Origin of the sequence: Pedobacter jamesrossensis, assembly GCF_042650905.1 — a bacterium.
GTDB classification, from domain to species: domain Bacteria; phylum Bacteroidota; class Bacteroidia; order Sphingobacteriales; family Sphingobacteriaceae; genus Pedobacter; species Pedobacter jamesrossensis.
The window spans coordinates 1-57,671 of sequence record NZ_JBHSBY010000143.1 but is presented as its reverse complement, the minus strand read 5'-3'; the positions used below and the strand labels follow the sequence as shown (position 1 = coordinate 57,671).

Below are 57,671 nucleotides of genomic sequence, written 5' to 3'. Positions count from 1 at the left end.
ATTTGATTGCGGCAAAGGATCTGGCAAAACATTATCTTTATTTGCAGCATCATGGCCGCTGATACCGATACCTGTTCCATCAGGAATAACTTCTTCAATTCCCCAAACCATATTTGCCATTTCATCACGTATAAAGTTAACTTGCTCTAGCGGTGCGCTTTGTAATGAATTGGCTAATGTAGAAGGCAGAAAGAATTGCCTGTTGTAACTTCCGATATGATCTTTGTTGCTCAAATTGAACATACTCCAGCGCTGCCATTGCTGATCTAATCCTGCATCGGCTGCCTGAATTAGCGTGCGATCTCCGAATACATCTTTTACAACAAAACCATCAATTTCGCAAAGGGTATTTGTTTTCATTCTGTAAGGAATTACAAACCAATCGTTACCATATACTAAACCGAATTCGGCAAACAATAGCAGGAGTTGGTCTGTAGTTTTGGCGTTTAGCGTTCCGAAATTTATTGTCCTGTCTTCCATTTCCCAGAAACGTTGGTTTGGCATGCCTTTAAAAGTTGTTGCTGTTGGAATAAACGAAATTGCACTTTCTGTAGTTAAATTCGGTTCATAATCAGGTTGGTCTACATTTAATTCTCTTTGATTTAGATTCACATCAAAGTTATACCAATCCAAATTTCCGTTGTAGTATTCCGGACTTTCTAAAACAAGATGAGTTCCATCTGCCTTAGGTGCAGCCGTTGTGAAACCATAACTGAGTTTTTGTCCATTCCATGCTTTTTCAATATCGGTTTCGGGTTGGGTATAAACGCGTTGATACCAACTTTTAAGATCATTGATGATGTTATCTATAGTTGGCTGGTCCGTAGCAGAAATACCAACTTTACTACTAAAACTTCCATCAAAAACATCAGCCAATAAAAGTTCTCCATTGATTGAGCGTTTTATTGTGCTTTTTAATAGTTGTTTACTGCTTTCCTGATTCGTAAAATCAGGATTTTTATCTTCCGTTAGCGGATATTTAGTTAAATAAACTGCAAAATATGCCGATTTTAATACCGGGCTATGCAAGCTTAAAAAGTATTGTGAAACCTGAATTTTTAAGGCTAAGCTAAATGGAACTTGCTCTCTTTCAACCTGAGCTTCCATCGGAATCTCATCGCTATATATTTTTGCCAGGTTTTGTTGCAAAGCCATTCTGTCTATATGGAGTTGCTTAGTAATTAATCTGGCATCAATTGCAGAACCAGCATCTTCACTTTCAAACTCACCCATTTGCCATTGCCTTGTTAAAAACCATAACCCATCATGTACAGCAGCTTTTAGACTTTCGCTAAAATTTTCTGTTCGCGGTCTTGGTTCAAGGCGGTTATAGGCTGTGATAGATGAAACCCTATAATCTTTAAACAAGACATCCGGCGAGAATTGTTTGATTTGGTCGCTTAGTTGAATCATGGTAATTTTATTTTAGTTTCCAGATGTTTAACATTTAAAAATTTTTCGGTTAGATTCAACGAATAATCTAAAGAGATATTGGTGAAACGGCTTGCACTAAATTCAGCCATAGTAGCCGGAAGCAAGGTTGTTAAGTTCGGCATTGTATCAACATCATCGGGTTCAATTGCACGTTCTTTAGCTCGCTGGAAAGTATTTAATATTGTATTTGTTAAATCATTCCAATCCCATTTACCAGTTTCATTTGGGCTAACGGCTAATAAAATAGCTTGTGGCGGACTACTATTTGGCTGATTGTAATTAAACGTAATTCCACTCACTTCTTCTCGATTGGGAATGGTTTCTGTCCACTCATCAAGCAATAATCCGCTTTGAGCGTTATTGGCGTTAAATCCCTGTGGCGCATAATGAACGTAAGCAATTGTGTCGTTCAGTAATTCTGTATTTTTCGGGAATTCGACCGAAAGCCAATTATCATTCTTTTTGTAGGGAAGCTGCAAAGGTTTTCCCTTCAATTCTTCCTGATTAAAGTTATCATGAAGCAATCTAACCATTTCAAGTGTATGCATTTTTTCACGAACTAAAGATGCGCTGTGTAAGAACTCGGCAACAGGTAATTTCATGCCTAAACCTGCATTTTCACCTGCAGGAGGATTTACAGCACTTTTAGCGTAGGTTAATAATTCTTCAGATGAAGCATTTGCGGCTACCATTTCAGTTTTATTACTGAAACTAAATTTTGGAATAACGGTAAAGTTTTCGCCTAATATGGTCTGAATCATTTTAATTAGCTTCTTGCTTTCCTGTTCAATTTCTCCTGATGGATTTAATTTTGCGTTTTGAGATAAATAAGACTGCTGCACTTCAATTAATCTTAACAGAACTGTTTTTCCTTGTTCGATAAGCACATTTGCAGCGTCTGCACCTTTATCGAATGCAGTATTGGGAAAAGCGAAATTAAAATGAATATCTGCAATTTCTTTAAGTTTTACCCTTAAACTTTCAAGCGTAGTATCGGTTAGGCTAATTTGTATTGCACTAAGCGTATTCTGAAGTGTTTGAATGGCTGCTTCTAAGTGATTCTGATATAGGCCTGCTGTTTTGCTTTTAAGTTCTGTTAAATCTATCTCAGTAGGATTAGTATTTGCCGGAGTTTCTGTAACTGAAGTAGAAACAAAATCTACTGCATTAAGTGGGCGACTATTGCCAATTAACTGGCGGATGTAGTTCGCAAATGGTAAAATTTCTGCAAAGGATTTCTTCGATAAATCGTTCGGACTACCACTATCAGAAAATAGTATGTTAACTAAGGTATTATCAGGCAGAAGTTTCGATCTGAGGAAGAAATAACGTATCCGACTTTCTAATTCTGATGCACCAGAAGTTTCCAATTTATTTCTGATGAGTAAAACGAAATCTAAAGGTTGTAAATTTAAATCTTCCAGACTTACCGTTTGATTGATTACATTATTAGCTGAATCTTTTGCTGTAACTAAACAAATTATATCGGCAGGATCGCCTAATAATTGTCCAATCCAATGATTTAAAGCAGGCTCAATTATCGATTTTGCACTTAATTCTACGTTCGGCCAAGGGTTTGTAGAAAGCGTGGCATCAAAAGTTAAAACTATTCTATTTGTAAATGTCATTTGTGTGCTTCGGGCAGTATTAATCACTTCCACTTCAGGTGGGATGTTTCCGTTAGAAATGGATTGCATAACTGCCGCTGCCCGTTCAAAATTACCAGTGGCCATTTGGTAAGCGCTTTCTGCTGTAAGTAAATCTTTAAGTGCATCAAGCGTGTTTTCCAAATTACTTTTTTCGAATTCCAAAGCTTTAATTTGTTCGGCGTTTAGCGTTGGTAAATTGGTTAAACCAAACGGAAAAGGCAATATTACGTTGGCCAGAGCCAAGCCATTTACAACCTCGTAATTATCCGTTATTTCTTCTGGTCCGGTTGTATTTCCTTCTTGCGGAATTTTAGTTTTCTTAATAGGAAATGCTTTTCTAAAATCGGGTTTTAACTGGTTTAATATTACCGGATTTGCTTTTTTAGTGCTCCAATCGTGCAAACCACGTTCAAACTGATAACCAAGTAAAGCCTCAAGCGTTTGTCCGTTTCTAATACCTTCTAATATAGCTTTTGCCCTGCGAACCCTTTCTGATGAAAGATTAACGGAAAGCAAATCTGCATCGCCTTGATGCGCATGGGTTAAATAACCGTTACGAAGTATTGCTGCTGCCGTTGCATGATTTAAACTTGGCGCATGCACATATCCACCATTTTCATTTTCAACATAAAGATTATCTTCTCCTTCTCTAAGTGTTTCGGGTAAAGAGGCTTCTGCTATTTTTTTTCGGGTGTTGCGCATTTTAACATTTTCCAAATACCCGTAGCTTCCTAAATATAAGCCTGTTTTGCGTTCTTTTACCCCTGAACTTATGTTTCTCTGACTTACAATTCGTTGGTCGAAAAGAGAGGTTTGCCAACTATCTAAGCGGTAGCTAAGCGTATCCACATGTTCGATAAATGCTCTTTGCAAACGTGCAGTTGGCAAATCTTTTAAAATGTTCAGTGCCCACTTATTTTCCTTTAAATTGTTGGTGATGCTTAAATCTACAACAGCTTTATGAACATGATTAAATAATGAAGCACCAGACTGCTCTGTATTTATGAGTTTGTTTACTGGTGCCTTATAAATCTCCCACGGACTTACAGAAGCTGATGTGCTCATGTTCATAAACTTTCTGCTTTGCAGCAATTCTGATGCATGGATATTTTTAGTCGCTAAAAATTTAAAAATGCTGTGGTTGGTTTCCAGCAATAATCCGTTTTTTAGCATCATAAATAGGAGAGAAGTAGGTTTATCCTTATCGCCAAAATCCTGCTTTTCTAAATTAGTTTCGTTATCGAGGTTGGCAAGTAACCAATCAATGTAATTTAAATCGACATCTTTCTCGTAAGGTTTTATTTTTTCTTCTTCAGATAAAGGTTGGGTATCTACAAGGTTGTGTTTATCTAATCTGGTATTATAATGTTGAAATATAATTTCGAGCAGCATTGGCGGTGTCTTTTTTACACCGTTTTCCTTCTGCGTTTTATATCCCCAAGATTTTAACAGCATATTCAAATGCGAAGCGTTAATTGCCATCATCATGGTATCAGCAAAGTATTTTCCACCCATCATGAATTTCTCCATGTTTTCTATGTAACTATAACTATATCCTTTACGCTGAAAGAACTCTACAGATGAAGGATGTAAGCCAAGGATTTTTAGCAGTGCTGCACCCGCATCTCCATTTTTTGTAATCTGCGGTAAATAATCGGCTTTATCTTTCCATTGAGCCGCCATATAAGTTAATATCTGATACATTTTTACATAAAATGCATCACTGTTATTGGGCGAATTGAATGCGATATGTTCAAATCGTGAAGGCTGATATACCCAAGTATCGAAGTTGCTGGTTACAATTATGCCATAAGGTTGATTTCCTACACGAATTGAAGGTAACGGACCTCTTCCACTAACGTAATTTATAAAATGGTATCTCAATAATTCTTTATCGGTCTCATCTAATACACCATTAAGCATTGTGGTTACAAAATAACCTAGCGTACCAGGTTGCAAAGCAGTATTCATCGCGATAGCTTCACTGTGGTCGGTAATGTTACTATTATATACCGATTGGAAAACTTCATAGCTGACACCAAAATACTCAGCAAGCCTTTGTCCATCAGTAGCTTCTTTAAAATTATCTGACGGTTTGAACAATGCTTGGTCATTCTCTACCTGAAGTATAAAATCTTCTATCGATTGCTGACTTTGGTAACCAGAATCTTCAGCTTCGGTATTATTAGTTGGTGTACCTTGCTTAAGTAGCGATAAACCTTCTTCGCTATATTTATGATTATCAATTAAAGCTTCGAATAATTCCTTCCCATCATTTTCATCTGCTGAGCTTTTTAAGCCTACAACCAACAATTGGTCGTACCCAAGTTTTACATCTTCATCACGCTGTGGAATAATAAAACCTAAGCCTTGTTCTACAGCGATATCAAAATCTGCCATCCAGGCAAAATCTTCTCCATATTGAATGCGATTTTCTTGATCATCTCTGGTAAAAGATGGGTCGTTTTCATCTACAATAGGTGCAGGACCAACAATTACAATATCCTTTATTTGACGGCCAACCGAACGGTGAACTTCCTTGCCTGCTCTGTAGCCCATTAAAACGAAACGATCTGGCAATACATTTGTATGTGGCGCTTTTGTCCAGCTATCTGGCTTAGTTTCAGCATCAGCGAAAATTAAATCTTCTGCTGAGGTTAAATCTGCCCGCTGTTCCCAATTGGTTGGTTTTGTGCTTTTAGCTACCCAAGCCGCTCTATTTCCTCCAAATTCTTTCCAAATGTTTTTCCATGCGTTGTTTGTAAGTTCTTTATTATTAGTAGTTTGAAATAGTATTTGCCAGTGTTTTTGCCCAAATTTTAGCTCGCTTTCTGTAAGCATCTGCTCATGAGTAATTATCGAAATATCATCAGGATAAACTCGAACCAAAAGTTGTGTACCTCTAAGCGTTTGTCTGTATTTGGTTTCTAACCTAACAGGAAATAAGTTTATCGGAATGTCATCTTGCCATTCTTCTATAAGTTGTTCTGGCTGTTGTTTTAAGTGTAACCGTTCGATAACCTGATTGGTTAAGGAAGCAGTATCTTTTTTTTCTGCGCTAAGTTTCTCAATTTGAGCTTTTAATTCTCTAAGCTGCGCTTGATATTTTTCATTAGGATTAGCTTTATTCTTGCGCTCCAAATTAATGTATGCCATTTGCAGTTTATACAATTCACCCGCTGCTCTATTTCTTTGCGCTTTAACCTCTTTAATTTCTTTTAGTGATTCAAGATATCCCATAATCGTATTAATTTTCGGGTTATATACTTTTTAACATTTCTTTTGCATGTACGGCAATCATTACGGGTTTTTGATATAGGATGTGCCCCATTCGAGCTGAATTTTGTCCCCAATCATCCACATTTTCTGGCGCTGCGGGTTTGAAATCGTTGTTAGGTTTAACATCAATATTTATAAAACCATTCTGTGGATTATACTTATCCCAGCTCAAATCATCCCAACTTACTTTATCGCCACTTTTTTCAAAGTTTATGTCCATGCCGAAACGAGGTTCGCCAGGTATTTGCTGAATGATGAAATACCAACCCCAATCATCAGATTCAATTTTGGGTTCATCTTTACCTTTTGCTTGTGGTAAAGTTAAATCAAAGCCAAAGAATTTTATATCTGGGTTTATCTCTGCCTTAAACATTGGGAATTTAATTTCCGAAGCCATTTCTGCAGTTGTAGCCACAGGTTGAATAATTGGCTGTTTAGTCGAATCAATTACACCGTTGGCATCTTTAAAAATATGTGCTTTCTGCGCATAGATAATTGTGTTCGGGTATTTTTTAAGTAACTCACCTCTAACTACTAATACCACCTGTTCTCCATCCGGAGCTTTTCTTTTAGGGTGTGTGCCCAATGCACTGTTGCTATACCATTTATCAATTGGTTGTATGTCCTTAAATTCTTCCTTAAGCTGGTTTGGATCGAGGTTATTATGGTTGCTTATAATGCCTTTTACATCCCAAAATTGTCTAAAGTAGCTTCCTCTTTTATCTGTTGGATATTCTCTCCAAAGTAATTCTTTGCCAAATTCGTGGTTTAGCCCAACCATGTACGACTCGATAAACTCTGGATTTGTAACCAACAAAGAAATGGTATTTTGAGGAATGAGCTGTAAGTTCGGAATCAACAACTCAGAAGAAATATCTCTAAGCTTTTCGTACATAGGCTCCGGCATATCGGGATAAGCCATGGCCGGTACCAGATTTTCAAAATTAAAAAGCCAGTTTTTATTAAACGTATAAATTACAAATGATGCCAGCATTTTAGGAAAAACTTTACGAGGGTCTATTGCTTCCTGTAGTTTTAATTGCGCATTATCCATATCAAAACGCGTAAACGTTTTCTCAGGCGTTTTTATGGCTTCTCTGTTGTTTAAATTTATTGCTGCTGCCCGGAAATTTGCAGCTTCTACACTATCTTTTCCATTGATGCCTGGTGTGTAAGTACCTACAAATTGGTAGGATAAACCATCAGCATCCGCCGTAGTCTCTTTAGTTTCGGTTGTTACCTTAGTATCGCCATTATTGGTCTCAACAATTAGCGGATTACTTTCGCTAAAAATAAAATCTGGTTGTTCTGGCAATTGTTCCAATGTTTCTGCCATTACCTCCGGATTATTTAAATCCTTTGGATTAACAGGAATGGACTTCATTTTAAGGAGTTTGAAATACGCACCAATAGTTGCGACTGCAGCAATAATGCATAAATACCAGTCGCCAGTTATAATCCCGAAGATTAGAATCAGTATCAAAAGCAGAATTAAGCTAATCAGTAAATTATTTAAAATCCACGCAAGAATTGGGTTATGATTTTTGCCAGGAATTGTATTAAGCTTTTCATCTACAGTTGGCAATCCAACTGGAATTATTTTAGGAGGTGCTGCGGTAATTTTACCATCATTTATATCTGTAAGTAAACCATTGTGTGTAAAGGTTGGATTTGTAAGTGCAATCTTTTTAAAGAACGGCCCACGCGGTCTAAGTATTCTACGTAAGGTAGCGCTTACTGCTGCTGCAGGTAATAAGCTGTCTTCTAATTGGTATTGCAGTGTAGTAGGTGAGCCTTTAACTTTTTTAAGTAGGGGAGATAAAAATAGTATGGACTGCCCAGAAGTGAGCTTACTTGTAAACTTTGTTTTTATAACCTGGCTCACATTCATTGCAAAGGCAACAAACTTAATTTTTATATTAGCTTTTTTTACTGCTTCTACCTGTTTCCAGGCATCGGCAACATATTTTTCCTGGTCTTTTTGAATAACGTTAGTTCCAAAGCCGGCGGCAACCCTGTTTCTTGGATCTTTATTTAGCTCGTGCAGCCAGCCACTTTTTTCTGTATCAATTTCATTAGTAAGTGCATGGTTTTGCCCATAAATTGGCGGACTAACAACCGGATCGATAACTGTATTTGACGCTTTTTTGAGCGTTTCAGGGAAATTTAGAATTGATTCTAGCTGATTAAAAAATGGTTTTACAGTATCTAATTGTTTAGGTTCTGAAACTGTTGTTGGCGCTTTTAAGGCACCCTCTAATCCAATTATATTTAATGTTGAGGTTTGACCAATGTCTGTACCTTCTGTCATGCCAAAACCTGGTATGCTGCCTTCCATGTCCCGAATGCCCAAACGGGAATCCATAATTCTCGGTTCTAAAATTTTTACAAGCGATTCAAAATCCTGGTTTTCTCCGGTTTTGAAGAACCAATGATAATAAACCGGGAACTCGATGTTATCTGTGGCACCATTCCAAGAGGCTTGCTGGGCATCAATACTTGCGTTATCTAAGCCCAAACCAGAAAGTCTACCAGTTTCAAATGCAGGAATCAAAAATGCCCGATACGCTGTATTACTATCAAGTTTCCTTGGGCACATTAACCTTCCAATAATTTGGTCGCTGTTTGGGTTATCTAAATCGTTAAGTGTTTTTAAGAAGGCTTCGAACTCGGTTGTCGAGTCGTGGCCTTCGTTTACATGTACATGGCTCCATGCCCATATTTGATTGGCAGGCGGTAAACTATTCGCATTTTTAACAGTAACAGATGGTAACGGTAACCTTTTTTCGTTAAAAGTAAATTCACCATTTGGTTGTTCCCCATCTTTTAATACAATTAGCGAAAGCCATGGTCTGAGTTTATCGCCATTTGCCTTAGCCGGTGTATATCTCCACAAAAAATCTTCATCATAAAATTCTATAAAGGGCAAATAATTGGGTTCAAAATTGGTAATCCAATTTAGTGGTTCAGTACGCACTACCATCGCCGGATTTATTCCAATAATATCACCAGGACCAAGTAACTGAAAGCTTTTTGGTTCTATGTAGTCGTTTACTTTAACCTCAATGTTAACTTCAGATCGAAGCGGTCCAGAGGTTGCTCCATTTCCAAGATTATCTTCAGTAGTAATACGACCACCAATGCCTTTACGCAGCCAAGAGCCAAAGGTATATTTTGCAACTTTTATACTCATTTTTAGTTTAGTTCAAATTGTGAAACTACTTGTAAATGATTCTTTAATGCCGGATTTTTTCTTAACAGTTCATCATGCAAAGCATAGGCTTCTGCTTCAGAATTTAAGCTGTTAGTGCCGCTAAAGGCAGTTAAATCTTTTGTATTAACTATGCTATATAATCCGGTGTTCAATTCTACTTTGGCAGGCTTAATTGCAGCAATTTTGTTACTAACGGAATAAGCATTTTTACTGATGGCATTACCTTTAGAGAAGATATTAAAAACCTTATCTAATAGCTTGAAACCAGCAACTTTTATTATAAAAGCAATGCCTTTTTTACGATGAACATAGCTTAACTCATACACTACTTCCTTTTGTAGTTCTTTACCATGTAGCACCTCATTAGTCGTTTGGAATCTGATACCGCTTTTCATCCGCTCAAACGATTTTCTAGAGAGCTTTTCGCTATCTTTTAGTTTGATGAAATTTCCAATTGCAAATTCTTCCTGTGTGGGTTGGGTTTCAGAATTGTCTGTTACAGAAAGTGTAAATTTAGTATCAGGTGATGGTTTATTATGACCAAACTTATTGATTTCCATGTCTAAAGGCGTAACCTTTTGGCTCAGCGATAGAATTGTGAACGGATGGATGATTATTTTTCCATCAAGAAGCTCAAGTTTGCGTAAAGAAACATTAGTATTTGTATTGGCAGGTAAATCAGCTTTCCAATTACGGTCGTCTTTTATTGCCTCAATAATAAGTTTTTTTACATCTATCGATTCTTCTAATTGAGGTGGTGCCTGCTCGCCCCAACTTACATCAAATTTAACGCTTACTTTTACAAATAATATTTTTAAGCTGGCTTTACCAAGTGCTCGCCAAGGAGTTGGTCCACTAAGTTGGCCGGCTAGGTGTATTCCGGCAATTTCACTGCTACCACGACGAAGCGCAATACCAGCTTCAATTTGTGCAATAAAATAGAAAGGGTTAAATTGTACCAATAAATCATATCCCAAATAACCAAAAACATTAAAACCGCAAGCTTCGGCGTAAAGTTCTACACGGGCACCAGATTGTACGGTATTTGAGGTTACAGCAAAATATGTAGCTACGCTAATTCGAGGGTTTTTACCTGAAAGCAAGGAAATGGTTATGCGTTTCATGTTCCTTAAATCGGTTGGCACTTCGTTAAATGCCGGGTGAAATCCACCAACTGATAAAACAAAAATTGGATTGTCCCCCCATCCAATTCGCAAGGCCATTTCTCCTGTAAGGGTAAAAGCCATGAGGCGAGAATCGTATAGAACAGCATTAAAAGAAATACCCTGACTAAAATCGATAATGCCTAAAAAGTTAACCTGTAATTTTAATAATGGAGCTTCTTCGGTTGGAAGGATGCAGCGTAAAACACCTAGTATAATTATTTTAGTTGCCGGAATATCGATAATGATACCCATTTCTAATGAGATTAGGGTAGGTGTACCCCAACCGATTTTAGCCATTGGCGCAATAATGAATGTTCCTTTTGATATAGGAAAAACCTGCTGCAAATCGCTAATAATTCGGGTAATGTTATTTACAATATCTTGTGGAAATAAAATGCTGTTTACTGCACCAGTTCTGATTCCCTCTTTTAAGGCTTCTACTTCTGTGCGTCGGTTAACAGCTAATAATCCACCAACATCAACAAGGGTAAAGCCGAAACCAAGTTGAATTGGTACAAACTCAGCTGTAATCAAGATTAGTAATGCAAATCCCTCGCTACCATCCGGCATTTTTGTAGAGATAATAGCAATGGCTTTAAGGTCGATAAAACCTTGAAAAGAAAGTTCGAGTGCGCCAATGTATTCGCCTTTCTCTACATTAATACCTAAGAAACCTCCCCCTTTAATTACGCCAGTATCAATTGATAAGCCGATACGTGATGGTGGTACGAAACCTGTACCTAAATTGGCAAAAGCCATGTTTCCTTCTAAATTATCAGGGAAATTTATAGGGAAATCAGTGCCAATGCCATCTATAACTGCAACTAACGGACCTAAGTTCGTTTTAATGATTACGCTTAGGCCGACATTTAGCGCATCATTTTTAAAGCCTAATCTAAAATATAAGCCTTCTATAAGCAATAAAGCTAAATCGATGTGGAGGGGGATTAATACTTCAAGCCCACCGCTTCCTTCTAAACGAAGCCCGTTCGCAGCATCCCAATTTGCTTTCAAATCAAAATTGGCTTCTGTTTTTACATTTGATAGTAGCGTTTTAATAAAACCATCTCCACCTGAAAAATCCATAATTAGCTTTCCACCTTCAATAGCTACCTGAATAAGAGGGACAACTTTGGTTGTTCCATTTTCTACAGCTGTATTCAGAGATAGACTTGCCTTAATGGTCTTAGTCTCCAGTCGCGTTCCTTCTGTTAATCCTAATAACATGAAAGCTTGATTGTTGCTTTTCTTGGCTATTAGAGATAATGTAGTATCTATTGAAGCAGCGCCAGTTGCTGGTTGTAAAGTTAATTGCAAAGGATATTGCAGTTTACCTTTCAACCCGGCATTAAACGAACGGGTATTTTGTATCCTTGCTTTCCATAAGTCAGAAACTGGATAACTTTTGTCGAAGGTATTGTTGCCACTTACCTTTGCTTCAAATTTAATTCCAGGTGGATTAATAGAAGCATCTAACTCAGCCTCGAAGTAATCAGATTTTAAAACTAACGGCCCTGAACCTATTTGTGCAATTTCAGCAGGAATACCTAAGCTGATAAGTAAGGCTCTTGTTCTTTCTAAAATTTCTTTACCAGTAAAAGAAGATAAGCCAAGTTTATAGGTTTCCTGTAAATAAGCCTGTGGATTAGAAAGTATTTGTAAAAGTCTGTTTAAATATACTCTGCGGGGAATAAGTCTTGGAAGTGGTGTGTTTAAAACCATCCCTGTGGGTAAGGTAATTTCTTTATCGATTGCACCAATTAGGTTTAGCGAACGAGTGAATAATGGTAAATGTTCTTCTAGATAACCCACAAGGCAGTATTCTAATATTCTGAGAGGAAGTTTATCCGCAAGTGTTTTGAGGTCTGTTTGTACATTTGCAGGTAAACCAAGTATTGCTGTGTTTAATGCAATACCTAATTCTTTAATTTTTACCAGAACATCAGTAATTTTCTTAATTAATTTAGCGCCATCTGCGATAATATTAGGAATATTATCAGTGTTAATAGACGTTTCCAAAGCAGTTATTAAAGCAGGTAATTCATTAGCCAAAGTTTTTACTTCGGCAAGTTTGCTAATAATACCAGCATTATTTTCGATGCTTTGGGGTAATGGAACACCAAGTTTTGCAAACAAATCGGGTGTTAGCAAACTGGAAAGCGGTTTAAGTGCTTTTCCTAATGCTAGAGTTATGGATTCAATTGTACCTGCTGCCATAAACATTGAATTTTTAGGTTACAACTTCGATTAAGAAAACGCATTTATTTTGCGTTACTCAATACAAGTATTAAAAATGCTTACTAACCTATATAAATTGACTGTGTGTTTTTTTTCTGGCATCGGAAATAAAATGAATAATAAATATTCACTTTTTTAAGAATTGAAGCTGACTAAGAAGACGTACACTAATGTAGTTGACTAAATGTTAAAAACCAAATAAAACTTAATATTTTTTTATATAAAATATTGACGCTCATTTGTTTTGTCTAAAATATCGTGAGCAAAGAAAATGTATTAAATATCCATTAGAATATTTTTATGAGCTAAATTTTTCTCCTAAACTAGAATAAGCAATAACAACCACCTTTCATTCTTCAACGTTCTGGCTTGATTGATCACATTGTTGCACATTCCTTTGTTTCTCATTATCCGCCAGTGAATTTTAGAAAGTATTTCTTCTTTGGGGGAAATTGTTCATTGTATACATTAAATCGATATTCCAGATTGCCTTTTCTTTGATGATGGAAAAGGCTGTCCGCTCTTGGACAGAAGATGTTCGTTATCGAACAGTTATAGCTCGCCAATAGCAATAAAAACAGGCTTATAAAGCGCTCAACACATAATTTAAAATTGGAATAGAATTAGTAATACTTTCAACAAGAAAATACCTACCATGTTCAAACTCAACCTAAAAATAGCATTCCGAAATCTTTGGAAAGATAAAATGGTCTCACTGATTAATATAATCGGCTTAGCAACTGGCTTGGCGGCGTGTGTGTTACTTCTATTATACGCTAATTACGAGTTGAGCTATGACCGGCAGGGTAGGGATTCAAATAAGGTTTATCAGGTGATGACCAATTTTCAGGATGCGGAAGGAAAGATAACCAATACTGGCGGGTCAGCTGGAGATGGAATTGCAGAAGCCATTCGAGAAGAAATACCACAGGTTGATAAGATTGCAAGGGTCGGTGGCGGCGACCGTTCAGTAATTTCTAATAAGCAAAAATTGTTCAAAAGAAAAGATTTTTTTGCCGATCCGCAGATTCTGGACATTTTTCAATATGAGTTTATTGTCGGAAACCCAAAGACGGCTCTGAATTCCCCGGATGGGGTTATCCTTACCTCTGAGACTGCTAAACTCCTATTTGGAACCGTTGATGTGCTAGGAAGAGTAGTAAGGTATAAAAACTCAAGAGACCTGAAAGTTACAGGCGTGATCAAAGATCTTCCTAAAAATATGTCTCTTAGGTTTGATTATTTAATGTCTTGGGATTTTTTCAAAAGTATTAATGATTATGTACGAAATCCCGGATGGGGTAATTTTAATTTTTTAGCCTTCGCTAAAGTTGATGAGCCTCGAAATATTGATTTTATAAATTCCAGCGTAAAAAAACTTTTCAATGAAAACTACAAAGATCAAAAAGCAGAAAATTTTCTTTTCCCATTTTCAGATATCCATTTACATGGTGAATTTTTAGCGGGTAGAAGTATTGGAGGCGCAATAGAAAGAGTCTATCTATTTATTGGACTTGGTTTAGGCATCCTACTAATCGCGTGTATAAATTTCATGAATCTGGCAACCGCCAGGTCTGCCCGAAGAGCTAAGGAAGTTGGGATTAAAAAGACGATAGGTGCTAGTAGGATATCACTGGTGATCCAGTTTCTAATGGAAGCTTTTCTACTCACTATTCTTTCCATCCTTATCGCAATCATCATAGTCGAAACAACTTTGCCTTTTTTTAATAACCTATTAGAAGTTGGCATACAGATTCCATATTCTAGTGCGGCTTACTGGATGGGTATTCTGTTGGTTACCCTTTTTACCGGTGGAATTTCAGGTGCTTATCCAGCGATTTATCTTTCTGCATTTAATCCTCATAGTGCAATTGTAAACAAAAATGGCCGTTCTAATTTGTTTTCTGTAAACGTAAGACAGCTTTTAGTTGTTATTCAATTTTCTTTTGCAATTGTTCTTTTAATTGCTACTCTGGTTATTTACAGGCAACTGCAGTTTATAAAAAACAGGCCAATTGGATATTCTACTAGTTTACTTGCGGAAATCCCTCAGGATTACCAGTTCCTCACCAAGTTCGAGATACTCAAATCACAGCTGATAAATTCAGGGGCCGCAGTTTCTGTTAATCAGTCCTCACAAAGTATGACCGGAGTGAGTAATTGGTTTTACGGCCTCAAATGGCCAGGTATGGAAGATAAAGGAAAAGAGATTGTATTTAACCGTTTGCAAACTCAATATGATTTCCTGAAAACTACAGGGGTTGAATTAATTGAAGGAAGGGATTTTTCGAAAGATTTTGCTTCCGATACCGCCGGGGTAATGCTCAGCCAGAAGGCCGTGAAAATGATGCAGCTTAAAAAACCCTTAGGGAAAAACATTGACCTTTTTGGGCAAAAGCTTCAGGTGATCGGCGTATTTAAAGATTTCATCTGGGATTCTCCATACCATTCCGGTCGTCCAATGATTATAAACTTTAGTAAAAGTGAAGGCGGAAATATCAACGTGAGGCTGAATCCAAATAACAGTTTAAGTCACAACGTTGAGTTGATTGGTGCAATTGCTAAAAACATTGACAAAGATTATCCATTGGAGATTTCCTTTGTCGACGACTTGTTATCTCAGAAACTTCAGTCCGAAAAAGTTTTGGGATTACTTGCTAATGTCTTTGGTGGTATCGCCATTTTAATCTCCTGCCTTGGCCTATATTCCTTAGTGAGTTATAGTGCAGAGCAGCGTACAAAAGAATTTGGGGTGCGAAGAGTCCTTGGCGCCTCGGTTGCCAGTATCATTCAGTTACTCTCATTCTCATTTTTAAAAATGGTACTTATTTCAGCTGTAATTAGTGTGCCAATCGCTTATTTTTTGATGAAAGAATGGCTTAACGGTTTCGAATTTCAGGTGGGATTGTCACTATCAGTCTTTCTAATATCAATATTTATGACGATTCTTATTGCATTTATAACTGTGTTTTTTCAAGCTTATAAAGCTGCAACAGCAAATCCCGTCAGCGCTTTGAAGTATGAATAGACCGCAACATACCCGAACTTTCAAAACTTATTATCTTATTTTTTGCAAAGCAAAGTTGTATTTTTCAAATCATGAAATTTCATCTGCAATTAACATAAATGCATATAGAAAGTAATTCAGTGAAAAAGAGGATTGTTGTTTTTACAAAAAATAATCTTGCTGCTCTAAGGTTGCTGGAATCCATATGTGAAATAGAGCATAATTGGGAGGATTACCTAAAAGTCAATTATGAAAATGTTGATCAAATCCCAATGATATGCCGCTTGCTCATTGATGCCAACATCGATATTTTACAAATATTCATTCAGACCATTTGACCTTTTGGAATATTGGATAAATATTATTGAAACAAGTATATACTGTTTTAAGCAATTCCCTAAACATGTCGTAATTATTTGATTACTAATTGCTATTGTAAATTTTGGTGCTAATTTAAACTGCAAGCTCACTTAATTTATAAACGAGTTCTAATACAGCTTCAGTTTTGTTCATAACAACAATTTTTTTATGCTTTTCAAGCAATTCAACAAACTTTTTAGTAGTTATTGGCTTTTAAAAAGAATTTTGTGCGAGTTTAATATAAAAACTAGGTTATAATTTCGGTTTATTTAATATTATCTTTGCTTATCAACTCTTATGTATTCCTATAATTCTTATTCAGACAATGAATTGGCTTTCTTGCTCACCAAGGATGATGAAAAGGCATATACAGAAATTTATAACCGATTTTACGGTTTACTATTTGTCCACGCAAGCAGGCGTTTAAATGATGACGAGGAAGCCAAGGATGTCGTTCATCAGTTGTTTGAATCTCTATGGGTTAAACGTTTACAGATAGAACCTGAAAAGAATTTGTCGGCCTATTTGTATGCTGCCATCCGAAACAGAATACTTGATGTTTTTGCACATCAAAAAGTAGAGCATAAATATGTTGATTCCTTGCAAAGTTATTTGGATAAGGATAATGTTCGAACAGATTTTCGTATTCGCGAAAAGCAGATGGCTTTATTAATTGAACAGGAAATAGGTGCACTACCGCCAAAAATGAGAGAAATATTTGTTCTTAGTAGAAAAGAAAACAAATCTCACAAGGAAATTGCTCATGAATTGGGTATCTCTGAACTAACAGTTAAAACTCAGGTAAAAAAAGCCCTAAGAATTTTACGAAATCGATTGGGAGTTGTTATTTATCTTATACTTCTTCTAAAAATTTATAGATAATTTCAGCTGCCTCTCTGTAAAAATCAGTTATTTTTGACTTATTTCTCTATTTAATTATTTTTTTTGCACAAAACTATTTTTCTTATACCCCCAAGGTAGTAGCTTCGCCGTATATATAAGTAATCAACCAAACTAGATTTCTGTTATTATGGAGAACGACGCGAAAAAGCTTTTGGAAAAATATCTTAATGGCAACAGTACCGCTGAAGAAAGTGCAGTTGTAGAAGATTGGTATTTACAAATTCAATTTGAAAAAGATGCACCAAATCACGCAGTTATCGAAGAAAGCAAGAAGCAGATTTGGAGCAAGTTGCATCGAAATAGAAAATCCAACGTTCTGCCCATGCTTAAAATGGTTGGTATCGCCGCGAGTATTGTATTGAGTGTCGCAGTTGGTTTTTATTTTATAAAATATAACAGCAGCTCCAGTCTACAGGCAAATACTACACCCTTAAAGAGTATTCTTCCTGGAGGGAAAAAAGCTATTCTAACCCTATCAGATGGAACAGTTGTTGATTTGGACAATGCTAAAGATGGGCAAATAGCGAATCAAAATGGAATTGTTGTCCTTAAAAGCAAAAATGGCGGGATAGAATACCTTATAAAAGATGAACATCGAATTTCTTCAGGCATCAACACAATATATACCCCCCGTGGCGGGCAATATCAGGTAAGCTTGCCAGATGGTACAAAAGTGTGGCTGAACGCGGCGAGCTCTTTAAAATATCCTTATTCTTTTGCAAAAACAGAACGATTAGTCGAGTTAAAAGGGGAGGCTTATTTCGAAGTTTCGAAGGATAAAACAAGACCATTTAAGGTACGAACCACAGGCCAGACTGTCGAAGTCTTAGGCACACATTTTAATATAAATGCCTACCAGGATGAGGATTTAGTAAAAACTACACTTTTAGAAGGAGCTGTAAAGGTAATCAGCCCTACATCGAAATTACAATTACGCCCGGGTGAGCAATCACTGTTGAGTACAGGAGGGGATAAATTAACTGTAAATACGCAAGTTGATACTGATAAGGAAATAGCTTGGAAAAATGATGTTTTTTCTTTTGATGATGATGATCTAAAAACAGTTATGCGTCAGATTTCTCGTTGGTATGATATCGATGTTGTTTACAAAGGCAAAATTGATAATGAAAAATATGTAGGAGAAATTCCAAGAAGCAGTAACCTATCAGAAGTATTCAAAATTTTGGAGCTTAACCATATCCATGCAGAAGTTAAAGGAAAGGTTTTAACTATATCTGGGAAGTAATTGGAACAAAATAGCTAAATAAACCTCGAAAATAATCAACTAATCAACCACCAAACTAAACTTTATGATGAAAAAACTACCGGAAATTTAAGAACTATACCTACAAAAAACCGAAAGCGCTAGAACGCTTCCGGTAGAAATTTGGAACAGCAGCTGGGTTTCGAAGCAAGCTGCTATTTATTAACCTCATTCAAAACAAAGGTATGAAATTAACTACCCTTTACAACCCCGTATGCGAAATGCGGAGGGTAAGGACTAAAATTTTATTGGTCATGAAATTGACTATTATTTTACTACTGGCGGGTGCACTACATTTATCTGCCACAACCTATTCTCAAACAGTAACTCTATCCCGTAGAACCAGTTCTCTAAAAAACATATTTAGGGAAATTAAAAAACAGACTGGCTACTATTTTTTTTATAAAGGGCAACTACTTCAAGGTCGTCCTGAAGTGATGATAGAGCTTAAGAACGCGTCTCTTACTGATGCACTTAACGCCTCTCTTAAAGGTCAGGATTTAAATTTTAATATTGTTAATAAAACAATTGTAATCAGTAGTACAGAGCGTTTGCCGCTACAGGCTAATGCCCGGGTAACTAAAACTGATGTTAGAGGGCAGGTGGTAGATAAAACTTCTGGAGAACTTATTCCAGGTGTTAATATCTCCCTCAAAAATGGCCCCAACATTGGTATTACTAACGAAAAGGGCGAATTTCTTGTTAACGTTAATGAAGGAGCAATCCTGGTATTCAGCTATGTTGGTTATGAGCTTTTTGAAGTAAAGGCAAATACGGTCAAAAGTATGACTATCAAGTTGGTTTCCAAGCAAACCCAAATGAACGATGTGGTGATTACAGGTTATCAGACGATTAAAAAAGAAAATTATACTGGAAATGCAATTACCATCAAAGGAGATGAACTCAAGAAAAACAATCCTCAAAATTTGTTAAAGAGCATCCAGTCTTTTGACCCATCGTTTAAGGTTCTTGATAATAATTTATTCGGTTCTGACCCCAATGCGCTACCGAAAATTAACGTTCGAGGAGCTACAGCATTACCTTCAATAGCAGATACAGAAAATATATTGGATAGAAATAATCTATCGAGCAATTACAATCTTCCTGCTTTTATGCTTGATGGATTTGAGGTTACATTACAAAAGGTTACCGATTTGGATATTAACAGGATAGAGTCTGTAACCCTACTTAAAGATGCTGCAGCAACAGCAGTTTACGGCTCAAGGGCAGCGAACGGCGTAATTGTGATTACCACAAAAGCACCCGTTGCAGGTAAACTTCAGTTATCTTATAATTATGAATTGAGTGTAAATGCGCCAGATTTAACAGATTACCATGTCCTTGATGCCAAAGATAAGCTTGCTTACGAGAAACTTGCAGGACTATACAACGCCTCACTAAATGCTGCTTACAATCAGGAACAGTTGGATGCTGAATACTTTTCTAGACTAAAAAATGTTGCCAGCGGGGTAGATACCTACTGGTTATCGCAGGCATTGAGAAATGCCTATCGTCAGAAGCACTCTCTTTATGTGCAGGGTGGCGACCAGAAATTTAGGTATGGTGTTGATCTTCGCTATGAAACTCAACCTGGGGTAATGCTAAAATCAGACCGAAACCGTTACAGCGGAGGCATGAATTTTACTTATAATCCAACTTCAAAGTTGCTGTTTAGAAACGAGATTAGTATTACCCAGGTTAATGGAAATAATTCTCCTTACGGTGATTTTTCTACTTACGTAAGGATGAACCCATATTACCCTAAAACTAACCAGAACGGAGATCTTATTCAGGAAATTGCAAACTGGGAGGTAGACACTCATCTGCTTGGAGATAAGCAATTTAAAACAACTTATGTGTTTAATCCTCTTTTTGAAGGTGAACTGGCAAGTTTTGATAAGTCGTCAAATCTGGAATTAATTGATGCCTTTTCTGTGGACTGGAAACTTAGCCCGAGTTTGACTTTCAAAAGTCAGATAAGCCTGAATAAGAGTAAAGTTACTGGTGATAAGTTCGTTTCACCGTTGAGCAGCAAATTCTATTCTTATGCAAGTGATAAACTAAACAATAAAGGCTCTTATACCCTTATCGAAAGCGATCGTTTGGCTATTGATGGAAAGGCAACCCTGGGTTACAACAAACAGATTGGAGAGCAATATTTTAATTTGGTGCTGGGAACAAATGTAGTTACTTCTAGAAGTGACGATAAATTAATAGAAGCGCAGGGTTTCTCTAACGATCGTTTTACAAACATTGGTTTTGCGAGAATTTATAAAGAGGATTCTGCTCCTGGAGGCAATGTTTCAGAGAAACGACTTGCAGGTGCTTTTTTCTCAGGAAATTACTCCTATCAGAATAAATATCTTTTGGATGCCTCCTTCCGCTACGAAGGTTCATCTGCTTTTGGTTCCAATAAGAGATTCGCTCCATTTTGGTCGACAGGAATTGGCTGGAACATGCATAAAGAATCTTTTATGGAAAACCTAAAGGTAATTAGCCAGTTGCGGTTAAAAGCAAGTACCGGAATTGTTGGTTCAGTTTCTTTCCCGGCTTATCTTTCTAAATCGATTTATCAGTATGAACCTTCAAACTGGTATTCAACCGGATTAGGCGCACAGGTTCTTGGTTATGGAAATAGTAATCTGCAGTGGCAGAAAACCAAAACCTATGATGTTGGTATCGACTTGGGCCTTCTTCAAGACAGGTTTGTAATCTCACCAAGGTATTATTACAAATTGACCAAAGGTTTGATCACAGACATTGACTTGTCACCTTCAACCGGCTTTACTACCTATAAAGAAAATCTTGGTGACATGGCAAATGAAGGATATGAACTTTATCTAACCGCAAATGCTTTTAGAAACAAAGACTTTAACATAAATATTACGGGAAATTTAGCTCATAACGTAAATACTTTGGTTAAGCTTTCAAACTCACTTAAAACACTTAACGATAAAATAGATCAGTACCAAACCAACCCTGATAAGAATGCGCAATCTACACCGCTGCTTCGTTACAATGAGGGTCAGTCATTGACGGCAATATATGCAGTACGCTCATTGGGGATTGACCCAGAAAACGGTAAAGAAATCTTTTTGAAAAAGGATGGCTCGGTGAGTTATCAATGGGATGTTAAAGATATTATGCCAGTTGCCGATGGTGCACCAAAGGCTGAAGGAAACCTATCTGCAAACATTGGCTACAAAAATTTTATGGTCAGCCTGAGTTTTTATTATCGCTTTGGTGGTTATAGTTACAACCAAACATTGGTAGATAGAATCGAGAATGCAGATCCGCGTTTCAATGTAGATAGCAGGGTTTTGGATCAAAGATGGATTAAGCCTGGAGATCAAACGTTTTTTAAAAATATTGCCGACCTCTCTATTACCAACGTGTCCTCAAGGTTTGTACAGAAAGACGATTTGCTAGAGTTAAGATCAATTTATCTCTCTTATGATTTCAATAGAGACACGATTAAGAAACTCGGTTTCCAAAATCTGCGAACCACAATGACCCTGAACGATATTTTCAGGACTTCTAGCATTCAGATGGAAAGGGGAACCAGTTATCCTTTTGCACGAAGTTTAACGGTTTCATTATTGGCCTCATTCTAAATTTAAGAACATGAAAAAATATATTCTAATATTACTTACCCTTTTTGCACTTTCTTCCTGTAAAAAGTTTCTGGATATTCAGCCTGAGTCAGACGTTTCCAAGGAAGAATTATTTACTTCGGAAGAGGGATTTAAGGAAGCCTTGAATGGTGCCTATGTTGGTTTTGCCGGAGCCAATCTTTATGGCGGAAACTTAACCTTTAGTAACCTTGATATTATGGCTCAAAACTATCAGTTTAACGATGCAACCTTTCAACGGATTGCTCCATTCGATTATACTATTCCAAGTTTTATAGACAAAATAAATTCTATTTGGACAGGTTCTTATAAAGCTATTGGTAATGTTAACCAAATTTTAGAGGTAATTGATGACAGGAAAGCCCTGTTCAGAGATAATAATTATGCAATCATAAAGGCTGAGGCTTTAGCCTTGCGGGCATATATGCATTTCGATTTACTAAGAATGTTTGGCACTTCTTATAAGAATAATCCCACTTTTAAAGCAATGCCCTATGTAACAACAGTAAGTACCAAAACTACGGTTTATTCTACTGTTGCTGAGGTTATGGATAAAGTCATAGCAGATTTACAGCAAGCAAAAGCATTATTAAAAACTACAGATCCTATTATTAATGCTTCTTATGTAGTTGGCTACCCTCAAGATGTAAAATCCACAGAACTAAAGAATTCATCTCTATTTTTACAAAACAGAAGGCATCGTCTTAACTATTATGCAGTAGTTGGAGAATTAGCAAGGGTTTATTTATACAAGGCTGATAACGTTAATGCATTAATCAATGCGAAAGAGGTAATAGCGTCCTTAAAATTCCCGTGGACGGTAAAGGAAGATTTCTTTAACGCAGACGCTGCCAAGCGTGATCGCATTTTTTATAATGAAATTGTTTTCGGTTGGTTTGTGCCAAAATCATTAGATCAACTCAATGGTCTATTTTCAAATAATAACCCGGATTACTCCTCCACCGCTGATCAAATCAATTCTATCTATAATCTTGGAACAGTAGGAGCAGATGATTGGAGATATAAACAATGGTTTAGATTGATAAAAAGCGCTGGAAATGCAGATCGTTTTTATCTGCAGAAGTACATTGTCAATTCAGCGCCGATTGTAAACTTACACCCACTAATTGCTCCTGCATTGCGTTTAAGCGAGCTATATCTGATAGCTGCCGAGGCAAGCTTTGATGGTAGCCCTGCAGCGGCGGTAGATTACTTCAATATCTTGCGCACACACAGAGGCATCGGAAAAGCAATTACAGCGGATATTTCTAAAACAGATTTTATAAATCAGCTGGAGGGAGAATATCGAAAGGAATTTTATGGGGAAAGCCAGAACTTCTTTATGCATAAGCGCCTTAACCTAAATATTATCACCACCTCTGGATTGATTTATCCTCCAACAGATAAGCTTTTTGTATTTCCTCTTCCAGTAGATGAACTCGCTTATAGAAATTAAACTTAACAGAAGAAAAAGATGAAAAAAAATATCATGTATATCATGCTTTTAGGCACAATTCTATTCGGATGTAAAAAGAACGATATGATGCCTTACAGCTCGCTGGATAATGTATACCTGCAGTATTTAGACAAAAGTGGAAATCAGGACACTACGACAATTAGTTATTCATTTGCCTATAATCCAAGTCTTGCCAACGATACATTATGGGTTCCTATTGTGGTAACAGGTCCTCGAGTTTCACACAGCAGACAATTTGTTTTAGGAATAGTAGATTCACTGACAACGGCAGTAAAAGGAACGCATTATGAGGCCCTAAAATCCTCTTATACTTTGCCCGCGGATTCAGGGAAGGTTAAAATTCCTCTAATTATTAAGAATAATGATGATGCGCTGGCCACTAAGTCAGTTACGTTGGGGATTAGAACTTTGGCTGGCGGAGATTTTTCTGCTGATCTTCCAATCGATTTGAGAAGCAAAAAAATAATCTTTTCTAATCGCCTGGAGAAACCCGCCTGGTGGATTTATTGGGAGTCACAATTAGGCGAATATGGAAGAATCAAACACCAACTGTTCTTGATTTCTTCTGGTACAGTTGATTTGGTAGACATGTCGAAACCTAATGCTTATCTGGAAATTCCCAGAACGCTATATTATATTGAGAACTTTAGAGCCTTTCTCAAAGATCCTGAAACCTGGATCGTCAAAAATCCTTCAAAAGGTTACCTTCTAACGAAAAAAGCCGATGGTTCTGGAGATTATGACTTCTATAATGAAGCTACGCCAGCCAAGCGATATACCCTAAAATATTTTGCTCTCGTTAATGGATACTTCTTTATAGATGAGAGTGGAAAACAAATTATTATTTAACATTTCATTAAAACATGAAGATGAAGTTTAAACTGATTTTTATACTGGCCTTGATGGTCAGTTTATATACGGCCTGTAAAAAAGATCTCGGTAATTACGATTATAATCCGCCCTCGGAACCTACCTTAAGCGCTTTTAAGGATTCTACATTTGCTGCGTTATTGGGTGATTCGCTTGTGTTAAACCCAAAGGTTTCTTTGGAAGGAGCAAATCCGCTTACAGACCTTGCTTATGAATGGAGGATAACAGTACAGGAAGAGATTAGAGAAGCCGTTTATACTGGATTTCCGTTAAGAATAATTTACAACTTAGGCCCAGGTTTACGCAGCGCAAAACTGATTATAACCGATAATCGCAATGGTCTTAAATATGTGCTGCCGTTTAAGGTTAATGGTACTACACAATTCTCATCAGGCAAATTTGTGCTCAGCACAGATAATGGTGTTACTAAGTTTTCATTTATAAAGCCAGATAATAAAACCGTACTCGCAGATATTTACAACGCCTTAAACGGGCAAACCTTGCCTAATAATCCAGTACAGCTTTATTTTGCTGATCCACTGGTTTACCAACCAATTACTCAACAGCAATTCTGGATTTTATGTAATGATCCTACGAAGAAAAGCCCATTGCTTGATGCCAGCACATTATTGAGGAAAAGTTATTTTGACGACCAGTTTTTTACCCCACCATCCACTATTGTACCAGGGTACCTGGAGGCATTTTCTGGCTGGGTGCCCACTGGTGTTGTGAACGGACGAATGTATGTCGGTGTCCAGTCAACCGCACCTTTTGCACCAGATTATGGGAAGTTTGCCAATGATCAAGCCGGAGACTATAATTTATCAAAATATTTCACGCGTACCAACTCCTTCTATTTTGCCTTCGATATAAAATCAAAGGGCTTTGTAATATTTGCTGGTGATGGGAGCTATCTCGGTAAAGATTACGTAGTGGATCCTGCAGGAGGAGGCTTCGATCCTAAAAATATCGCTATGGATAACCTTCTTTTTATGCAGACGGGTCCAGGTGGCACTTATTACGCTTTCTTTAAGTCGTCCGATGGAAGCATTTACGAGCTTGCTTTTACTTATCAATTTGATTCGGTAAACAAAAAAATTAAGGCTGAATATAAAAGAATTTTCAAAGGTGCTGCCATGATAAATGCCGATACGAAGTGGCAGCGAAGTAGCTTAAACGTTTTTTATTTTACTTCTAATGATAAGATTTACAGATATAATCCATTAAACGAAGAACTGAGACCATTGGATGCCGATTTCGCTGGTAAGAAAATTTCGATGCTAAAAATTAGTGCTGATGATAATACACTTACCGTTGGCACCGAAGGGGCTATATATTCAGTAGACGTAAGCGTCGGTAAAAATGGCGCAATTTCTCAAACCATTAACGGCATTCCCGGCACTCCGGTAGATGTTGTTATCAGAAAATAATCACATAATAAAAATAAAAATTATAAAAACTTAAAAATGAAACGATCAAAATTAATATTATTGGCAATCCTACTTCCTTTTATAAGCTTTGCCCAAGTAGCAAATTTTAGTTTAACAGGTAAAATTGGAAATTTGAATAAGCCTGCTATGGCTTATATCGACTATATGGACAATGGCGTGAGTCACGAAGACTCAGTTGCTCTTGTAAACGGTAGTTTTAAGTTTATGGGCAACGTTTCGGGCTATGCCTATGCAAGAATGGCGTTAGATCATACAGGAGAGGGAAAAGGAAAGGCCGTGTACACTGGCGACGTAATCTATTTTTATTTTGGAAAAGAGCAGGTTACCATAACTTCTAAAGACTCTTTGGAGAATGCAGTTTTTTCAGGTTCAAAAGTATATCAGGAATACGATGCTTATAACAAAGCAATTGGAGGCACTATTATGGCGCTTACCAAGGCAGTGAATGCTGATTTTAATAGCGGTACTCCCGAGCAACAGAAAGACAGTACCTATAGAAGTGCAGTAGATCAGCGCTTTAGAAAAAACATAAAAAATCGTTCAGATAAACAACTGCTTTTCGCAAAGGAGCACCCAAACTCATATTTTTCTTTGGTAGCTCTTTCAGAAGCAGCCGGAAGCCCGGTTGATGTAGCTAAAGTGCAACCCCTTTTTAATGCCCTTAACAAAGAATATCGTTTAACTGATATGGGAAAAGAACTGGCTCAGCGAATTGAAGCAAATGGAATCACAGCCGTTGGAAAACAGGCTCCTCTATTTACTCAAAATGATGTAGTTGGAAAACCAGTTTCTCTGGCTAGTCTTAGAGGTAAAGTTGTTCTGGTAGATTTTTGGGCAAGCTGGTGCGGGCCTTGTAGAGCAGAGAATCCAAATTTGGTAAAACAATATAATACCTACAAAGATAAAGGCTTTCAGATTATTTCGGTTTCCCTTGATAATGTTAAAGAACGCTGGTTAGAAGCAATCGAGAAAGACAAATTAGACTGGTTGCACGTTTCTGATTTGAAAGGTTGGAACAATGAGGTAGGTCGTTTATATGGTGTTCGTGCTGTTCCTGCAAGTTTCTTGTTGGATGCGCAAGGAAAAATTATTGGTAATGGATTAAGGGGAGAAGATCTGAACAAAAAACTTGCAGAAATATTTAACTAAAAAACATTGAATCTTCCTATAATCTTGGTATGGCTATTTTCGGCCATACCATTTTTAAACGGGAGTGCTTTAAATAAATTCTACAACTATACTGATGAATATAAGACTAAAAGTTTTAACACTGGCTTTCCTGCTTTTAATGGCTAGCCGTGTTGATGCTCAAAAAAGACAAATCAAAAAATATCAGCATCAAATTGATGAAGCTGTTGAGAAAGCTTACCCTGCAAGTGTTAGAATTTGGGGTTTTGATTTAAAGCAAAATCAGCGCAACAGCGGGCAGTTTAGTGGTGTTGTAGTTTCTGCTGATGGATATATCCTTACTGCTGCCCACACAACCTCGCCAGGGAAAAACTATAAAGTATTCTTTCCTGACGGCAGGGAATGTATAGCCATCGCACTAGGTAGAATTGATAATAAAGATACGCCTGGTATACCAGATGTTGGCATGATGAAAATCTTAGATAAAGGTATATGGCCATTTGCTGAACTAGGCTATTCATCTAGTTTGGCTAAAAATGAACCTTGTATCAGTATTTCTTATCCAGAGAGTTTAGATCAGAAGTTACCAACCTTACGTTCGGGCAGAATTGAAGAGGTGAAAAATAAATACGGCTTTATCCGCTCCAGCTGTAAAATGGAGCCAGGCGATTCAGGTGGGCCACTATTTGATTATATGGGCAGAGTGATTGGTTTGCATAGCGCAATTGATACACTCGAAGACCAGAATTTTGAAATTCCGGTAGATATTTATCGTAAATATTGGACAGCACTGAAGCAGGAAAAAAATTACACCAGCTTTCCAGAAAATAAGGACACTGTCGAGAATGACCCCTTATATAAATTAATTCAAAAAGATAATAAATCAGGGATTTACAGCCCGAAAATTTCGTCTTCCGCTAAATTCGGAAATATTTCGTATTTATTGGAAAGTACGCTCGACGGTAAACCAGTCAAGATAGCAGCTACTTTATTTAATGTTACAGTCGCTGGTCATGAAACCAAACAATACTTTTTAAGTAAGAATTCTTTAGTCGGTAAAAATCCTGTAATTGTACTCAATGGTTACAGGAGAGCGCTTAAAGTGGTGCAAAAGGATCAAAACAATGATTTGGTACTCCTTAGTTTTGTCGGTAAAATAAAAGGAGGAATAGACTTAAAGCCTGACCTTGATAATCAGCCGGAAATTGAAATGGGGAAGTTGCTGTATACCGCAATGCCTAACGGGCGTCAACTGCAGGGCGTGATAAGCAGTCCGGTTTTTAGTTTGCCTAAGTTGACCAGTCAGGCCTACTTTGGAGCAATGGTAGTGTATAATTCCAGTCCCGTATATTTTTCATTAATAAAGGCGAAAAGTCCAGCTGAGGTTGCAGGACTTAAAGTAGGGGATGAACTTATCAGTATTAATGGAAAAAAAATATCAAAAGCTGAAGATTTTTCTTCAGAAATGCTAAAATTCTGGCCTGGAGATGAGGTTAACTTTGAATGGTTAAGTGAAGGTATTCTGAAGACAAAAAAAATCTTACTGGCTGAAAAAAATCAACCTCATTTTAATCATCCGGCAGAGAAGTTTGAGGGTGGGAAATCTATCAGAAGGGATGGTTTTAATGAAGTTTTCGCCCAGGACGGCGCAGTAAAGTCAACAGAATGTGGTACACCTGTATTTGATATGAATGGAAACTTTGTCGGAATCAATATTGCACGATTCAGCAGGACTGCAACCATTTGCATTTCTTCAAAGATTGTAAGCAACTTCATTTTAAATAATTAAAATACCAAAAAGAAAGGGGTATGGGTCATGCTTTTGGACATTGGGTGCAGATTTTTCTAAAATTGGATGGCCGAAATGTGGTGAAATTGATATTTTTGAACATATAAATAGTGAGCCAGTAGTTCATGGCGCTGCTCATTGGGGTGGAGTCAGCGATCTACATGTTCTTGATTAAACTTTGAACGACGCTTATCCAGAATATAAACAAAAAAGACTGCAACCTGATTCCATTTTTTGTAAGCAAAAATGGCGGTATTATAAAAGATAGCGTTAACTCTTTATAGGCGATTAATTCAGCTTTAATTAGAAAATGTGACGATCATTCAAAACAATTTTGAATGATTTTGCTTTTAAGTACATAATAACCAAATATGAGAGAGAAAGAAATCAGCAATGATCTTCAAAAGTTTATAGATAAATTCGAACCTGCTAAGTTCAAAGCGCTTACTGAAGGAATAGAAATCCGCGGAGTTAAAGATATTCACAGAAATCTTGCCCGTGCCAGAGAAGTTATTGATAGACTCAAACTTGAGCTGACTATCCATCACGATGCCGAAATGTTAAGTTACGGAGGTTTTGAGGTAAATAATATTCATAGGAATTTACTATAAGCATACTTCTTGATGAAAAATTAGGCTTATAATCTCTTTGACATTTACGGAAGTACCAATGATATGACCTTTTGTGGAATTGATGTAAAAAGTGTTGAGGGTAAAAAGGAAATTGAGGATGCATTAACCTTTCTGAGCGACCAGACATATGCTAACCGCTAAAAACATTTATACAAAAGAGCTCATAAATTCATTTTTTGATTTCTCCCAAACAGTGTCTTATCAGCTACATGATTTAAATTTTATAGCACTAATGATATATGGAACCAATACCTTTATGAGCGAAAAGTTACTTAAATAACAATGGTGCCAGTTCACGAAGGCTCCTTCTCCACGTTTGAAATTCATGTCCAGTATTTTCCGAAACATACGAAAATGCGTTGTAGCCTGCTTCTTTTAATGCTTTAACTGCATTTTTTACATTTTCTGGACGCTCTTTTCCTCCACAACTAATGAAAATTAATGCTGGTTTTGGTTTATCTTTAAGCTCTGAAGGGTTAAAAGTTCCGCCACTGAGTAGTGCATAAGAACCAAAAAGCTCTGGCTTATTCAAAGTGATGCTGTGTGTTTCCATGCCTCCCATTGATAATCCAGCCATAGCACGACTGTTTCTATCGGCAACTGTTAAAAAATTTGAATCTATATAAGGAATCAGTTCTTCTGTCAATACCGTTTGGAAGTTTTCAATTTTAAAGTCTTTCATACCTCCCCATTTTATTTCATTTGTCATTCCATACGTCATTACGATGATAAATTGCTTGGTTTTACCTTCGGCAATCAGATTATCCATAATTAAGTTTGCATGTCCTTGATTACTCCAGGCAGTTTCGTCTTCTCCCCATCCATGTTGTAAGTATAGCACTGGATAGCGTTTGTTGCCTTTACCATAACCTGGAGGTGTGTAAACGTATGCCCTTCGTGATGATTTTGTGCTCTTCGAAGAGAAAAGAATTTGCTGTACATAACCATGAGGAACGTCTTTCAATGCATAGAAATCCTGATCTTTTGCCGGAATCTCAATTCCGCTTTCCCAACGGGTTGAACCAAAATAGTTTAGTGCTCCTGGATCATTAAATACACCTCCGTCAATTGTGAGGTGATAATAGTGAAAGCCTTCGTCCATAGGCCCCGAAGTGGTACCTGTGAAGAATCCATCAGTGCCTTTAGTTAACTTGGTTCCTCCTTGACCACCAAGACCAAGGCTTACTTTTATACTATCTGACTGTGGTGCTTTAATCCTGAAACGAGCATACCCTTGCGAATTAACTTGAGGGAATTCTTGACCTGCTTGGTTTAAGGTAGATGGCTTAAAATCTTCTCTAATATTCTCAGATTGCATTTGGGCATGACATATACCGCAAATTAAAGTCATTGCCAAAGCGGTTGTTTTAAATTTTAGATTCATAATAATATTTGGTTATTTGAAGCTCTGTTTCTTATTTTAATGTTTCTTTTAAATTTTAACAATAAAATGAGCGTTGATAAAGTTAGAGTAGTAATCACTATTTAATAGCTCAAATTGTTTAGTTTTCTAGCATAAATGTTCATCTGTTTTTTGGCTGCAAAGCACGGTAACATTCTTCCTGTTTATCAAAGAGTTAACAAATAGCTATTTCATTCTCCACCAATCAAAGTTAAACAAGTCGCCTGCCTCTCCTTTGAATTTTAAATATATATCATGAACGCCTTTTACCCGACTTAACTTACATGATTTTGTTTCCCATTTTTGAGCATTTTTATTAGCCCCCACTTTACAAGTCCCGATTAATTTACCAGCAATGCTATCCACCCTAATTTCAATAAGACCTGTATGCGATAAAGAAGCTACTCTTGCTTCGAATTGTTGTACACCATCAGCTAGATTTACACCTTTAATTTTAATGTAATCATCGTTGTTGATTTTAGTTACAATTATATTGCCTGTTATACTGTCTTTAATAGTTTTTACACCCTCAGCCCAAGCAATTGTTTCTGCTTCAACTTTATTAAATGGATTTAGATTAGATGCACCCGTTATTACACCTTCTTTTGTTGGCTTAATCAATGGAATTGAACCATCGGGATTAAAATCAAACGATTCTATACAAACAGACCGCTTGAAACCTCCGCCACCTGCTAAACCGCCATTATGATAGAATAAATAAGACTTCCCCATAAAATCAATATACCCAGGATGGTTTGTAAATGCCCCACCTTCTTTAATAACGTCCATAATTACGCCACCGTAAGTCCATGGTCCGGTGGGGCCATCGCTTGTTGAATAGGATAGGTGCTCTGGAACACCTCCTGCAGGGTACATTAAGTAATATTTATTATTCCTTTTAAAAAGCCAAGGTCCTTCTTCATACGATGAAGGCCGTTTATCTGCCCCCTTTATTCGAGTGCTAAAGCCATCCTTTGTTAGTGGAACTTTAACAATACCAACTTCTTGATCGTATGATACCATGTCTTTATTCAACTTTACATAATAAAGTTCTGGATTGCCCCAGTAGAGATATGCCTGGCCGTCGGTATCGATGAAAACACTTGGGTCAATATACCCAAAGCCCGAAAGTAAAGGCTTGCCAATTGCATCACGGAAATTACCTGTAGGACTATCTGATACTGCAACGCCGATTGCATTTCCACCATTTTTTTGGTTAACAGGCAGATAATAATAAAATTTTCCATCCCGATAAATACATTGCCCTGCCCATGCATCGCCACGAGACCAGTTAAAGGTTTGGTAAGAAAGTATAGCGCCATGGTCAGTCCAGTTTACCATATCCTTGGAAGAGTAGCATCTCCAGTCGTTCATTGTGAAGAAGTTTTTTATCGTAACATCTTCATCATGAGAAGTATATAAATAAACCGTTCCATTATGTACCATTGGGGCAGGATCTGCTGTGTAAAAGGTTTGAATAATTGGATTTTGGGCAAATGCTGTAGCAATTGTTAATGCAATGAGCAAAACGGATAAACCAAATTTTTTAATTTCCATTTCTTATTATTATAAAATCATTTTTTATTATTTATGAGAATTCAAGCCCAGTTGTTTCTTTCAACTCAGTTTGTTAAAGTTTTATCGATATATTTTTCCCTGAATAAGTGATTACCTTTTCAAAGCTTTTTCCACTTGCAGTTTTGATTTCTTGATTAGCCTGAATTTTTATTATTTTAAATTTCCGATTTTCTAACATTCCAGAAAAATTGCCCTGTCTGGAACTTATATTTAAAGTGTTTTTTTTTGAGTTCCAATCGAACTTAATGTTAGAAAATGCACCGTTTTCATAATTGTAATTGTCGTTTTCATCTTCATATAAAGTGAATTTTCCATCTGCCCCGTCGTATATTCTGATCTCTAAGAAATCCCATTTTTTTTCTGTTGCATATTGTACATTAGGTCCAATTGGCAGTATTGTACCCGCTTTTATGTATAAAGGTATTGTGGCTAAGTTTGTAGTTTTTGTAATTTCCTGTCCGCCCTGATATTTTTCATTTGTCCAGAAATCGTACCACTGAGCACCTTTAGGGAGATACACTTTTTTTGATTTTGGTTGATTAAAGTCAACATTAACAGCCAAACTTTTGTGCAAAGAGTCTGATTTATTCCAGCCAGTTTCTTCATTAACTTTAATAGGTATTTCGGGAGTATACTGCGCATTAATTACCGGAGCCACCAAAATGGAACGGCCGAACATATATTCATTATTTATATTGAGAACCTTCTCATCATCAGCGAAATCCATCATTAATGCTCTCATAAAAGTAGATTGCTCTTGACTAACTGCATTTGCATTGGCATATATATAAGGTAGGAGGGAATATCTTAGATTGATGGCACTTTCTATTGCATCATAAACCGGTTCTCCTTTTTTACCGAACTGATAGATTTCTCTTGGTATATCGGTTCCGTGCGATCGCATCATTGGCGTAAAAAACCTCAGAATATTGAATACACTTCTGCTTGCTTAATAACCAAAGGGCTACACAGCTGGCAATATGGGAAATTTGAAATGAGGGCGCAAATAGATATCTCTTCGGGGTTATGGCCAGCCTTTTGGACTTTGGGTAATTCTGGGCATTGGCCTGCAAATGGCGAAATCGATATAATGGAGTATTACAAAGGAAAACTACTAGCTAATATTGCAAGTTTGGGTGCCAATAAAAAACCAAAATGGTTTAGTAAAACAAAATTTACAGAAGAACTAGGCGGAAAAGAATGGGCATCCAAATTTCATATTTGGAGGATGGACTGGGATAGTGAGGCTATTCGCCTGTATGTTGATGATATTTTACTAAACAAAGCAAATTTAAGTGAGCTTAAAAATGATGATGGAACGGATATAAATCCGTTTAAGCAGAAACATTACATATTGCTAAATTTAGCAATGGGTGGTTTAAATGGTGGAGAAATCGGGGATACTAAATTTCCAAATCAAATGAAGGTTGATTATGTGAGGGTTTACCAAAAGTAAAATAGGAATTCGATTATGTATAGAATAGCAACAAAAATGAAGTTATTACCACGTTTTGAAACTGAATATAAGAAAAGGCACGACGAAATATGGCCGGAATTAGCTGCATTACTAAGTGAAAATAGCATTGTAGATTATTCTATATTTTTTGATGAAACAACTAACGATTTATTCGCAACATTAAAAGTTTTAAATCCAACATTGTTAGATAAACTTCCAGAACAACCAATTATGCAACGCTGGTGGGCTTACATGAAAGATATAATGGAAACAAATCCAGATAATTCTCCTGTATCAATTCCATTGAAAGAAGTTTTTTATCTGGCATAACTTAATCCATTTTAAGATATTAGATGTTCTTTAGACGTAAATCTTTAAGAAATGAAAACTTTTTTATTATCAGCATTGCTTGTAATTTCTTTTTTTAGTGGATTTACACAAATAAATCTACAAACAGAACCTGCTCATTTTACCGCTAAGGGAAATCCCATTATTACGAATAAATACACAGCAGACCCGGCTGCATTTGTAGAAGGCGATAAACTTTGGCTATTCGCGGGTCACGATTTTGAAGGTGGACAGAAAAACTATAAAATGAAAGATTGGTTGGTTTATTCAACCAGCGATTTAAAGAACTGGACTGAATATCCGGTTTCTATGAAAATAACAGATTTTAAATGGGCAAAAAGTGGTGATGCCTTTGCCGGGCAAGCCATTAAACGTAACGGAAAATATTATTGGTATATCAGTACAAACTGGTCGGGTATTGGAGTAGGCATTGCAGACAAACCAGAAGGACCATATTTAGATGCATTAGGTAAGCCACTTCTTACAAATAAAGATTGTTTTGATTCAAAGCATAGCTGGGCCTGCATAGATCCATCTGTTTTTATTGATAACGATGGTCAGGCTTATATTTTCTGGGGAAACCGGGAATGCTATTACGCAAAGCTGAAAGAAAATATGATTGAAATTGATGGGGAAGTAAAACGTATTAATTTTGATGGTTTAGATTATACGGAAGCACCATGGATTCATAAAAGAAATAATCTCTATTACCTATCTTACGTAACAGGATTTCCCGAAAAAATAGCTTATGCAACAAGTAAAAGCCCAAATGGACCATGGGTTTATAAGGGCGTTTTGAATGAAATTGCCGGGAATAGCAATACCAATCATCAGGCAATTTTAGAGTTTAAAGGCGAGTGGTATTTTATTTATCATAATGGTGGCATTCAAACCGATGGTGGCAGTTATAGCCGCTCGATATGCATTGATAAGCTGTTTTATAATAAAGATGGTACGATAAAAAGAATCGTTATGACTTCTGAAGGTGTAAATTAAAACTAGGTGATAAAAATATTAAATCAAATGAAAAAAAATATAATTATATGCGTAGCTTTTTTATTGATTGTTTTAGCCAAAACTGCAACTGCGCAAAAAGACTTTCATAGTTGGGCATTAACGCCCCCAATGGGTTGGAATAGCTGGGATTGTTATGGCTCATCGGTAACAGAAGCAGAAGTAAAGCTTAACGCCGATTATATGGCGAAAGAGCTCAAAAAATCAGGCTGGGAATATATTGTGGTCGATATTAGGTGGTTTGTAGAAAACGATAAGGCTGGTGGTTACAACCAAACCGACCCAAGATATGTAATGGATGAATACGGAAGATATTTACCGGCCTTAAACCGTTTTCCTTCTGCGGCAAACGGAAAGGGTTTTAAAGCTTTGGCAGATTATATTCACAGCAAAGGACTAAAATTTGGGATTCATATAATGCGTGGTGTACCTAAACAAGCGGTAGAAAAAAAACTCCCAATAAAGGGAACAAATATTACCGCCGACCAGATTTACACAACCGATTTGCAATGCAAATGGTTGAAAGACAATTATACAGTTTTAGCCGATAAACCTGGTGCGCAGGAATATTATGATTCAATATTAGAACTTTATGCCTCATGGGGAGTCGATTTTATTAAGGTTGATGATTTGTCAAGACCTTATCATCAGGGAGAAATTGAATTAATTAGAAAGGCAATAGATAAAACAGGCAGACCAATTGTTTTAAGTACATCGCCAGGTGAAACACCTATTGAGAATGCAAAACATGTAGAAAGCCATGCAAATATGTGGCGTATGGTGGATGACGTTTGGGATACTTGGCCGCACATTACGCATTTAATGAAAGTTGCCGAGCAGTGGTATCCTTACATTAAACCCGGAAGCTGGCCAGATTGCGATATGATTCCACTTGGCAGGATTTCGATAAGAGGAGAGCGTGGAGGCGACCGCCAAAGTCGGTTAACACAACAGGAACAATATGTATTGATGACTTTCTTTACAATTTTCAAATCACCCTTAATGTTTGGTGGCGATATGCCAAGTTTAGATCCATTTACCAAATCGCTATTAACCAATAAAGAGGTTTTAAAAATGAGTAAAGATGGAACTGATGTTAAGCTAATTTATAGTGAAAATGGTAAGGTTGCCATTACCTCAAAAAATATAAAAACAGGAGAACGTTATCTCGCACTTTTCAATATTTCTGATGATAAAGAATCTAAAAATTTAAAGGTTTCGCTTAAAGATTTAGGCGTCAAAAATTGTAAGGCAAGCAATTTGTGGACGGGTAAGTTTGCAGGAGATTTTGATAATGAAATTACTGCTAATTTGGCTCCACACAGTAGTTTGCTTTATATATTGAAATAATATTAACTTAAAAGATGTTTTTTTAATAGACCTATGCACTTTCCGTGTACAGTGGTTTAGTTTCTAACTGTTTTAGTGATTAGCTTATTCAAGTAATTCTAATCATTTAACTTTACTTAGTTTTTCTTCTGCAAGTTCGTAATCAACTTCAGTAGCTTTTGGAGGCTCGTTAAAAGTTTCCGCTTTTGGGTTGTATTGAAGTTCAACACACATTGGGAAATGGTCAGAACCACAACTTGGTAAACGTTTTATTCCGCTAAGTGTAAAATCGGTAGAGCAAAAAATGTGATCTAACGGAAACCTTAGAAAGAAATATTTTGCATTAAAGCTGTTAAAAAAACCTCTTCCCCGTCTTGGATCAAGCAGACCGCTGACTTTACCAAATAGCTCGGTTGTATAGCTCCATGCCACATCATTTAAATCGCCCATCACAATAACCGGGTAAGAAGAAGTTTTTGCCTTTTCAGCAATCATAAGTATTTCCATATCACGTTCTGTAGAACGTGGATTTTCTTGAGGCACCGGTGGTTGTGGATGTAGGCAAAACAGCTTAATTTTTTGACCAGACGGTAAAATTACAAAGGTTTCTATCGATGGAATATCATCTTCTACAAGAAATTTAACCGTTCCTTCATTTAATTTAAGCCGAGAGTATAGCAACATACCATAGGTATTTTCTAAAGGTACTTTAAGTTGATATGGATATTGATTGCCTATTGAATCCATCTGCTCTTGCCACCATTTATTGGTTTCTACCATCAAAATTACATCGGGATTGCACTCCTTAATTAATTTGTGATAATCTCCTGATTTTCTATTGTCTTGATACACATTCGCAATTAAAACCTTGAGATTGTCAAGTTCATGTGGTTTTTTACTACTGATAATTTGCTTTTTTCCAAAGATGGTAAATGGGAAAATCAAATAAGTTAGATAGGATAGATTTAGGAGAAGAGCCAGGGCAATAGCAAACTCTGCATTTGTTGATGGAAAGTAGAAAACTAAGACGACTAATAGTACAACAGCGTTTAATACCAATTTTTGTAGCCTTGGATATTCGAATATGCGAAATATCCAGAAATCATGTCTAATGAAAGGTATAAGTGTAGATAAAACGATTAATATTGAAAAGTAGAATAGAAAATTGTGCATGGATGGCTAGTTATTCGGGCATTATTAAAGTTTCTTGGTACTTACAGTTTTTCTTCTACGTAACCTTTTTAGCTGCCCCATGTGTTCAGTAGGTACAGTGTCTCCAAGTAGTTTTCCCCATGGCTTAAGCCCTTCAATGCGATCGAATATTATCTTCAACACAGCAATAAAAGGAATAGAGAGGAACATACCCGGAATGCCCCATAACGCTGCACCTAATAATACGATAACAATGGAAATCAAAGCGTTTATCTGAACTTTTGAAGATACAATTCTTGGAACCAAAATGTTATTATCGATAAATTGTATTAGCGCATAAGCCGCAACAATTAAAAGTTGGGTGGTGTAGCCATCGCTTGTTAAGGTAGCCATAAGCACTGGAAGAGCAATGGCAATTATACCACCAATATACGGTAGCAAATTTAATATCGCACCAATAACCCCAATTAATATGGCATTTTGAACACCAAGAATTAATAGTGCACAAGAGTTCATTACTGCAACTATAGAGGTTTCTATTAATAAACCTATGATGTAACTCTGAATTGCTGCCTTTGTTTCTGAAAGAATTTCGCCAACTTTTTGCTGATTTTCTTCTGAAAATACTTCGTAAAGGAAATTAAGAATAAGTGTTTTATAAAGTAGAATTAGGAAAGTATAAACCGGTATTAAAAAAACAACACTTAATACACCAAGAATTCCGCTTAGAGTTTGACCAATCATTGCCTTACTGCTATTGGCTGCATCGTTAAGCATTTCCACTTGTTTTTTATTAGTAATGCCGAAAGTATGTTCCAGCCATTGTTGTAGGGTATGAAGGAGTTCTGTAAACTTCTGCTTCATCGCATCCAGATTATCAAAGAAATGAGCAATTTGAGAGGAAAGAAAATACATTAGTGCTAATAATACAATAATGGCAATAACCATTGAAAGTAGAATAGCAAGAACTTTTGGCATTTTCCGCTGAAGCCGATTTGTGAGCGGGTTAAGCAAGATTGCAATCAAGGCTGCAAAGGCAAGCGGAACCAGAATATCTCTTAGTACACTTAGTATAAAAACTGTAATTACAATGCCCAATAAGACGATTGGAGCTTTAATGTAGAATGGGAAGTTCTTTGTCATGTTTACAAATTAGCGTATTCTTAACAAGGAATTGTTATAAATGTTCTGCTTAGATAAATATAAATAAAATTTAAATTTAGAAATGGGGGTGGATCAGAATAACAATTACAGAAATTTTAAGGCAATTAAGATTTGGCGATGTCGCCATGCTACTATTGATGTTATATACGACTTATGTTTTAAACCATCTGAGGCATATAAGAAAATCTAAGCCGCCATGGTCTTGCATTTCTAAATGGTTGGTTTTTATTACCATCACGTCGTCATGCTCAGCTTGGCTGGCATCGTAATGCTTAAGCAGGCATATATCGTTTTCTTTCTATCGCTTTAGGATTCCCATTTCATGGGAATGACGCATGGTGTGTAGTCATGCTGCTATTTGCGTTACGTAATGCTCAACTTGAATTGGGAATCTAAATGCTTTAAGTGGGCGTTTATTTTGTTTTCTTTTATCGTTTTAGGGTTCCCGTTTTCACGGGAATGACGTATGGTGTGTCGTCATGCTGCTATTTGCGTTACGTAATGCTCAACTTGAATTGGGCAATACTTAATCAGGCATTTATATCGTTTTTTTTCCCTTATTTCATTTTTAAATAAATAACATTTTTTCTGCTTCGGTGAAATCGACAGTGTTTGCCGACTTTATTCATTCAGAAAATCTTTCCTCCGCCGTGGCTGCTCTGTTTTTTATATCCTGTCCAAACGCTTTTGCTTTATCAATCCATTCCGGAGCCTGATCAGATAAATCATCAACTATGGATTTTCCAGTTATTACATCTTTTTTGGTAATATATTTAACTGCGGCATAAACTGCTGCACCTAAGATTGCTGTTTTTAATAGTCCCATTTTATTTTTATTTAATATTTAAACAATATGTATGTGTAAAGGTTTTTATAAATAGCACAACAATTTTGTTTTAACGGCACATAATTTAATTGAGCCAGAGAGAATTTGGCTAACAGCCTCATTTGTTCTTTATAGGAATAAATCTTCCAAACAATTTTTTAAATTTTAAGTTATATCTCGGTTCCACTTTTTAATTAAAACTGATTTGACAGCTGACCAAACAAATGCACACGTTGAAGGATTTAACGTTTCCAAATTAATTTTGATACTTGGCCTTGGCTTACTTTTATGCTGCGAAGGATATTTCGGCTACCAATTGTTTAGCCTTTCTAAGCGGCAGGAGCAGATAAAAAGAGATTATTCGGTGATGAATAACATTACTCTGGGGCTGTTTTCTGTAGACCAATGGCGTGATAATGTTGCAGGAATTGTGAATCATCAGGTTCGGAATTTCAAGCTGACACCCAAGCAAAAAAAAGAACTTCAAAAAGAGGTTGAGCAAATAATATTGGCGCTTATTAATAAAGCAGAGTCGATGGTTAATAAACCACAAAAGTCTCTTGGCGGAAAAATTAAAAAATTTGCAGTTAATACATTTGTCAACACTGACAAAATAAAAGCCCAGGTTCCTGCTTTTGCTAAATCAATAATTACTAAAGTAGACAACCCGACCAATAAAAAACAGCTAAGTGTCTTAGCGATGAAGGAATTTTCTGCAATGGAAAAAAGCGATGCGCTTGATAGTACACTTACCGCGAATGATTCGTTAACAACCAGTATGTATGCTAAATACAAAGTTTCAACACCAGAAGATTTTAATAATAAGCTAGATAAATCTTTGGCAAGCATACGTACCACTACATATAATTATTCCTTTGGGATGCTGGCTTGCATTGTTATTGTATTAAGCTTATGGTGGATTTTCAGAAAAAAAGTAGCCTTGCATACCGTTCTGTTTGTAATGTCGCTCCTGTTTGCATTGATCCTTCTTGCAGTAGGTTTAGCAGCCTCTATGATAGAAGTTGATGCTCGCATCAGTTCACTAAGTTTTGTTCTTTTGGGTGAGCATGTTGTTTTCAAAGATCAAGTTTTATTTTTCGAAAGCAAAAGTATCTTGGGCGTAGTGGAGGTTCTAATAAAGCAACCAGCAATCAATTCTATACTGGTAGGTGTGTTAATTCTGCTTTTTAGCATAGTTTTCCCAATAATGAAACTAACATCAACCGGAATTCATTTATTAGGGAAGAAGAAACTAGCCGAAAATAAGGTAGTTAAATACTTTGCCTTTCAATCGGGCAAGTGGAGTATGGCCGACGTGATTGTTATTGCAATACTGATGACTTATATCGGTTTAAATGGTTTATTGGAAGAGCAGCTAAAAACACTGGATATCAAAAGCGAGGCGCTAACCGTTTTGACAACCAACAATACGGCTCTGCAACCTGGTTATATCATTTTCATCAGTTTTGTTTTATATGGACTTGTGCTTTCCACTATACTGAAGTTCATTACTCCGTATGATTCGCACTAAATTTTAAGGTTAATTAACTCACTAATTCATTATAACATTGGCAACTCCAGTAAAAAATACTCCGACAGGCAAATTCGGATTTCCACATATATTGCTAATTCTTGGTTTAAGCATTTTGCTTTGCGGTGAAGCCTATTTTGGTTACCAGCTACATTCGCTGTCAAAAAAACAAGAGAGAATTAAAGAAGATTACAGCGTAGCAAATAATATCACCTTTGGTATTTTTTCTGTAGACCAGTGGAGAGATAGGATAGAAGCAGTAGTAAAGCGTCAGGTTACAGATTTTAAAATGACAGACAAACAGAAAAAGGAGTTACAAGCTACAGTTACCAAGCAGCTACGGGGGTTGGTAAGTGAAACAGTAAAAGAAATTAATAAACCGCAGAAAAGCTTGGGGGGTAAATTAAAAAAGTTTGCTTTTAATCAGTTTGTTGATGTTGATAAAATACAAGCTCAGGTTCCTGCCTTTGCTAAAACAATTATTACAACAGTTAACAGCCCATCAAGTCAAAAAAGACTTAAAAATATCGCTTCCAGTAAATTTAATCAATTGGTTAAACAGACTTATGATAGTACTAAAATTGCCAATGAAACAGTAACCAGTCTTATCCATCGTAAATATGGCGTATCAGGTACTACGGAGTTTGATACAAAGATAAACGGTCAACTTAATTCGATTAGGAATGTAACATATAATTATGCCTATGCAATGCTTGCTTGTGTTGGATTTGCTATTATCCTGTGGTGGTTAATGAGGAAAAAGGTAAAGCTTCATTCTACACTTTTTATTTTTTCTATTTTCTTTGCCGTTGTCTTGTTAGTCGTTGGCATAACGGCCTCTATTATTGAAGTAGATGCCCGTATACAAACTCTTGATTTTAAGTTGCTTGGTGAAACAATCACATTTAAAAACCAAGAGTTGTTTTTTCAAAGCAAGAGCATACTTGGGATAATTGGCGCCTTACTAGAACAGAAAAAGCCTGATGCGATTGTTGTAGGCGCATTGATTTTACTATTTGTAGTTGTTTTGCCGATATTGAGACTTATTGCAAAAGGAATTCATGTTTTAACTACTGATAAATACGCTGAAAATAAAGTGGTTAAATATTTAACATTTGAACTTGGGAAGTGGGATATGTCTGATGTGATGGTGGTTGGCATTTTTATGACGTTTATGGGTTTAAATGGTATTTTGGATAGTCAACTATCCGGACTGAATATGAAAACAGATGTATTACAGACTGTTGCAGTTAACAATAGTTCACTGCAACCAGGCTTCATTATATTTGTTGGTTATGTTGTTTTCGAGTTTATATTATCTTATTTATTAAAGCGGCTTAACCCTGGTAGCCAGATTGTTTAAGTGCGAATTCTGGTAGTAATTTTTAATATTATTACTTATTACAACATAATGTTAAAACTATAAACTAACAAATTTTACACCAAGGCTTAGCCATCGAGAAGGTAGTGGAATGGCTCCAATTTCATAATATTTACTGTCGAAAATATTTTGCGCATCCATGTATATTGTAAACTTATTTATTGATTCGCTTATTCTGAAATCATTTATCCAATAAGGAGAACCTACAATTCTTTGATTATAGCGTGTGGCCAGCAATACTGAAAAATTTTTGTACTTAAAATCAACTGTATTAGTTACCTGGTGTTTCAGGGAAGATAACTGGTATTTAGTGGCAAGTCCTTGCTCCATATTCGTAAATCTAGAATTTAAATAGGAATAAGCCAGATTAAAATTAAATTTTGCATTATCATTAACACTTAAGCTGTAATTTGAGCGTAAGTTTATTCCTCGGGTGGTCATTGAACCAATATTATTTGCTTCCCACGGATCGGTAGCAATTGTCTTTGTATAATCTATAAACTTATCTATCTTTCTATAGAAAAAACTAGAGTTGAAAGTTAGATTATTACGCGTTAATTTTAATCCCAATTCACTTTGAAAAGCATTTTCGGGTTGTACGTCTGGGTTTCCTATATTTCCAGGTCTCTGATTAAGATACAAATCTGTGAACGAAGGTATTCTTTGGCTTGTTCCAATATTACCAGTCAATTTTAAATAATCTGTAACTGCATAACTAGCATCAATTCCGGGATAAACTTGCCACTTGTAAGATGAATTATAATTTAAGTAAGCACCTGCATTAACATTTAAGTTTTTTAACAAGTTAGTTCGGTATTGTGTGTAGAATCCAAAATTTTCTCTACGATGCTGGCCAATATTCGATGAATTAATGTCTTCACTTCTAATTTCGCTACCAAAGCCTAATTCTCCATTATTTAATTTATAAGAGCTGGTAACCTCTGCTGCCAGCGAGTTAGTAGAGTGTTTACTTACGCCGGCATTTGGGTTAACATTGCCAAAATATCTGTAATCATCAAAGTTATATCTGTAGCTTAATCTTGGTAAAAGTGTCCATCTATTAGATAAATTATGCCTTGACTGGATGGATGCGAGTGTTGTTTGTACGCTTTCAGTCGAATTTTTGTCGCCAGGAGCTGCATAAAAGCCATTGGCTCCAAATTCATTTTTGGTATAACCCAATAATGCTATAATTTCATTTGAATCATTTATTTGGATATTTCCCTGATAAAGGAATTTTGTATTTTCAAACTGTGTATTAAAGCGATAGCCATTACTTTTATCGTGCGAACCAAAAAGAGCATGTTGATTTTTTTCCTTGCTTATTGCTGCACCTATTTGAATGCCTCCACTGTAAAAAGTCTTACCTGTACTTTCGGTATCTTTTTCAAAGTTGGAGCCACCATGGGCATCTACCAATATACCCGATTTTGTTGGTCTTTTGGTTATAATATTAATAGCTCCGGTTAAGCTGTTAATGCCGTATATTCTGGCGGCAGGTCCGCGTACTACTTCAATTCTTTCTATAGCTTCTACAGGAATTGGAAGATTTAACATATTATGAGCAGTTTGCCCATCAATTATTTTGGTACCATTTAAAAGCACAACTGTTTGTTCAAAGCTTCCTCCATCAATACTAACATCGGCCTGCCCACCAAAAGGGCCTCTTTGCCTTAAATCTACACCATTCGCATATTGCAGTAATTCCTGAATGGTACGCCCGGGTAATTTAGCAATCATTGCCTTGTCAATTACATATACATTTCGGTTCTGTTTAGAGATTGGGGTGTTAAATCCATTTTCGTTAATCACAACTTCATTGATGGTAATAACCGTGTCTTGCTTCTGTTGCGCATGTACGTTTGCGCCTAAAAACATTATAATAGCAAAGTATAATTTTTTCAATTTGAAATTTTTTCCAAAAGTATATATAAGTTGTCAAATTGATGAGCTGATATGCGCTTATTTAGCCATATTGAATGTTTTGATGATAAAGTTTTTATTGAAGAAGTAATTTAACCACAATTTTTATTGCTTCTATAAAGTTTACTTTCTACAAATTAGAAACGACTTTGATTGTGGTAATTTAATATAAATTTTAACTCTAATTAATGTTGGTTAATCATATTTGTGAGGATTAAATAAAATGGAGCAGCTTAAAAATCATTATTATTTTAAGGGTGAGGAGAATTTAAAATCAGAATCTAATTTTTTGACTGATAATGAATTCGTTATAGAGTTGGCTAAACCTACAGAATCCTTTGATTATCTTATTCGATGCCAAAATAACTTTAAACATGCAATCTGTATGTCTGCATTTATACAACCACTAAAATAGAAAAGGGGAAATCAAATATTTTAAGTTTGAACTACAAAGGCTATATTTAGGCAATAAATGTAGTTAACGCTGCATTAACATCATTTTACTATGCAAGAAATTAAATGGGGCATTATAGGTTGCGGCGATGTAACGGAAGTTAAGAGTGGACCTGCTTTTAATAAAGTCCCTAACTCTAAACTTGTAGCTGTTATGAGGCGAGATGCATTAAAGGCAGCTGATTATGCTAAAAGACATCAGGTTTCAAAATGGTATAGTGATGCATCCGAATTGATTAATGACCCAGAGGTGAATGCCATATACATTGCTACGCCACCTTTGCAGCATGAAGCATACACAATTCAGGCCTTAGCCGCCGGAAAACCTGCATATGTAGAAAAACCAATGACGTTAAATGCTGATGCAGCACGGCGAATGCTGAAAGCTTCTCATCAATATGGTGTTAAACTTACTGTTGCACACTATCGTAGGGCACAGCCGATGTTTCTAAAAATTAAGGATTTACTGGAAGAAAAAAGAATTGGAGACGTTAGCTTTATACAATTGAAGATGTTGCAGCCTTCAAATTCTAATGTCATAGCAAATTCAACGGAAGATTGGAGAATAAATCCAGCTATTTCTGGAGGTGGCTTATTTCATGATTTGGCTCCTCATCAATTAGATTTAATGAGCTATTTTTTTGGTGAAATAAAAAAATCCACTGGTTTTGCAGTAAAACAGCAATTGGACACACCGGTAGATGATTTGGTATGTGGACAAATACTGTTTGAAAATGGAATTATATTTAATGGTACCTGGTGTTTTACCGTAAATGCTGCGGAACAAACAGATCTTTGCGAAATTTATGGTTCTAAAGGGAAAATTAGTTTTCCAATGTTTGGTAATAAAGTTACTCTTACACTTGATGGCCAAGCACACGAATATGTTTATGAACCATTACAACACGTAGAGCAGCCTATGATTGAAGAAGTTGTTAACTATTTTTTGAATAATGGAGAAAATCCATGTAGTGGGGAAGAAGCCCTTATCACGATGGAATTATTAGATGCTTTTACAAAAAAATAATCTGTTCCAAACTTAAAGTACTTTCAATCATTTCTATCTCCATTCTTTAATTTTTAACTCTTCACCAATACGAATAATTCCAAAACCTTTATGAATAAGGTTTTGTCCGAATAATACCTTCTTCTCTTTAGTGCGGTAACTTGCAAGTGTTTTTAAAGGTTCATGTCCTTTAATGCCAGTTTGTTGATCAATAGTTATGAGTACGCACCTTGCACAAGGTTTTACTGCAGAGAATGCGATGTTTCCTAAGTTAAATTGGCTAAAACTATCTTCTATATGTGCTGTGCCGCCAGTGAAAACAAAATTTGGACGAAATCTATTCATTTCTATCGGATCTGCTAATTTTTCATTAAGACCATCTAAAGAAGATTGACCTATTATTAAACATGGATAACCATCGGCAAAACTTACAATTTCGTTATCCAAAGCATACCTTTCATCAACAAGTCTTTTTTCTTCTGACGACATTTTTACCAATTTGACTTTCATTTTCATGTAGTCAGAAAACCAGTCACTTACTTTCTTACTTACTTCAAAGCCATTTGAAATATCATCCCAGATTGTTACAGCTATGCTTTCGCCAATGCTTTCTTCCAAAGAAAAAGATACTTTTTGCTCCTTATTTTTCTTGAAGGTTACGGTTAACTCATTATCTTTCAGGCTTACCTCAAGTAGTGCCAATTCGAAATGTTTTCTTTGTGTTATGAAGGTACCTTGTTCATCAATAAGCATCCACCGTCTATCATACTGAAGCCCTCTTTCTTCAATTTTTGCCTCCTTAAGACTTATGCCTCCAAGTGATTTTATTGGGTATATGTTTATTTCTGATAGATAAAATTTATTCATACTTTAAAGATAAAAAAGGCAACGTAAACAACTTATGAAAATCTTTTGATTCTTGATTGAAACAATTATTGTAACAGTTAATTAATGCTTTTGCCCTTTGTTTACATTAAAAAGGTGTAATATTTGAGGGAACAAAGCATCCATGCTTTCTTCAACTCCATTTTTTGAACCAGGGAAGGTAATTACTAATGTTTCACCAATAAAGCCAGCAATACCTCTTGATAGCATTGCATAAGGCATTCTTTCCTGTCCGTATCTTCTGGCTGTTTCCATTATTCCGTCAATTTCACGATCTAAAAGTGGTAAAATTGCTTCCGGTGTAACGTCTCTTGGCGATAGGCCTGTTCCTCCAATAAATATAACTAACTGATAATCAATGCAACAAAGTTCTTTGGCCACTTTTTGTATAGCTTCAATTTCATCAGGAACGACTTGATACTTTAAAGTTTCGATGCCTAATTGTTCTAACCTTGAAATTGCTAGTTTCCCAGAATGGTCTTCAGTTTTATTTCCGAAAACCGAATCAGAGCATACCACAACGGCGGCTTTTAGCTCAGGAAATTTTTTATGCTTTAAATCAGATTTTCCTCCCGATTTTTCCAGAAGTTTTATATTCTTAATTTCTATTCCTTTATCAATAGGTTTAAGCATATCGTACATGGTTAAAGCCGTTACAGATGCGCCATGCATGGCCTCAACTTCTACGCCGGTTTTATAAATTGTATGTACTTCAACCATTATAATAATTTCTAAACCGTTAACTTCAAAGCTTATAGATGTGAATTCTATTGGCAGTGGATGACAATCAGGGATTACGTCGCTTGTTTTTTTAACGCCAAATAAACCTGCAGCTCTGGCAAATTCAAAAACATCGCCTTTGGGTACTTTTCTTTGTACAACGGCATCTATTGTTTCCTGTTTAGAAACACTTAACGTAGCGGTTGCAATTGCTTTTCTTAAAGTATTTGTTTTTTTAGTGATGTTTACCATATTAAATATTTTCTTTCCACTGATATGAATTATCAGCAAATATTTCTTTTCCCCAAATAGGAAGTTCTGTTTTTATTCGCTCAACAAGTTCATTGCAAGCATCAATTGCAGGTTTTCTATGTTTTGATGAGGTGAAAACAAAAAGGCAGATCTCTCCAACATTTATTTTTCCTAAACTATGATGCACATGCATACAACTGAGCGGGTATTTACTGAAAATATCTTCTCTAATTTCGTGCATTTTGGTTAATGCTAACTCTTCAAAAGCAGTATATTCTATTGCTGAAACAAATTTGCCTTCGATTTCATCTTTTCTAATTTGCCCAAGAAATATGCTATGGCCACCAATATCGGTTTTAGAATTGTGGTTAGCAATGCTTTTGGCAATAAATACCGGATCTATTGCGCCATTTATAAATATGTTTTTAATTTTCTTTTCGCTCATACTAGGTTGTTAGAAAATGATTTCTCCATTTTGAAATGCCGCCTTTTAAACTGTATATTTTTTTAGATTCGCCATATTTTTGATGCAACAACTCGGCTGCTGCAATACTTCTAATGCCATGCTGGCAAAGCAAAATAATAGTACGCTGGCTAATGTTTGATTGAATGAAATCATCAAACTCCGACATTGGAGCTTGTTTATATATATTGGTATTAAGTTTTGGGAATTCATGCCTTTCGCGAACATCAACAATTAAAGTTGAATCATGCTCGCTAAGTTTCGTCATTTCCTCTACATCAATTTCTAAATAACCATTATTATGTATTTTGTAATCTTTTTTCATTAAATCAATTTCACTTTTTATTGGTTTATAAGCACTAGAAGGGCTTATGTTTATTTGGTATTGCCCCTGGTTGAGCATATTGTAATGAAGTAGTTTATTTGATAAAGTTTCTCCAATTCCTGTGATCAATTTAATAATTTCTCCTGCCGCCATTGTACCAATTATACCCGGAATAACACCGATAATACCATTTTCTGCACAGTTTGGAATTTCTTTTGCTTCTGGCTGAATCGGAAACAAATCACGATAGTTTGTGATAATTCCTTTTTTATCCAAAACATTAAATACCGCTAATTGACCTTCGAATCCTGAAACTGCTGCAAATACTAATGGCTTTTTGAGTAGGACACAGGCGTCATTTATTAAATATCTAGATTCAAAATTATCAGTTCCGTCGAAAATTATATCATAGTTTTTTAAGGTTTGGAGGATGTTTTTTTTATTAATTGCAGTAGGATGGAGGACAAGTTCGACCTCAGGGTTCATGTGTTGGAGTTGTTTTGCTGCTGCATTTACTTTTAATTCTCCTAAATCTGCTAATCCGTATAAAACTTGTCTTTGCAAATTCGATAGCTCTACAATATCATGGTCGGCAATACCAATAGAACCAACACCGGCAGCAACTAAATATTGCAATGCCGGACAGCCAAGTCCACCTGCGCCAATAACCAAAACTTTTGCCCGATTTAAGCGTTGCTGTGCTTCTTCGCCAAATCCTGCTAAAATTATTTGCCTCTGATATCGCTCTCTATTCATATTAGTTAGTTGAAACTATGCATTTTATTGCAAGACTTTCTTTTTTAAAAACTTTATTTATGTCGTCATTGACGAGTTTTTTATGAAGAATTCATTCTTTCTTCAAATCTATGCTCTTAAGCGCATGTGAAGTTATTTTATCCTCCTGAAAATGGTGGCATAATGGCAATTGTATCTTTATCTCTAATTTCTGTATTATCCTGAACCAGATTTTTGTTTAAAGCTAGTTTGTATTTCATTGTGGTCAAACTAGGGAATGATTTTTCCAGATATAATTTTAGTCCATCTGTATTAACTATATCTTGAATATCAATCTTCTGATTGCTGATGAATTCTGAAACTTTTCCAAAACTTATGATTTCGATTTCCATATGATTAAACCTTATGCATGAGTAAATAATAATTTGTAGGCTGCTAAAGCCAGTACGCAAGCCAGTACGTTTTTTAACACAGTTTGCGGAAACTTTAGTGCACCAAAATAAGCACCGCAAATTCCCCCAATAAAAGCAATTCCTACGTAAGCAAGCATGTGGCTGTTGAACTCAAAGCCTTTTACAAGTTGTCCGCCTAAACCTGCAACAGAATTTACAAAAATAAAAGCTGCACTAATCGCAGCGGTTTGTTTTTGGTCGGTCCATTTTAATAGTAATAAAACAGGAGAGAGGATAATACCGCCGCCTATTCCAATCATACCTGAAAGGAAACCGATAACGCCACCAATAAGCAAAGAAAGCGGAATGTTAGTTGGTTTAAAATCCCTTGGGTCGGTATTATTAAAGAAGAAAAACCTGATAACCGGGATGAGCAGTAAGGCCCCTAAAATTTTCTTATAAATGGAACTTTCTATCGCCATTGTACCCCCAACAAATGAAAGTGGTATTGATGTCAGTGCAAAAGGCCAGAAAATTTTCCATTTAAAATGACCTCCTCTGTAAAACTGAATAAATGATGTAGATGAAACAAATAGGTTTAAAAGCAGAGCCGTTGGCTTCATAATGGTTGGCGATATCGCAAATATTGCCATAAGTGCTAAGTAGCCACTTGCCCCTCCATGACCAACTGAAGCATATAAGAAGGCCACTATAAAAAGCAGACAATAAAAGAGTATAAAGCTTTCTTGCATCATCTAATTTGGTAATAATAAAACTTTTACAGCCCCGCCTGCATTAAAAATTTCTTGCTCTTCATTTAAACAAATTAGACAGTTTGCCTGTGCAAAAGAACTTAATCGATAAGATTCTTGGGCATTAAGTGGGGTTGCTTTGCCGTTAGCAAATTGTCCTTTTAAAAAGTGAGTTAAACCAGTAGGTTTTTTATAATTGTGTGTTAGTTCTGCGTTTACCTCAACTACACTGTTTTCTTTGTTCGATAACATTTTCAGTGCTGGAAGTACATAGTTGTAATAACAACTTAATACTGATGATGGGTTTCCAGGCAAGCCAAAAACCAGTTGATTATTTTTTTTACCAAAGAAAAGTGGTTTGCCCGGTTTTTGTTTTACTTTATGAAATATTTGTTCTATCCCACAAGCATTTGCAGCTTTGGTTACGAAATCGTAATCGCCAACACTTACACCACCGTTGAGTAAAACCAGGTCGCTATTTTGCAAAGCAGATTCAATTACCTTTGTTAATGTTTCTAAATTATCTTCAGCAGTTAAAATTTCGATATTGTAAACGCCCTCTTTTTTCAATGCAGCTGATAATGAGTAAGAATTCGACTCGTAAACCTGTCCGAAATTTAATGCTAATCCTGGTTGCTGAAGTTCATTGCCTGTAATGATAATAGAAACCCTGGGCATTGGATAAACTTCAACCTCTGTTACGCCTATTCCAGCAAGAAAACCAATTGCCGCCGGACTAAGCAGCGCATCTTTTTCTATGGCTAATGCTCCAGATTTAATTTCAGAACCTTTTTCTCGAACATTTAAACCAACGCTAAGTTTCTCATCTCGAATGGTGATTTTATTATCTGTTTGTATAATTTTTTCTTGCATTACAACCGCATCAGCACCTTCAGGAAGAGGTGCTCCGGTAAAAATACGACTCGTTTGGCCTTTTTGTATTGTAATAGAATGTCCGGTTCCGGCAGCCATTTCACCAATCAGTTCTAGTTCTACTTCTTTATCATCAAACATAATCGCATAACCATCCATTGATGATTGTCGAAAAGCCGGAATATCGAAATTGGCATAAATATCTGCAGCCAAAGTATGTTCTGAAGCATCCTGTAGTTTTAATTTAACAGGGGCTAATGCAATTGTATGTTCTTTAATCAGCTTTTTTGCTTGCTCAACGCTTATCATGCCCGCTTATCCTCCAATTGTTATCATACTTCTGTTATTGATGGTGCTTGCATCGAGTTTTTCGAAATGAGTAAGCAATTGACCACCAAGTTCCTTTTTTTTGCTCCAAATGGATGATTTTATTAGTGGAAGAACATCTTCATTATTACGCAATGCGGTAAGTAAATCTGTTTCTCCATCAGAAAATAAACAGTTTTTTAACTTTCCATCAGCTGTTAAACGCATTCGATTACAAGTGCTGCAAAATGGAGCTGTCATTGTACTAATAATAGCAAAAGAACCCTCGTGACCAGGAATCATAAATCTTTTCGAAGTGTCGTTAGGTTCACCTTTAACTGGCAATACAGCGAAATCTTTTTCTACAACAGCTAAAATTTCATCAAGGGAAAACATTTTATTGCTGGTCCATTTATTACCACTAAAGGGCATAAATTCTATAAACCTGATTTGAATAGGATTGTGTTTAGTCCAATCGATGAAATCTTTTATTTCAGCATCGTTAAGCCCTTTCATCACCACCATATTAATTTTTACCTCAATTTTATTTTGAAGCAGCAATTCTATGTTACTACGAACCTGATGAAAAACATCTCTTCGGGTAATCAGGAAGAACTTTTCTGGTTGAAGCGTATCTAAACTTATGTTAATGGTTTTAATTCCTGCCTCAAGTAAAGCAGGTAGCATTTCAGCTATTCTAGTTCCGTTTGTGGTAATAACCAATTCTACAGGAAGTTTACCTAACGAAGAAATAATCTGACCTGCATCTTTACGTACAAGTGGTTCGCCACCTGTTAATCTGATTTTTTTAACACCCTGCTCTACAAAAAGTCTTGCAAGTTCTAAAATTTCGTTTGGCTGCATTAATCTAGATGCAGGCGTAAAGTCGTAATCTTCTTCCGGCATACAATAAAAGCAGCGGAAATTGCAATTATCTGTTAAAGATATTCGCAAATAATCATGTACTCTGCCGAAAGAATCTGTTATCATTTATTGTTTATTAAATTATTGTAATCGTTCCTTGTATCTACATCAATATAACCCTTTTCAAAAGGAATTGTTGTCATATCATCTTCGTTTTCAATCAGTATTTTTTTTGCTCCTGTTGTTCCACTCAAAGATAAAAGTTGTTCGAAATATTTTTTATTAAATAAGGTTGGTGTACCATTTGTTTTTTCATAACGACAAGCAATAATACCCTTACTTGTGTTATTATGTTTTTTAACAAGGGTTTGAAAAATTTCTGTACTTACAAAAACCTGGTCAGAAACGGTTATGATTACATTTTCAATATTTTTTTGTAAGCTTAATACAGTTGATAAACCCTTAGCTATACTAGATGCCATTCCACTTTGCCAATTTTTATTAAAGGTATAGCTGATGTTCGCATGCTTGTGTTCCATTCCTATTTCCTCTGCATAAGCCCCAAGAACAACAACAATAGGTTTAAACAAGGTTTTAATGGCCTCAAAACTAACTCTTTCTAAAAGTGTTTTCCCTTCATAGTGGAGTAGTTGTTTTGGGCTGCCTAATCTGCTGGAGTTTCCTGCTGCCAAAATTATGATGCCTGTACTCATTATCCATTTTTTAATTTGTAAAATGAATTGACTCTTTTTTTTCTCGAAGTTTTATAGCAGAACCTCCCGAAAAAACAGTTTTAATCTCTGCAATAATTGAAATGGCAATCTCTTCTGCCGTTTCAGCACCGATATCAAGTCCAATTGGTCCGTGAACCCTTTCCTCATTGATGGAATTATTTACACCCAATTCTTCGAGCATTTTAATCAGCTTTTTTTTAGGCCCCAAAGTACCTATATATGCTGCATTTGTATTGAGGAGGATATTTAAAAACTCTCGATCGTAATTGTAATTATGGGTCATTAAAACAAAAGCAGTTTGTTCGTCGATTTTTACTTTTGATAAAATTCCATCTGGTTTTGAAATTATAATTTGCTTTGCATTGGGAAACCTTTGTAGCGTACTGTGAGTTTGGCGACCATCTGCTATTACAACTTCCCAACCTAAAATATTTGCCATTTCGGCCAGTGGTTGCGCATCATTTCCAGCACCGGCAATAATTAATTGGATAGGCGGTGGAATAAATTCTAGAAAAGCTTCAACTTCTGTGTTATCAATTGAATAAGTTTCGAATTTTGATGTTTTAAGTTTTAAGGCATCAAATGCATCATTTTTTAACGCTCCGGAAATTTCTTCTGGAAGTTTATCTAAATAATCCTTTTCCCGAAATAACATTAGCGAACCAGGTTGGTTTTTGCTATTTAAAGAAAAAAGTGTAGCAATCACACAATTTTCTCTACGTTGATTTGCCGCCTGTAATAGTTCTATTGGATTTAAAATGTCGTTAGTTTTAATTGGCTCGAAAAGAATGTATACAATACCATTGCAACCAAGTTGAATACCAAATTTTGCATCATCTTCATCTGTCGTATCGTATGTAATCAATTTATTCTCCTGTTGATGGATTGCAGAAAGTGCTTTTCGCAAAGCACCTCCTTCCAAACATCCTCCACTTATTGCGCCAGTTAATTGCCCGTCTTCTGTAATAAGCATTCTTGCACCAGGCCTTCTGTAAGATGAACCTTCGACTTTAACCACAGTAGCAAGAGCCATCTTTTTGTGTTCTTTTGTTGCTTTTTGGTAAGCCTTGAGGATATCGGCAATTTCTTTCATAAAGGTAGGGATGTTAATAATGCAATTTAAGCATTAACATTTATATAAGGGCTTATTCGTAAATCGAGATTGGTAAGTTTTCGTTTTTTTACTTAAAATTTAAATTATAAATGGCAATATGGGATATTACGCCGTTATTTAGACTAATAATCTTTGTAGACTTTAAAAATTAGTTTCTTTTACAAAAAAAGATGAGCTATTTAAAAACTCATCTTTTTCGTTTTGTATTTAATTTTAAGATTTAATAAATGCTAAAATGTCTTTATTAATTGTTTCTGCTTCTGTTACAGGCATTCCATGTGGGAAACCAGGATAAGAAATTAGTTTTCCATTTTTAAGTAACGCAGCTGCTTTAGGAGCTTGTTTATAGGGTACAACCTGATCAGCTTCGCCATGCATTACGAGTACCGGAATTTCAACACTTTTAAGATCTTCGGTTAAATCAGTTTCTGAGAAAGCTTTTATTCCGTCATAATGAGCTTTAACAGACCCCATCATACCTTGGCGCCACCATTTGTATTTTACGCCTTCTGATGCAACAGCGCCATCCAGGTTGTAGCCATAAAATCCTGTTGGAAAATCCCAAAAATATTGTGCTCTGTTAAATCCAGTACCTAAACGAATTTCGTCGAAGACAGATAATGGAACGCCCTCTGGGTTGCTCTCATTCTGAATCATAATAGGGGTTATCGAACTAATTAAAACGGCCTTTGCAACTCTACCTTTACCATATTTTGCAACATAACGAATTGCCTCACCGCCGCCAGTTGAGTGACCGATGTGTATTGCATCTTTAAGATCTAATGCTGCTGTAAGTTCTGCAACATCAGCTGCATAAGTATCTATGTCATGCCCTTCAGATGTTTGGCTGGATCTGCCATGGCCACGACGATCATGTGCAATTACTCGGTAGCCCTGTTGTAAGAAGAACATCATTTGTGTATCCCAATCATCACCAGATAATGGCCATCCGTGGTGAAAAACAATTGGTTGCCCTGTTCCCCAATCTTTGTAATAAATTTCGGTTCCGTCTTTTACTTTAATAGTACTCATAGCTTTGAGATTTTAGTGATAAATTAATTATTGAAATTAAGTTTGCACGATGTAAAAGTGATGAATTAGTATTAATTATAAATTATCTAGCTTCATAACTTTGTCATCATATTCACTATGAATATTACAAGTTATGTGCCGTTGTTTAAGTATTTGTAAATCAGTTATTTGTTTTATTTTTATGGCGTTGTAACTTTCTATATATCGTTATTTTAAAGAAAAGTAACCTAAATTGGTTAATAACTCTGTTTATTATAATGGTAAAACTAATGTTTGAAAATAGGGTGACGATTTTAAATGCAACTTTTAATAAAATGCTGTGTCTTTTAATATGTTCTATCTGGCCGGATGCAAAACGGACGGGGCGGTGCTGGTGATTCTGACCGCCCTTTATTCTTTTTAATATCTTATTTTGAATCCCACCAGGTTAATGGGAACTTAATTTCATCAACAGAGCTTGATATCATATCGGGTTTGAAAGCATAATGGCCAAGCGTGTCTTTTGTAGAAATTCCTGAAAGAACCAATATTGTTTTATAACCCATTTGTACCCCTCCCTGAATATCAGTTTCCATGGTGTCGCCAATTACCGTTGTTTCGCTTGTTTCTAAACCAAGGAATTTTCTTGCAGAGCGCATCATTACCGGGCTAGGTTTGCCTGTTACAAAAGCTTTTCTGCCCGTTGCTTCTTCAATCATAGCCGTTGTTGCAGCTATACCTAAATTATTCCATCCAGGTTTTTTAGGCGATGGATCGCGATTAGTGGTAATGAATTTAGCACCTGCCAAAATCATGTCAACAGCTCTCTGAACCATTTCTAATGTGAAATTCCTGCCTTCTCCTAATACAACAAACTCCGGGTCTGTATTTACCAGTGTTATGCCATGAGCGTGGAGACTACTTAACAAACCACCTTCGCCAAGTACGTAAGCTGTTCCGTTAGGACTTTGGTCTGCAAGAAATTTTCCTGTAGCCATTGCACTTGTGTAAACATGGCTCTCTTCTACTTTTATTCCCAAACCTTTAAGCTTTCTAACAACCTCCAACGCCGTTCGCTGACTGTTATTAGTCATAAATGCGAAAGGTATATCTTCGTCTATAAGTTTCTTAATAAATTTATCAGCACCGAAGATTAATTCTTCACCACTGTAAATTACGCCATCCATATCTATTAATAAGCCTTGTTTCATATCTTTTTTGTCTATAATCAAAAATACTGTTTTTATATTGATGATGTTTATTTTAACAATTAGATAACGGTTATGAAACGATTTGTTATTGTTGATTTTGAGCGTCGATTTTAAGATTTAACTTCCTTTTAATATTGTAAAACTAATTTTGGTCGGCATCAATAATTCTGTCTGATTAAATTATACATGGAAAGAAGAACCGCATTAAGAAATATTGGAGGCTTATTTTTGCTTCCTTCTGTTAGTTTAGGCTTTATTGAAGAAAACCAAAAACCAGTTTTAAGAATAGCACATATTACAGATGTTCATTTGAAAAATGAGTTAGGTGCGCCAGCAAAATTTGCGAAATGCCTTCATCATGTTCAAGAGCAAAATCCTAAGGTTGATTTAGTATTAAATGGTGGAGACGTGGTTTTCGATATGAACAAAGAAAACATTTCGACGATAGATAAGCAATGGCAGTTATTAAATAATACGATGAAAGGCGAGTGTAGTTTGCCTGTTCGTTATTGTTTAGGTAATCATGATATCTGGTGGAACGAAGAGAGTAAAGCCGATACTTTCTATGGGAAAAAATATTCGATGGACAAGTTATCCTTAGCTAAACCTTATTACAGTTTTACGCAAAATGGCTGGAAATTTATTGTTTTAGATAGCGTACATCTTGATATTGACAACACTTGGTATATAGGTAAATTAGGTGATGAGCAATTTAACTGGCTTGAATCAGAACTTAAATCTACCAACCCTGAGATGCCCGTTTTAGTTATGTCGCACATACCGATATTAACAGCTTTGTTAATGATAGAAGATAATATTGTAAACAAATGGACAATGCTTGGCGGTGATATGCATACAGATACCTCGAAAATTAGAGGGCACTGAAAAAGTGGACTTAAAATAGTTTGTTTTTGCAAAGCGGATGAATGAGTTCTGAACTCTTCATCCGCTTTATTTTTTTTATGTCATTTGATATTT

41 protein-coding genes (1 of these 41 running past the window's edge) are annotated in these 57,671 nt (G+C 36.1%); 18 read left to right on the top strand and 23 right to left on the bottom strand.

Annotated features, from left to right (window positions below; all coding sequences use genetic code 11):
• The 4 genes in view from ACFOUY_RS19035 to ACFOUY_RS19020 are tightly spaced (at most 19 nt apart) and all read right to left on the bottom strand, a layout consistent with a single transcriptional unit that may run on beyond the window.
• A protein-coding gene (locus ACFOUY_RS19035; protein ID WP_378962854.1) for a hypothetical protein crosses the window boundary here: on the bottom strand, positions 1 to 1,413 show its 5' portion. 360 nt of this gene lie to the left of the window's left edge; the window shows 1,413 of its 1,773 coding nt (coding positions 1-1,413); the start codon lies at positions 1,411 to 1,413; its stop codon lies beyond the left edge, outside the window.
• On the bottom strand, positions 1,410 to 6,323 hold the full coding sequence (locus ACFOUY_RS19030) for a hypothetical protein (RefSeq protein ID WP_378962853.1): 4,914 nt from the start codon (positions 6,321 to 6,323) through the stop codon (positions 1,410 to 1,412). Before ACFOUY_RS19030 ends, ACFOUY_RS19035 begins: the two co-directional genes overlap by 4 nt.
• Before the next feature lie 19 nt (positions 6,324 to 6,342).
• Complete coding sequence (locus ACFOUY_RS19025; protein ID WP_378962852.1) at positions 6,343 to 9,555, bottom strand: hypothetical protein; 3,213 nt, start codon at positions 9,553 to 9,555, stop codon at positions 6,343 to 6,345.
• 2 nt (positions 9,556 to 9,557) lie between these two features.
• The gene (locus ACFOUY_RS19020; RefSeq protein WP_378962851.1) at positions 9,558 to 12,959 is read right to left on the bottom strand and encodes a DUF6603 domain-containing protein; all 3,402 of its coding nucleotides are present in this window, start codon (positions 12,957 to 12,959) and stop codon (positions 9,558 to 9,560) included.
• Positions 12,960 to 13,635: 676 nt separating this feature from the next.
• Here ACFOUY_RS19020 and ACFOUY_RS19015 point away from each other — a divergent pair.
• The 10 genes from ACFOUY_RS19015 (at position 13,636) to ACFOUY_RS18970 (ending at position 29,472) form a co-directional block, all read left to right on the top strand.
• Complete coding sequence (locus ACFOUY_RS19015) at positions 13,636 to 16,008, top strand: ABC transporter permease (RefSeq protein ID WP_378962850.1); 2,373 nt, start codon at positions 13,636 to 13,638, stop codon at positions 16,006 to 16,008.
• 636 nt (positions 16,009 to 16,644) lie between these two features.
• Positions 16,645 to 17,229: an RNA polymerase sigma factor gene (locus ACFOUY_RS19010; protein WP_378962849.1), complete on the top strand. Its 585-nt coding sequence runs from the start codon at positions 16,645 to 16,647 to the stop codon at positions 17,227 to 17,229.
• A gap of 148 nt (positions 17,230 to 17,377) precedes the next feature.
• Complete coding sequence (locus tag ACFOUY_RS19005; RefSeq protein ID WP_378962848.1) at positions 17,378 to 18,496, top strand: FecR family protein; 1,119 nt, start codon at positions 17,378 to 17,380, stop codon at positions 18,494 to 18,496.
• 272 nt (positions 18,497 to 18,768) lie between these two features.
• Positions 18,769 to 22,128 carry a SusC/RagA family TonB-linked outer membrane protein gene (locus ACFOUY_RS19000; RefSeq protein ID WP_378962847.1) on the top strand — a complete coding sequence of 1,120 codons (3,360 nt, stop codon included), beginning with the start codon at positions 18,769 to 18,771 and terminating at the stop codon, positions 22,126 to 22,128.
• 10 nt (positions 22,129 to 22,138) lie between these two features.
• The gene (locus ACFOUY_RS18995) at positions 22,139 to 23,602 is read left to right on the top strand and encodes a RagB/SusD family nutrient uptake outer membrane protein (RefSeq protein WP_378962846.1); all 1,464 of its coding nucleotides are present in this window, start codon (positions 22,139 to 22,141) and stop codon (positions 23,600 to 23,602) included.
• A 33-nt stretch (positions 23,603 to 23,635) separates the two neighbouring features.
• Positions 23,636 to 24,472 carry a DUF4843 domain-containing protein gene (locus ACFOUY_RS18990; protein WP_378962845.1) on the top strand — a complete coding sequence of 279 codons (837 nt, stop codon included), beginning with the start codon at positions 23,636 to 23,638 and terminating at the stop codon, positions 24,470 to 24,472.
• Positions 24,473 to 24,492: 20 nt separating this feature from the next.
• Positions 24,493 to 25,923, top strand: a complete 1,431-nt coding sequence (locus tag ACFOUY_RS18985) for a PKD-like family lipoprotein (RefSeq protein ID WP_378962844.1) — start codon at positions 24,493 to 24,495, stop codon at positions 25,921 to 25,923.
• A 36-nt stretch (positions 25,924 to 25,959) separates the two neighbouring features.
• Positions 25,960 to 27,093, top strand: coding sequence for a redoxin domain-containing protein (locus tag ACFOUY_RS18980; protein ID WP_378962843.1), 1,134 nt, complete (start codon positions 25,960 to 25,962; stop codon positions 27,091 to 27,093).
• 94 nt (positions 27,094 to 27,187) lie between these two features.
• Positions 27,188 to 28,861 (top strand): S1C family serine protease, encoded by a 1,674-nt coding sequence (locus ACFOUY_RS18975; protein WP_378962842.1) that lies wholly within the window; start codon positions 27,188 to 27,190, stop codon positions 28,859 to 28,861.
• Between the two features lie 371 nt (positions 28,862 to 29,232).
• On the top strand, positions 29,233 to 29,472 hold the full coding sequence (locus ACFOUY_RS18970; RefSeq protein ID WP_378962841.1) for a hypothetical protein: 240 nt from the start codon (positions 29,233 to 29,235) through the stop codon (positions 29,470 to 29,472).
• A gap of 289 nt (positions 29,473 to 29,761) precedes the next feature.
• Here ACFOUY_RS18970 and ACFOUY_RS18965 read toward each other — a convergent pair whose 3' ends face one another.
• From ACFOUY_RS18965 to ACFOUY_RS18955, 3 genes are all read right to left on the bottom strand, one after another.
• Positions 29,762 to 30,877 (bottom strand): alpha/beta hydrolase-fold protein, encoded by a 1,116-nt coding sequence (locus tag ACFOUY_RS18965; RefSeq protein WP_378962840.1) that lies wholly within the window; start codon positions 30,875 to 30,877, stop codon positions 29,762 to 29,764.
• A 204-nt stretch (positions 30,878 to 31,081) separates the two neighbouring features.
• On the bottom strand, positions 31,082 to 32,452 hold the full coding sequence (locus ACFOUY_RS18960; protein WP_378962839.1) for a glycoside hydrolase family 43 protein: 1,371 nt from the start codon (positions 32,450 to 32,452) through the stop codon (positions 31,082 to 31,084).
• A 73-nt stretch (positions 32,453 to 32,525) separates the two neighbouring features.
• Positions 32,526 to 33,380, bottom strand: coding sequence for a glycoside hydrolase family 31 protein (locus tag ACFOUY_RS18955; RefSeq protein WP_378962838.1), 855 nt, complete (start codon positions 33,378 to 33,380; stop codon positions 32,526 to 32,528).
• Here ACFOUY_RS18955 and ACFOUY_RS18950 point away from each other — a divergent pair.
• Genes ACFOUY_RS18950 through ACFOUY_RS18935 form a run of 4 tightly spaced genes read left to right on the top strand, consistent with a single transcriptional unit; the run spans position 33,366 to position 36,641 of the window.
• Positions 33,366 to 33,929, top strand: coding sequence for a glycoside hydrolase family 16 protein (locus ACFOUY_RS18950; RefSeq protein ID WP_378962837.1), 564 nt, complete (start codon positions 33,366 to 33,368; stop codon positions 33,927 to 33,929). The two genes, ACFOUY_RS18955 and ACFOUY_RS18950, sit on opposite strands and share 15 nt — an antisense overlap.
• Before the next feature lie 15 nt (positions 33,930 to 33,944).
• Positions 33,945 to 34,259: an L-rhamnose mutarotase gene (rhaM, locus tag ACFOUY_RS18945; protein WP_378962836.1), complete on the top strand. Its 315-nt coding sequence runs from the start codon at positions 33,945 to 33,947 to the stop codon at positions 34,257 to 34,259.
• A 51-nt stretch (positions 34,260 to 34,310) separates the two neighbouring features.
• Complete coding sequence (locus ACFOUY_RS18940) at positions 34,311 to 35,273, top strand: glycoside hydrolase family 43 protein (RefSeq protein ID WP_378962835.1); 963 nt, start codon at positions 34,311 to 34,313, stop codon at positions 35,271 to 35,273.
• Positions 35,274 to 35,300: 27 nt separating this feature from the next.
• Positions 35,301 to 36,641, top strand: coding sequence for a glycoside hydrolase family 27 protein (locus ACFOUY_RS18935; protein WP_378962833.1), 1,341 nt, complete (start codon positions 35,301 to 35,303; stop codon positions 36,639 to 36,641).
• A gap of 102 nt (positions 36,642 to 36,743) precedes the next feature.
• Here the strand turns inward: ACFOUY_RS18935 and ACFOUY_RS18930 are convergent, their stop codons facing one another.
• The 3 genes from ACFOUY_RS18930 to ACFOUY_RS18920 all read right to left on the bottom strand — a co-directional run bounded on the left by ACFOUY_RS18930 (position 36,744) and on the right by ACFOUY_RS18920 (position 39,762).
• Positions 36,744 to 37,793 carry an endonuclease/exonuclease/phosphatase family protein gene (locus ACFOUY_RS18930; protein ID WP_378962832.1) on the bottom strand — a complete coding sequence of 350 codons (1,050 nt, stop codon included), beginning with the start codon at positions 37,791 to 37,793 and terminating at the stop codon, positions 36,744 to 36,746.
• 24 nt (positions 37,794 to 37,817) lie between these two features.
• The gene (locus ACFOUY_RS18925) at positions 37,818 to 38,915 is read right to left on the bottom strand and encodes an AI-2E family transporter (protein ID WP_378962831.1); all 1,098 of its coding nucleotides are present in this window, start codon (positions 38,913 to 38,915) and stop codon (positions 37,818 to 37,820) included.
• A gap of 646 nt (positions 38,916 to 39,561) precedes the next feature.
• Positions 39,562 to 39,762: a YtxH domain-containing protein gene (locus tag ACFOUY_RS18920; protein ID WP_378962830.1), complete on the bottom strand. Its 201-nt coding sequence runs from the start codon at positions 39,760 to 39,762 to the stop codon at positions 39,562 to 39,564.
• A 205-nt stretch (positions 39,763 to 39,967) separates the two neighbouring features.
• On the opposite strand from ACFOUY_RS18920, the gene ACFOUY_RS18915 reads away from it, so the two are divergent.
• Entirely contained in the window at positions 39,968 to 41,293 is a 1,326-nt protein-coding gene (locus ACFOUY_RS18915; RefSeq protein ID WP_378962829.1) for a paraquat-inducible protein A, read from the top strand.
• Between the two features lie 37 nt (positions 41,294 to 41,330).
• Positions 41,331 to 42,656, top strand: a complete 1,326-nt coding sequence (locus tag ACFOUY_RS18910) for a paraquat-inducible protein A (RefSeq protein ID WP_378962828.1) — start codon at positions 41,331 to 41,333, stop codon at positions 42,654 to 42,656.
• 57 nt (positions 42,657 to 42,713) lie between these two features.
• Here the strand turns inward: ACFOUY_RS18910 and ACFOUY_RS18905 are convergent, their stop codons facing one another.
• On the bottom strand, positions 42,714 to 44,579 hold the full coding sequence (locus ACFOUY_RS18905; protein WP_378962827.1) for a TonB-dependent receptor plug domain-containing protein: 1,866 nt from the start codon (positions 44,577 to 44,579) through the stop codon (positions 42,714 to 42,716).
• A 523-nt stretch (positions 44,580 to 45,102) separates the two neighbouring features.
• On the opposite strand from ACFOUY_RS18905, the gene ACFOUY_RS18900 reads away from it, so the two are divergent.
• Entirely contained in the window at positions 45,103 to 46,077 is a 975-nt protein-coding gene (locus tag ACFOUY_RS18900; protein ID WP_378962826.1) for a Gfo/Idh/MocA family protein, read from the top strand.
• Between the two features lie 33 nt (positions 46,078 to 46,110).
• Here ACFOUY_RS18900 and ACFOUY_RS18895 read toward each other — a convergent pair whose 3' ends face one another.
• The 12 genes from ACFOUY_RS18895 to ACFOUY_RS18840 form a co-directional block, all read right to left on the bottom strand.
• A complete protein-coding gene (locus tag ACFOUY_RS18895) occupies positions 46,111 to 46,923 on the bottom strand; it encodes an MOSC domain-containing protein (RefSeq protein WP_378962825.1) in 813 nt (270 codons plus the stop codon).
• A gap of 81 nt (positions 46,924 to 47,004) precedes the next feature.
• On the bottom strand, positions 47,005 to 47,913 hold the full coding sequence (gene moaCB / locus ACFOUY_RS18890) for a bifunctional molybdenum cofactor biosynthesis protein MoaC/MoaB (protein ID WP_378962824.1): 909 nt from the start codon (positions 47,911 to 47,913) through the stop codon (positions 47,005 to 47,007).
• A 1-nt stretch (position 47,914) separates the two neighbouring features.
• Positions 47,915 to 48,358, bottom strand: coding sequence for a molybdenum cofactor biosynthesis protein MoaE (locus ACFOUY_RS18885; protein ID WP_378962823.1), 444 nt, complete (start codon positions 48,356 to 48,358; stop codon positions 47,915 to 47,917).
• Position 48,359: 1 nt separating this feature from the next.
• Positions 48,360 to 49,457, bottom strand: coding sequence for a ThiF family adenylyltransferase (locus ACFOUY_RS18880; RefSeq protein WP_378962822.1), 1,098 nt, complete (start codon positions 49,455 to 49,457; stop codon positions 48,360 to 48,362).
• Between the two features lie 137 nt (positions 49,458 to 49,594).
• Positions 49,595 to 49,828, bottom strand: a complete 234-nt coding sequence (locus ACFOUY_RS18875) for a MoaD/ThiS family protein (RefSeq protein WP_378962821.1) — start codon at positions 49,826 to 49,828, stop codon at positions 49,595 to 49,597.
• An 11-nt stretch (positions 49,829 to 49,839) separates the two neighbouring features.
• Positions 49,840 to 50,583: a sulfite exporter TauE/SafE family protein gene (locus ACFOUY_RS18870; protein WP_378962820.1), complete on the bottom strand. Its 744-nt coding sequence runs from the start codon at positions 50,581 to 50,583 to the stop codon at positions 49,840 to 49,842.
• A complete protein-coding gene (locus tag ACFOUY_RS18865; protein ID WP_378962819.1) occupies positions 50,584 to 51,762 on the bottom strand; it encodes a molybdopterin molybdotransferase MoeA in 1,179 nt (392 codons plus the stop codon).
• A 6-nt stretch (positions 51,763 to 51,768) separates the two neighbouring features.
• A complete protein-coding gene (moaA, locus tag ACFOUY_RS18860; protein WP_378962818.1) occupies positions 51,769 to 52,749 on the bottom strand; it encodes a GTP 3',8-cyclase MoaA in 981 nt (326 codons plus the stop codon).
• Complete coding sequence (locus ACFOUY_RS18855; RefSeq protein WP_378962817.1) at positions 52,746 to 53,336, bottom strand: nucleotidyltransferase family protein; 591 nt, start codon at positions 53,334 to 53,336, stop codon at positions 52,746 to 52,748. Before ACFOUY_RS18855 ends, moaA begins: the two co-directional genes overlap by 4 nt.
• A gap of 10 nt (positions 53,337 to 53,346) precedes the next feature.
• The gene (locus tag ACFOUY_RS18850) at positions 53,347 to 54,450 is read right to left on the bottom strand and encodes an XdhC family protein (RefSeq protein ID WP_378962816.1); all 1,104 of its coding nucleotides are present in this window, start codon (positions 54,448 to 54,450) and stop codon (positions 53,347 to 53,349) included.
• A gap of 234 nt (positions 54,451 to 54,684) precedes the next feature.
• Positions 54,685 to 55,503 (bottom strand): alpha/beta fold hydrolase, encoded by an 819-nt coding sequence (locus ACFOUY_RS18845; RefSeq protein WP_378962815.1) that lies wholly within the window; start codon positions 55,501 to 55,503, stop codon positions 54,685 to 54,687.
• A gap of 407 nt (positions 55,504 to 55,910) precedes the next feature.
• Entirely contained in the window at positions 55,911 to 56,693 is a 783-nt protein-coding gene (locus tag ACFOUY_RS18840; RefSeq protein ID WP_378962814.1) for an HAD-IIA family hydrolase, read from the bottom strand.
• A 186-nt stretch (positions 56,694 to 56,879) separates the two neighbouring features.
• Between ACFOUY_RS18840 and ACFOUY_RS18835 the strand changes: the two genes are divergently transcribed.
• A complete protein-coding gene (locus ACFOUY_RS18835) occupies positions 56,880 to 57,578 on the top strand; it encodes a metallophosphoesterase family protein (protein WP_378962813.1) in 699 nt (232 codons plus the stop codon).
• Positions 57,579 to 57,671 lie beyond the last annotated feature (93 nt).

Excerpts from the sequence above, each read along its gene's own strand:
- ACFOUY_RS18900 (WP_378962826.1), top strand. The coding sequence starts at position 45,103 with ATGCAAGAAATTAAATGGGGCATTATAGGTTGCGGCGATGTAACGGAA.
- ACFOUY_RS18840 (WP_378962814.1), bottom strand. The coding sequence starts at position 56,693 with ATGAAACAAGGCTTATTAATAGATATGGATGGCGTAATTTACAGTGGT.
- ACFOUY_RS18935 (WP_378962833.1), top strand. The coding sequence starts at position 35,301 with ATGAAAAAAAATATAATTATATGCGTAGCTTTTTTATTGATTGTTTTA.
- ACFOUY_RS18995 (WP_378962846.1), top strand. The coding sequence starts at position 22,139 with ATGAAAAAATATATTCTAATATTACTTACCCTTTTTGCACTTTCTTCC.
- ACFOUY_RS18870 (WP_378962820.1), bottom strand. The coding sequence starts at position 50,583 with ATGATGCAAGAAAGCTTTATACTCTTTTATTGTCTGCTTTTTATAGTG.
- ACFOUY_RS18845 (WP_378962815.1), bottom strand. The coding sequence starts at position 55,503 with ATGAGTACTATTAAAGTAAAAGACGGAACCGAAATTTATTACAAAGAT.
- ACFOUY_RS18850 (WP_378962816.1), bottom strand. The coding sequence starts at position 54,450 with ATGAAAGAAATTGCCGATATCCTCAAGGCTTACCAAAAAGCAACAAAA.
- ACFOUY_RS18985 (WP_378962844.1), top strand. The coding sequence starts at position 24,493 with ATGAAGTTTAAACTGATTTTTATACTGGCCTTGATGGTCAGTTTATAT.
- ACFOUY_RS18855 (WP_378962817.1), bottom strand. The coding sequence starts at position 53,336 with ATGAGTACAGGCATCATAATTTTGGCAGCAGGAAACTCCAGCAGATTA.
- ACFOUY_RS18875 (WP_378962821.1), bottom strand. The coding sequence starts at position 49,828 with ATGGAAATCGAAATCATAAGTTTTGGAAAAGTTTCAGAATTCATCAGC.
- moaA (WP_378962818.1), bottom strand. The coding sequence starts at position 52,749 with ATGATAACAGATTCTTTCGGCAGAGTACATGATTATTTGCGAATATCT.
- ACFOUY_RS18940 (WP_378962835.1), top strand. The coding sequence starts at position 34,311 with ATGAAAACTTTTTTATTATCAGCATTGCTTGTAATTTCTTTTTTTAGT.
- ACFOUY_RS18965 (WP_378962840.1), bottom strand. The coding sequence starts at position 30,877 with ATGAATCTAAAATTTAAAACAACCGCTTTGGCAATGACTTTAATTTGC.
- ACFOUY_RS18975 (WP_378962842.1), top strand. The coding sequence starts at position 27,188 with ATGAATATAAGACTAAAAGTTTTAACACTGGCTTTCCTGCTTTTAATG.
- rhaM (WP_378962836.1), top strand. The coding sequence starts at position 33,945 with ATGTATAGAATAGCAACAAAAATGAAGTTATTACCACGTTTTGAAACT.
- ACFOUY_RS18930 (WP_378962832.1), bottom strand. The coding sequence starts at position 37,793 with ATGCACAATTTTCTATTCTACTTTTCAATATTAATCGTTTTATCTACA.
- ACFOUY_RS19010 (WP_378962849.1), top strand. The coding sequence starts at position 16,645 with ATGTATTCCTATAATTCTTATTCAGACAATGAATTGGCTTTCTTGCTC.
- ACFOUY_RS19015 (WP_378962850.1), top strand. The coding sequence starts at position 13,636 with ATGTTCAAACTCAACCTAAAAATAGCATTCCGAAATCTTTGGAAAGAT.
- ACFOUY_RS18835 (WP_378962813.1), top strand. The coding sequence starts at position 56,880 with ATGGAAAGAAGAACCGCATTAAGAAATATTGGAGGCTTATTTTTGCTT.
- ACFOUY_RS19025 (WP_378962852.1), bottom strand. The coding sequence starts at position 9,555 with ATGAGTATAAAAGTTGCAAAATATACCTTTGGCTCTTGGCTGCGTAAA.
- moaCB (WP_378962824.1), bottom strand. The coding sequence starts at position 47,913 with ATGGTAAACATCACTAAAAAAACAAATACTTTAAGAAAAGCAATTGCA.
- ACFOUY_RS18980 (WP_378962843.1), top strand. The coding sequence starts at position 25,960 with ATGAAACGATCAAAATTAATATTATTGGCAATCCTACTTCCTTTTATA.
- ACFOUY_RS18880 (WP_378962822.1), bottom strand. The coding sequence starts at position 49,457 with ATGAATAGAGAGCGATATCAGAGGCAAATAATTTTAGCAGGATTTGGC.
- ACFOUY_RS18955 (WP_378962838.1), bottom strand. The coding sequence starts at position 33,380 with ATGATGCGATCGCACGGAACCGATATACCAAGAGAAATCTATCAGTTC.
- ACFOUY_RS18895 (WP_378962825.1), bottom strand. The coding sequence starts at position 46,923 with ATGAATAAATTTTATCTATCAGAAATAAACATATACCCAATAAAATCA.
- ACFOUY_RS18925 (WP_378962831.1), bottom strand. The coding sequence starts at position 38,915 with ATGACAAAGAACTTCCCATTCTACATTAAAGCTCCAATCGTCTTATTG.
- ACFOUY_RS18960 (WP_378962839.1), bottom strand. The coding sequence starts at position 32,452 with ATGGAAATTAAAAAATTTGGTTTATCCGTTTTGCTCATTGCATTAACA.
- ACFOUY_RS18970 (WP_378962841.1), top strand. The coding sequence starts at position 29,233 with ATGAGAGAGAAAGAAATCAGCAATGATCTTCAAAAGTTTATAGATAAA.
- ACFOUY_RS19000 (WP_378962847.1), top strand. The coding sequence starts at position 18,769 with ATGAAATTGACTATTATTTTACTACTGGCGGGTGCACTACATTTATCT.
- ACFOUY_RS19005 (WP_378962848.1), top strand. The coding sequence starts at position 17,378 with ATGGAGAACGACGCGAAAAAGCTTTTGGAAAAATATCTTAATGGCAAC.
- ACFOUY_RS18885 (WP_378962823.1), bottom strand. The coding sequence starts at position 48,358 with ATGAGCGAAAAGAAAATTAAAAACATATTTATAAATGGCGCAATAGAT.
- ACFOUY_RS19020 (WP_378962851.1), bottom strand. The coding sequence starts at position 12,959 with ATGGCAGCAGGTACAATTGAATCCATAACTCTAGCATTAGGAAAAGCA.
- ACFOUY_RS19030 (WP_378962853.1), bottom strand. The coding sequence starts at position 6,323 with ATGGGATATCTTGAATCACTAAAAGAAATTAAAGAGGTTAAAGCGCAA.
- ACFOUY_RS18920 (WP_378962830.1), bottom strand. The coding sequence starts at position 39,762 with ATGGGACTATTAAAAACAGCAATCTTAGGTGCAGCAGTTTATGCCGCA.
- ACFOUY_RS18990 (WP_378962845.1), top strand. The coding sequence starts at position 23,636 with ATGTATATCATGCTTTTAGGCACAATTCTATTCGGATGTAAAAAGAAC.
- ACFOUY_RS18865 (WP_378962819.1), bottom strand. The coding sequence starts at position 51,762 with ATGATAAGCGTTGAGCAAGCAAAAAAGCTGATTAAAGAACATACAATT.